Origin of the sequence: Pseudomonas sp. NPDC088368 (genome assembly GCF_044753445.1) — a bacterium.
Taxonomy (GTDB): Bacteria; Pseudomonadota; Gammaproteobacteria; order Pseudomonadales; family Pseudomonadaceae; genus Aquipseudomonas; species Aquipseudomonas bambusae.
On record NZ_JBIVNG010000006.1, the window covers coordinates 165,930 to 223,600 of the forward strand.

The window sequence follows — 57,671 nt, forward strand, 5'->3', positions numbered from 1 at the left end:
CGGGCCAGATCGCCCATCAGGCGTTCGGCGCCGTCAACATCGGCTATCACAGCGGTCCGGCGCCCGACGCTAAAACCAGCCTCGCTATCGTGGAAGCAGGCGCAGCGCTGTTTCACGCTGCCGGGATAGAGTCGGTGCCCATGGACAATCTGCACAAGGCCCGCTGGCAGAAACTGGTCTGGAACGTGCCGTACAACGGTTTGTCGGTCTTGCTCAACGCGAGCACCACCCCATTGATGGCCGATCCTGACAGCCGCGTGCTGATTCAAGGGCTGATGGACGAGGTGGTCGAGGGCGCCAGGGCCTGTGGTCATGTGTTGCCGGAAGGTTACGCGCAGCAGTTGTTCAACGTGACAGGCGGGATGCCGGATTATCGCCCGAGCATGTACCACGATTTCATCGAGAAACGCCCGCTGGAGCTGGACGCGATCTACGCCAACCCGCTGGCTGCGGCGTTGGCGGCAGGGTGCGACATGCCGAAGATTCGGGCGCTGTATCACGCGCTAGGCTTCATTGACCGCGCCAACCGATAGGCTGTTTTGCCTGGCTTCGATCAGGCTAAACACTGGGTAACCTTCGATCACGCTTGGGGAACACGATGACCACCGACCTGACGCTGAAAAACGCGGGCAACAAGCTGGTCCTGGCGATTTCTTCGCGGGCGCTGTTCGACCTTCGGGAAAGCCATGCGATCTACATGACCGACGGGGTCGCCGCGTATCGCAAGTACCAGATCGATCACGAAGACGAAGTGCTGGAGCCTGGCGATGCCTTCCGCCTCGTCGAGAAACTCCTGAGCCTCAATACCCGCCTGACGCGATCGCGGGTCGAGGTGGTGCTGGTGTCGCGCAACAGTGCCGACACCGGCTTGCGTGTCTTCAACTCCATTCAGCATTACGGGCTGGACATCTCGCGGGCCGCGTTTGTCGGCGGCCGCAGCCCGTTTCCCTATCTGGCCGCCTTTGGCAGCCACCTGTTTCTTTCAACCCACGCCGAAGACGTGCGCAGCGCACTCGACGCGGGATTTGCCGCTGCGACCATTCTGTCCGGCGGTGCCCGACGCGCCGCCAGCGCCGAACTGCGCATCGCCTTCGACGGCGATGCCGTGCTGTTTTCCGACGAGTCCGAGCGCATCTATCAGTCGGGCGGGCTGCAAGCGTTTCAGGCCAGCGAGCGCGAGGCGGCGCGTTTGCCGCTGCCTGGCGGTCCCTTCAAGCCCTTTCTAGCCGCCTTGAATCTGTTGCAGCGGGAATTTCCCGAAGAGTCCTGCCCGATTCGCACGGCACTGGTCACTGCCCGGTCGGCCCCCGCCCATGAGCGGGTCATCCGCACCCTGCGCGAGTGGGACATCCGGCTGGACGAATCACTGTTTCTGGGCGGGCTGGAAAAAGCGGCCTTTCTGGAAGCCTTCGCCGCCGACGTGTTCTTCGACGACCAGCCGGGCCATTGCGAGAAGGCGAGGGAGGTGGTCGCCACTGGCCACGTGCCTCACGGCATCAGCAATGAGCTAAAACCGTGAACCTTTAGACCGGAAAGCTGTATAGAACCGGTCGAATTTCTCACGCGCTGCTACGCTGAATCATGTCTCCACCTGTCATGGTCGCCTGGAGGTCACATGATTCGCTCGATGCTGTATGCCACGGATCTCGGTCTTTACGCGCCCTACGTCCTGCAACATGCCTTGTCACTGGCGCGAACGTTTGAGGCGGAGTTGCACGTGATTCACGTCGTTGAGCCCATGGGGCTGTTCGCTGAGTCCGTTCTGCAAAGCTACCTCGCTGAGGACGTGCTCCGGGAATTGCACAGCGAAGGCGTCAACTCCGTGATCGAGGGCATCGAGCTACGGGTGCTGGCCGGTTTTCGTGACGAACTGGGGGAAGACAATCAGGACCTGGCGTTGATTCACAGTGTGCGGGTGGTGCAAGGCGATCCGTCCAACGTCATCCTCGAACAGGCCCAGCGTCTGGAAGTCGATCTGCTGGTGGTGGGCAGTCATAGCCACGGGGCCGAGGGGGACACACCGATCGGGCGCACGGCGGCGCGTGTGCTGCAACTGTCCGAAGTGCCCGTGTACATGGTGCCCATGCTGCAAAACCGCTCGGGGAGATGAGTGCGGCGTGAAATTCGTCGCGCCGATGCAAAAGCAGCGTGCCATTACCGAATAAAAGTGATAAAAAGTTCTAGCTTTGCCTTTGGGACCATTAATCCAGTTATATACCGTCGCTGATGCCCGTGGCGTCTTCCGGCTTTGAGGGATACATATGAAGCTTCAACAATTGCGCTACATCTGGGAAGTGGCGCACCACGACCTCAACGTCTCGGCGACGGCGCAGAGCCTGTACACATCGCAACCGGGCATCAGTAAGCAGATCCGGTTGCTGGAAGATGAATTGGGGGTCGAGGTCTTTGCCCGCAGCGGCAAGCACCTGACCCGCGTGACCCCGGCCGGGGAACGGATCATCACCACCGCAGGCGAGATTCTGCGCAAGGTCGAGAGCATCAAGCAGATCGCTCAGGAATTCTCCAACGAGAAGAAAGGCACCCTGTCCATCGCCACCACTCACACCCAGGCGCGATACGCCTTGCCGCCGGTGATCAGCAATTTCATCAAGCAATACCCGGATGTCGCGCTGCACATGCACCAGGGTTCGCCGATGCAGATCGCCGAGATGGCCGCTGACGGCACCGTCGATTTCGCCATTGCTACCGAAGCGCTTGAGCTGTTCGGCGATCTGGTGATGATGCCGTGCTACACGTGGAACCGCTGCGTGGTCGTGCCGCAAGGCCACCCGCTGACCAAACTGCCGAAGCTGACCCTGGAAATCCTCGCCGAATACCCGATCGTGACTTACGTGTTCGGTTTCACTGGTCGTTCCAAGCTCGATGAAGCCTTCAGCCATCGCGGCCTGACGCCGAAAGTGGTGTTCACCGCCGCCGACGCCGACGTGATCAAAACCTACGTTCGCTTGGGCCTGGGTGTCGGGATCGTCGCTAAAATGGCCGTCGACCCGAAACTGGACAGCGACCTGGTCGTGCTCGATGCCAGCGAACTGTTCGAGGCCAGCATCACTAAAATCGGCTTCCGTCGCGGCACGTTCCTGCGCGGCTTCATGTGCGACTTCATCGAAAAATTCGCCCCGCACCTGACGCGCGACGTCATGGCCAAGGCGATCCAGTGCCACAACAAGCAGGAGCTGGAAGAGCTGTTTGAAGGGGTCGTGCTTCCCGAGCATTGAGGGCAGCGTCAAGCTGCGAGCTTCAAGCTACAAGAGAAAGCAGTCCGAGTGAGGGCTGCTTTTTTCTTGGGGCTTTAGGAACAGCGTTAACCTCAGATTGCAAAGAAAAGTGGCTTCAGTGAGGTCTGGCTTTTTCTTGCAGCTTGAGGCTTGCGGCTTTTCTTGCTTAAGACTCGCGGCTGCTCTTGATAAGGTTGCCCGAATGCAACCCGCATTCTTTCTGCGTCGCTTCTTCCCACCACCAACGACCTTCGCGTTCGTGCTGATTCGGCAGGACAGGGCGGGTGCACGGTTCGCAGCCGATGCTGATGAAGCCGCGCTCGTGCAAGCTGTTGTAAGGCAGTTCAAGCATGCGGATGTAGTTCCAGATGTCCGCGCTGCTCATCTGTGCCAGCGGGTTGAATTTGTAGAGCGGGCGTTCGGGGGTGGAGAAGGCACTGTCGATTTCCACCACCGCCACGCTGTTGCGCGTGCTCGGGCTCTGGTCGCGACGCTGGCCGGTGGCCCAGGCTTTGACGTCGTTCAGTTTGCGGCGCAGCGGCTCGATCTTGCGCACGCCGCAGCATTCGCCATGGCCGTCTTTATAGAAGCTGAACAGGCCCTTTTCCTTGACGAATGGCTCCAGTTTTTCCCGGTCCGGCGACACGATGTCGATGGCGATGTTGTACTGCTCGCGCACCTGATCGATGAAGCGGTAGGTCTCTGGGTGCAGACGACCGGTGTCGAGGCTGAATACTTTGACGTTCTTGTTGATCTTCCACGCCATGTCCACCAGCACCACGTCTTCGGCACCGCTGAAGGAAATCCACAGCTCGTCACCGAAATGCTGGAAGGCGAATTTGAGAATGTCCTGGGCGGACTTGTTGGCGTAGGTCGCGGCGATATCGGCGACGTCGAACGGATGGCTCATCGGGCGGTTTCCTGATCAGGGAGTGGCGCTAGGGCGCTCTTGATGGCGCGAATGTTACCAAAAAGCATCGCGCAATGGCCTGAAACCTGTGTTTGCGCCGCCCTCGACATATTGGGTCATAGGCTGTGATAGACGCCGGCGTGGCTTCGGCGGCGCTGAGTCACAGTGCTTCCAGGGTCTGGAGCAGGACCCGCACCTTGGTCATGGATTCCTGATATTCGGCCTCCCAGTCCGAGTCGGCCACGATGCCGCCGCCGCCCCAGCAGGCGATCTGGCCATCTTGCGCCAGCAGGCTGCGGATGGCGATGGAGCTGTCCATCTCGCCGCGAACGTCGAGGTATAGCAGTGATCCGCAATACAGCGCCCGACGGGTGGGCTCCAGCTCATCAATGATTTGCATCGAGCGAATTTTCGGTGCACCGGTAATCGAACCTCCAGGGAAACTGCCGCCGATCAGGTCCAGCGCGTCCCGGTCGTCCGCCAGCTCGCCAGTGACCGCGCTCACCAAGTGGTGCACGTTCGGGTAGCTTTCGAGGCTGAACAACTCCGGAACCCGCACTGAACCAATGCGGCAGGTGCGCCCCAGATCGTTACGCAGCAGGTCAACGATCATCAGGTTTTCAGCACGGTCCTTCGGGCTGGCCAGCAATTCTTCGGCGTAGGCCTTATCTTGGGCCGCGTCTTTGCCCCGAGGCCTCGTGCCTTTGATGGGCCGGGTTTCAACCTGACGCTGGCTGACCTTGACGAAGCGCTCAGGGGACAGACTCAGCACGGCGTGACCGCCGGGCAGGCTCAGATAACCGGCGAAGGGCGTGGGGCAGGCAACGCGCAGCGCTTGATAGGCGGCCCAGGGATCGCCGCTGTACGGGGCACGAAAGCGTTGGGCGAAGTTCACTTGGTAGCAATCCCCGGCCTCGATGTACGCGTGAATGTTGGCGATGGCCTGCTGATACTGGTCTGCGCGGGTGTCGGCGCTGAACGGGCGGGTCAGTCGAAAGAGGGCGTGGTCGTTGACCGATGGCTGTTCGAACAGGTCGATCAGACGCTGGCGTTCTTCTTCATTCAACGATGGATGGATCACCAGTTGGGTGGTGCGTTGCTGGTGATCGCTGATCAGTGCCCAGCCGTAGAGGCCCAATCGCGCCGACGGTAAATGAAGGTCATCGACCGCCAGGCTCGGCAAAGGCTCCAGCAAACGACCAAAATCGTAGGCCAGATAACCGATCAGTCCGCCCGCGAATGGCAATGGACTGTTTTCCGGCAACTGTGCCTCGCCAAGCGCGGCGAGTCTGTCGCGCAAGCGTTGAAGAAACGCCGTTCCACTTTCGTCCATTTCTGGCGAAAGGGTTTCGACGGGCCAGGCACTCAGGATGTCGAACCGGCCGCGATCCGCTTCGGGGCGCCCGCTGTCGAGCAGTACGGCGCCGGGGGCGTGGCGAACGAGAGAAAAGTACCCGGTCGGGTCAACGTGATAGGCGAGCGGGTGTACAGAACAGATTGGCATGAGAGCAGAAAACAGTCGTGGCGCGCGGACGGCGATTGTAGTCCTCCGGTGATCTGGCTCCTAGGGGGGTGTCGGAATTGGATGAGTGCGCGCCGTTGCCGTGTCGGCGACCGACCTGTAGGCGCGAATTCAGTCAGAGCATTCGGTGCGAAGGTGTTTCGGTACGACACCGGACCTATATGGGAGCGAATTCATTCGCGAGAAATCGATCAGGCGATGCAGGTGTGTCGTCTGGAACACCATCGCGAATGAATTCGCTCCCACATAAAATCACATTCGCGGGATGTCAGCGGTTGCCGTCAAACGTGCCCGAACAGTTCCTGCACGAACTTCACGCGTTCTTGAGGGCTGTCATGCCGCCCCTCAGCCGCCAACGTTTCCAGTCGTTGTTCCACGGCCAGGGTGCGATGGGTCAGGCCGCAGTCGTTGGCGATCTGGATGTTCAGGCCGGGGCGGGCATTGAGTTCGAGGATCAACGGGCCGCGATCCTGGTCCAGCACCATGTCCACACCGATGTAGCCCAACCCGCACAGCTCGTAGCATTCCGCCGCCAGGTGCATGAAGCCGTCCCAGTTTGGCAGTTGCACCCCGTCCACGGCGTTGGCGGTGTCAGGGTGTTTGCTGATGATGTTGTTCAGCCAGGTGCCGTGCAGGGTCATGCCGGTGGCGAGGTCGACGCCGACGCCAATGGCGCCCTGGTGCAGGTTGGCCTTGCCACCAGACTGCCGCGTCGGCAGGCGCAGCATGGCCATCACCGGATAGCCCATCAGCACAATGACGCGGATGTCCGGCACGCCTTCATAGCTGATGCTTTTGAAAATCGGGTCCGGCGTGACCCGGTATTCGATCAGCGCCCGGTCGCGATGACCACCCAGGGAATACAGGCCGGTGAGGATGCTGGAAATCTGGTGCTCGATTTCATCGCGACTGATGATGCGCCCCGAAATGGTCCGGAAACGCCCCTCGAAACGGTCGGCAATCACCAGAATGCCGTCACCCCCGGCCCCTTGTGCAGGTTTGATCACGAAGTCGTCGCGGCCGCCAATGATATCGTCGAGGCGGCTGATTTCCTTTTCGGTGGAAATGATCCCGTACATTTCCGGCACATGAATGCCGGCCGCGATAGCCCGTTCCTTGGTGATGATCTTGTCATCGACGATGGGGTACAGGCTGCGCTTGTTGTACTTGAGCACGTAATCGGCGTTACGCCGGTTGATGCCCATGATCCCTTTGGCTTCGAGGGCCTTCCAGGTTTTCCACCAGCCGATCATTTGGCGTTTTCCCGTTCGGCATCTTCCTTGATGAAGGCCTTGAAGCGGATCAGCTCGGTGAGGCGATAGCCGCGATAACGGCCCATCGCCAGCATGAAGCCCACCAGAATCAGCAGGATCGCCGGGAAGGTGAACACGAAGTAGATGAACTCCGGCACGCTCATGATGATGTGGGCCAGCGACGCAGCGAAGAGCGTGCCGATGGCGACTTTCATGGCGTGGCCGCCGCCGCGTTCTTCCCAGGTGATCGACAGCCGTTCGATGGTCATGGTCAGGATCACCATCGGGAACAGTGCAACCGACAGGCCGCGTTCCAGGCCAAGCTTGTGGCTCAGCAGGCTGATCGCGGCGATCAGCACCACGACGAACGTCAGCACCACGGACAACCGGGGCAGCATTTGCAATTTCAGGTGTTCGAGGTAAGAGCGCAGCGAAAGGCCCAGTGCCGTGATGATCGTGAACAGCACGATGCCGAATCCCAGCTGCGTCTCGCGAAACGCCAGTGCGATCAACACCGGCGTAAATGTGCCGAGTGTCTGCAGGCCAATCAGGTTGCGCAGGATCAGGATCACCAGCACGCCAATCGGGATCATCACCATGATCATGAACGTCTGCTGGGTTTGCAGGGGCAGGCCGTAGAGCGAGTATTCGAGGAAATCGGCGTCGGTGTTCTCGTCGGTCAGCTTGGCCAGGCGGATGGCATTCATCTCGCTGTTGTTCAGGCTGAAATTCACGGTGGCCTTTTTGCCGCCCTCGACAGTAATCAGGTTGTCATCCCCCACCCACCACAACAGGCGGTCCTGGGGCAACCCGGCTTCACCGGTTTCCGGGTTGAAATACAGCCAGTCCTTGCCGTTGAAGCTGCGCAGCCAGAGTTCCGGCATCTGCGGCTGATCGGCCACCAGGCGAATGGTGTGGACCTTTTCCACCGGGACGTGGGCGACCGACAGCAGGATTTCGGTGATGCGGGCCTTGTTCTGGACTGACGTGTCACCGGCCAGCAGCAGCTTGACGTTGTCGTCGCTCAGATTGTTGACACGCCGAATGGCTTCGCTGACGAAGGTTTCGACATCGGCCGAGTGTTGGCGAATGGGGGCGAGCAGGGCGTCGGCGGCGATCTTTTCCGGGCCTTCCACGGCAATGCTGTCACGGAAGATCGGGCCTTTGACCTTGGCTTTCTCACCGCTGTAGCGCTTGGTCAGCACCAGCCGGTAATACAGCGTCTGATTGCCGGTGGCGCGGCGGGCGGACCAGGTGACCTTGCGGTTGCCGTCGGCGCGGTTGACGTTCACGCCGTAATTGTTGGAGATAAAACTTTCGTTGAGGCTGATGTAATCCCGCGACAGCGGCGGCACGTACATCTGCACCTTGACCGAGTCTTTCGGGTTGGCGACGAATTCGACCTTGGCGTCGATGTTCCACAGGTCGTCGGTTTCGTCTTCGGTCACCGGGATGCCGAGCACCAATATCTGATAAGCCGTGATGGCGATGCCCAGGGTGACCAGGGTCGCGATCAGGATTTTCAGATGGAGGGTAAGAGAGCGCATGTCATTACTCTGCGGTTTGAGCATCGGTGATGCAGCCGGGTTTGCCCGCTGCATATTTAAGGCTTGGATCGACCAGCGCATCGAAGTGCTTGAGGGCTTCGGAGCCAATCAGAAGCGGGTATTGGAATGCACTTCGGTCGGTCAAGTTCACTTCTATGGTTCGCGATGCATTACCCATGCACACGTCGAGGCTGATGACGGGGCGTGAGGTGTATTTCTTTTCGTCGTCAGGGTCGACGTCACCCGCCCGGCGCTTGATCTTGCTGAGCCGTGCCAGCGGCCGTTCGATGGGGTGTTCGTGGGCGTCGTCAATGGCCAGGTAAAAGCGCACCCAGGATTCGCCGTCGCGCTTGAAACGCTTGATGTCGCGGGCACTGAGGGAGGCGGTTTTCGCGCCGGTGTCCAGTTTCGCCGCCACTTGCAGGTCGATCCCCGCCAGTTCGGCATACTCGTTCAGGCCATAGACGGTCTTGCCGGCCGCCATGCACAGATCGCTCAGGAACAGCCCCGGCAGGTACAGGCATAAAAGAAAGAGGAGAGGGTGGCGGCTCATAGGTCCTGGCGCGGTGAGGGAAAACAGGAGCGATTTGACGTCGGCTCGGGGTATGAGTGGATTGCGGGCCGCGGCCAGCAGGGACGTCCATGTAGCCCGAGACGACGGGCAGATGCGGTCGGCATTCTAGCATGAAGGTTTTATGGCGCCAGCGAAGGGCGCGCCGACAATGATCGTAGGAGCGATCTTCATACCCGTCGGTTATGAGAGGATTGTCGACAGTCCTGAAAATGTCTTTGACGAATTTGCGTGTTTTGGTTAGCTTTGGCGTCATTGAGATGAAAGGTGTCGACAATGCTGGATGCCGCTGAAGTAAACATTGCCAGTCCCGTGGATTCGGAAACGCTTTCCGAAAACGTGTTTCGCCGGATTCAGGCCGCCATCGTCAAGGGCGACATCGCCCCCGGCAGCAAGATTTCAGAGCCGGAACTCGCCCGGACGTACGGCATCAGCCGTGGCCCGTTGCGCGAAGCGATCCATCGTCTGGAGGGCCAGCGTCTGCTGGTGCGGGTGCCGCACGTCGGCGCGCGCGTCGTGTCTTTGAGCCATGCCGAACTGGTCGAACTCTATGAAATCCGCGAATCACTGGAAGGCATGGCCTGCCGTCTGGCGGCTGAGCGCATGACTGCCGAGGAAGTCGATGAGTTGCGCCGGGTGCTGGAGACCCACGAGCGCGATCCGGCGTTTCAGGCGGGCGTCGGCTATTACCAGCAGGAAGGCGACTTCGACTTCCATTACCGGATCATTCAGGGGGCGCGCAACAGCACGCTGACCCAGATGCTCTGCGGCGAGCTGTATCAACTGGTGCGCATGTACCGCATTCAGTTCTCGACCACGCCCAATCGCCCCCGCCATGCCTTCACCGAACACCACCGCATTCTCGACGCCATCGCCGACCGTGATGGCGAGCTGGCCGAACTGTTGATGCGTCGCCATATCGGCGCATCGAAACGCAACATCGAACAGCGTTATCAAGAACACGCTCATCAAGCGACTACTGCCCGAGGTGAACAATGACTTCAAGAACGACTCCCGGCCAACGTTTCCGCGATGCCGTGGCGAACGAGCATCCATTGCAGGTGGTGGGCGCGATCAACGCCAATCACGCGCTGCTCGCGCAACGTGCCGGTTTCAAGGCGATTTATCTGTCCGGTGGCGGCGTGGCCGCTGGCTCGCTGGGCATTCCGGACCTGGGCATCACCGGGCTGGATGACGTGCTGACGGACGTACGCCGCATCACCGACGTCTGTGACCTCCCGCTGCTGGTGGACGTGGACACCGGTTTCGGCGCCTCGGCGTTCAACGTGGCGCGTACCGTGAAGTCGATGATCAAGTTCGGTGCGGCGGCTATGCACATTGAGGATCAGGTGGGCGCCAAGCGCTGCGGCCATCGTCCGGGCAAGGAAATCGTTTCGCAGCAGGAAATGGTCGATCGCATCAAGGCCGCCGTCGATGCGCGCACCGACGACAGCTTCGTGATCATGGCGCGCACCGACGCACTGGCGGTCGAGGGGCTGGAATCGGCACTGGATCGCGCCGCAGCGTGCATCGAGGCGGGGGCTGACATGGTGTTCCCGGAAGCCATCACCGAACTGGACATGTACAGGCTCTTCGCCTCTCGCGTGAAAGCGCCGATCCTGGCGAACATTACCGAATTCGGCGCTACGCCCCTGTTCACCACAGACGAGCTGGCCTCCGCCGAGGTGGCGCTGGTGCTGTACCCGCTGTCGGCGTTCCGCGCCATGAACAAGGCGGCGGAAAACGTCTACACCGCGATCCGCCGCGACGGCACGCAGAAGAACGTGGTCGACACCATGCAGACCCGCATGGAGCTGTATGAACGCATTGATTACCACGCTTTCGAACAGAAACTGGACGCGCTGTTTGCGCAGAAGAAGGGCTGAGGTCGTTCGCCGGGTTTGCGGATGAACGCTGACACTCTGTGGGAGCGAGTGCATTCGCGAGAGGCCCGTACACCCGATATGAATGTTCCGGATGTACCACGGCATCGCGAATGAATTCGCTCCTACAGAATGGGCATCGCCGCAGGATCAGGTGACCACACAATAAATTGCCGATTCCCTTAAAACGACAAGATTTGGAGAGAGCAATGGCTGAAGGAAAAGTATTGAGCGGCGCTGGCCTGCGTGGCCAGGTGGCCGGACAGACTGCCCTGTCCACCGTGGGTCAGGCCGGTGCCGGTCTGACGTACCGTGGTTATGACGTACGCGAACTGGCGGCCGACGCCCGTTTCGAAGAAGTCGCCTACCTGCTGCTGTACGGCGAGCTGCCGACCCAGAGCCAGCTCGACGGCTACCTGAGCAAACTCAAGGGCCTGCGCGATCTGCCCCAGGCGCTGAAAGAAGTGCTGGAGCGCATCCCTGCCGACGCCCACCCGATGGACGTGATGCGCACCGGTTGCTCGATGCTCGGCAACCTGGAACCGGAAACCAGCTTTGAACACCAGGTCGATTCAACTGACCGCCTACTCGCCGCGTTCCCGGCGATCATGTGCTACTGGTACCGCTTCAGCCACGAAGGCAAACGCATCAACTGCGTAACCGACGAGCCTTCCATTGGTGGCCATTTCCTCAAGCTGCTGCTGGACAAGACCCCAAGCGAATTGCATCGCAAGGTGATGGACGTGTCGCTGATCCTCTACGCAGAGCACGAATTCAACGCCTCGACGTTCACCGCCCGGGTCTGTGCGTCGACCCTGTCGGACCTGTTCTCCTGCATCACCGCCGCCATCGGCACCCTGCGCGGCCCGTTGCATGGCGGCGCCAACGAGGCGGCGATGGACATGATCGAGAAGTTCTCGTCTGCCGAAGATGCGGTTCAGGGCACGTTGGGCATGCTGGCGCGCAAGGACAAGATCATGGGCTTTGGCCACGCGATCTATAAGGACAACGACCCGCGTAACGAGGTGATCAAGGGCTGGTCGAAAAAACTCGCCGATGAAGTGGGTGACAAGGTGCTTTTTCCGGTCTCCGAAGCCATCGACAAGACCATGTGGGAACAGAAAAAGCTCTTCCCCAATGCCGACTTTTACCATGCTTCGGCGTACCACTTCATGGGCATCCCGACCAAGCTGTTCACGCCGATTTTCGTCTGTTCGCGCCTGACGGGCTGGGCCTCTCACGTGTTCGAACAGCGTGGCAACAACCGCATCATCCGTCCGAGCGCCGAATACATCGGCGTCGAACAGCGCAAGTTCGTGCCAATCGAACAACGCTGATGGGAGAGGGCGAGCCCACGGGTTCGCCACCCTCGAAACCTACCGTGATTGAGTCCCGCGCATGAACACTGAATTCCGCAAATCGCTGCCCGGCACTTCGCTGGATTACTTCGACGCCCGTGAGGCAGTCGATGGGATCAAGCCGGGGGCCTACGCCACACTGCCGTACACCTCTCGTGTTTTGGCGGAAAACCTGGTGCGCCGCTGCGACCCGGCTACCCTCAAGGCCTCGCTGACGCAACTGATCGAACGCAAGCGCGACCTTGACTTCCCCTGGTTCCCGGCCCGCGTGGTCTGTCACGACATTCTTGGCCAGACCGCGCTGGTGGACCTCGCCGGTCTGCGCGACGCGATCGCCGACATGGGCGGCGACCCGGCGCAAGTCAACCCGGTGGTGCCGGTGCAGTTGATCGTCGACCACTCGCTGGCCGTCGAATGCGGCGGGTATGACCCGGATGCGTTCAACAAGAACCGCGCCATCGAAGACCGTCGCAACGAAGACCGTTTTCACTTCATCAACTGGACCAAGCAGGCGTTCAAGAACGTCGAGGTGATCCCGCCGGGCAACGGCATCATGCACCAGATCAACCTGGAGCGGATGTCGCCGGTGATCCAGACGCTGAATGGCGTGGCGTTCCCGGACACCCTGGTGGGTACCGACAGCCATACCCCCCACGTCGACGCGCTGGGCGTGATCGCCATCGGTGTCGGCGGGCTGGAAGCTGAGAACGTGATGCTGGGCCGCGCCTCGTGGATGCGCCTGCCGGACATCATCGGCGTCGAGCTGACTGGCCGCCCGCAACCGGGCATCACCGCCACCGACGTGGTGCTGGCACTGACCGAATACCTGCGCAAACAGAAAGTCGTTGGCGCGTACCTGGAGTTCTACGGCGAAGGCGCCCGCGCCCTGACCCTGGGTGACCGGGCGACCATCTCCAACATGGCCCCGGAGTACGGCGCCACCGCTGCGATGTTCGCCATTGATCAGCAGACCATCGATTACCTGACCCTGACCGGGCGCGACGACCAGCAGGTGAAGCTGGTCGAAATCTTTGCCAGACACACCGGCCTGTGGGGCGACAGCCTCGCCACCGCCGAATACGAGCGCGTGCTGAGCTTCGATCTGTCGAGCGTCGTGCGCAACATGGCCGGGCCTTCGAACCCCCATGCGCGGGTCGCGACGTCCGATCTGGCGGCCAAAGGTATCGCCAGCGCCTGGGAGGAAACCCCGGGCCTGATGCCGGATGGCGCGGTGATCATTGCGGCCATCACCAGTTGCACCAACACCAGCAACCCGCGCAACGTCATCGCGGCGGGGCTACTGGCGCGCAACGCCAACAAGCTCGGCCTGACCCGCAAGCCGTGGGTCAAATCCTCGCTGGCACCCGGCTCGAAAACCGTCGCGCTGTATCTCGACGAAGCGGGTCTGACCTCCGAACTCGAACAACTGGGTTTCGGCGTTGTGGCCTTCGCTTGCACCACCTGCAACGGCATGTCCGGCGCGCTGGACCCGGTGATTCAGCAGGAAATCATTGATCGCGACCTGTACGCCACCGCCGTCCTGTCGGGCAACCGCAACTTCGACGGGCGCATCCATCCCTACGCCAAACAGGCCTTTCTCGCCTCGCCGCCGCTGGTGGTGGCCTACGCCATCGCAGGCACTATCCGATTCGACATCGAAAAAGATGTGTTGGGTGTGGGCGCCAATGGCGAAAAAATCCGCCTGAAAGACATCTGGCCGACCGACGAGGAGATCGACGCGGTGGTCAAGGCGTCGGTCAAGCCGGAGCAGTTCCGTCAGGTCTACATTCCGATGTTCGCGATCCATGAAGATACCGGCCCCAAAGTCGATCCGCTGTACAACTGGCGCCCGGCGAGCACCTATATCCGCCGCCCGCCGTACTGGGAAGGCGTGCTGGCCGGGGAGCGCACGCTCAAGGGCATGCGTCCGCTGGCCGTGTTGCCGGACAACATCACCACCGATCACCTGTCGCCGTCCAACGCGATCATGCTCGACAGCGCGGCGGGCGAATACCTGGCGCGCATGGGCCTGCCGGAAGAGGACTTCAACTCCTACGCCACGCACCGGGGTGACCACCTGACGGCCCAGCGGGCAACGTTCGCCAACCCGAAACTGTTCAACGAAATGGTCCAGGAAAACGGCAAGGTCAAGCAGGGTTCGCTGGCGCGGATCGAGCCGGAAGGCCAGGTGACCCGCATGTGGGAGGCGATCGAGACTTACATGGACCGCAAGCAGCCGTTGATCATTATCGCGGGGGCCGACTACGGCCAGGGTTCGTCCCGCGATTGGGCGGCGAAAGGCGTGCGTCTGGCGGGTGTCGAGGCCATCGTCGCCGAAGGCTTCGAGCGCATCCACCGCACCAATCTGGTGGGCATGGGCGTGCTGCCGCTGGAATTCAAACCCGGCACCAACCGCACCACGCTGGGCATCGACGGCACTGAAACCTTCGACGTGATCGGCGAGCGTACGCCGCGCGCCACGCTGACCTTGGTCATCCTGCGCAAGAATGGCGAACGCGTGGAAGTGCCGGTCACCTGCCGACTCGATACCGGCGAAGAAGCGTCGATCTACGAGGCAGGCGGCGTGTTGCAGCGCTTTGCTCAGGACTTCCTCGAATCGTCCGCAGTGGCGTGACGACCTCCGGGCGCGACCTGTGGGTCGCGCCGGGGCTTCTATAAAGGAAAGCGATTTCATGGCTCATACCGCACAAATCAAAATCCCCGCAACCTACATGCGCGGCGGTACCAGTAAAGGCGTGTTTTTCCGCCTGCAAGACCTGCCTGAAGCAGCGCAGGTCCCAGGCCCGGCCCGCGACGCACTGCTGCTGCGCGTCATCGGCAGCCCCGATCCCTACGCCAAGCAGATCGACGGCATGGGCGGTGCGACGTCGAGCACCAGCAAGACCGTAATCCTTTCGAAAAGCATCAAGGCTGATCACGACGTCGATTACCTCTTCGGCCAGGTGTCCATCGATACGCCGTTCGTGGACTGGAGCGGCAACTGCGGCAACCTGTCAGCGGCGGTCGGTCCGTTTGCGATCAGCAATGGTTTGATTGATGTCAGCCGAGTGCCGCAGAACGGCGTGGCAGTAGTGCGCATCTGGCAGGCTAACATTGGCAAGACCATCATCGCCCACGTGCCCATCACTAATGGGTTGGTGCAGGAAACCGGCGACTTCGAACTGGATGGCGTGACCTTTCCCGCCGCAGAAGTGCAGTTGGAGTTCATGGACCCGGCGGCAGAGGAAGAGGGCGCGGGTGGTTCGATGTTCCCCACTGGCAATTTGGTGGACGATCTGGAGGTGCCGGGTGTTGGCACGTTCAAGGCGACCCTGATCAACGCGGGCATCCCGACGATTTTCGTCAATGCCAGCGACATCGGCTACACCGGCACCGAGCTGCAGGACGCGATCAATGGCGACCCGCAGGCGCTGAGCCGTTTCGAAACCATCCGTGCCTACGGTGCCGTGCGCATGGGCTTGATCGCCACGGTGGAAGAAGCCGCCAAGCGTCAGCACACGCCGAAGGTCGCTTTTGTCGCAAAACCGAGCGAGTACGTATCGTCCAGCGGCAAGCGCGTGTCGGTGGGCGACACCGATTTGCTGGTCCGGGCCATGTCCATGGGCAAGCTGCACCACGCCATGATGGGCACGGCGGCCGTGGCGATTGGCACGGCGGCGGCGATCCCGGGAACGCTGGTGAACCTGGCTGCCGGTGGTGGCGAGCGCAGTGCTGTCAGGTTCGGGCATCCGTCCGGGACGTTGCGTGTAGGGGCTGAGGCTGAAGTTGTCGGCGGGGAGTGGTCGGTCAAAAAAGCCATCATGAGCCGCAGCGCGCGGGTCTTGATGGAAGGCTTCGTAAGGGTGCCGGGAGAGCTTTAAGCTACAAGCTGCAAGCTACAAGCCAGACCGCGTCGTTGCGGACACCGCGATCTGCTCTGGCTTGCAGCTTGCAGCTCGCCGCTGCTTCTCCTATTTAAACCGCCGCTCGACCCCTTTCTCCACCAGCACTTTCGCCGAGATCTCTTCCACCGAAAAATGCGTGGAGTTGATGTTCGGAATGTTCTCTTTGCGGAACAGGTTTTCGACTTCCCGCACCTCGAACTCGCACTGGGCAAAGCTCGAATAACGGCTGTTGGGCTTGCGCTCGTGGCGAATGGCGGTGAGGCGGTCCGGGTCGATGGTCAGGCCGAACAGCTTGGCGCGGTGCTGTTTCAGCGCGGCGGGCAGGGTCAGCCGCTCCATGTCGTCTTCGGTCAGCGGGTAGTTGGCCGCGCGGATGCCGAATTGCATGGCCATGTATAGACAGGTAGGCGTCTTCCCACAGCGCGAAACCCCCACCAGAATGATGTCGGCCTTGTCGTAGTAATGGGTGCGAGCGCCGTCGTCGTTGTCCAGCGCGAAGTTCACCGCCTCGATCCGCTCCATGTAGTTGGAGTTGTGGCCGATGGAGTGCGATTTGCCCACCGAGTAGGAAGAGTGTGAACTAAGCTCCTGCTCCAGCGGGGCCAGGAAGGTCGAGAAGATGTCGATCATGAACCCGTCGGACGTCGCCAGGATCTCGCGAATGTCCTGGTTGACGATGGTGTCGAAGATGATCGGACGGACCTCGTCCTTCTCGGCCGCCTTGTTGATTTGCGCGACCATGGCCCGGGCTTTCTCGACGCTGTCGATGTAGGGGCGCGTGAACTTGTTGAACGTAATGTTTTCAAATTGCGCTAGCAGGCTCTGGCCAAGGGTTTCGGCAGTGATGCCGGTGCCGTCGGAGATAAAGAAAGCGGATCGTTTCATTTGCGCCTTGGGCCTTAAGCTGGTGACGATTCTTGGATATGATAGGCGGGCTTGCGTGCCTTCACTGGCCGCATTCTAACTATTTTCAGGGTCCAGACCACAAGCGCACAGGATCCGTTTCACCTGTGGTTCCAGCGCCAACGCTTTTCCCAACAACAAATCGGTTAGTGGAGAGATCACCTTGGTAGAGTACGTAGTTTCCCTCGATAAGCTCGGCAAGCATGATGTTGAGCATGTGGGGGGCAAGAACGCATCCCTCGGCGAGATGATCAGCAACCTGGCGGGCGCAGGCGTTTCCGTCCCCGGTGGCTTCGCCACTACAGCTCAGGCCTATCGTGATTTTCTTGAGCAGAGTGGTCTGAACGATCAGATTCACGCGGCACTCGATGCCCTCGACGTCGACGACGTCAACGCACTGGCGAAAACCGGTGCGCAGATTCGTCAGTGGATCATGGAGGCTGAATTCCCCGAGAAACTCAACGCTGAAATCCGCACTGCCTTCGCTGCCCTGTCGGCAGGCAATCCGGACATCGCCGTTGCCGTGCGTTCTTCCGCCACCGCAGAAGACCTGCCTGACGCGTCCTTCGCCGGTCAGCAGGAAACTTTCCTCAACATTCGCGGCGTCGACAACGTGATCCGCGCTGCGAAAGAAGTCTTCGCGTCGCTGTTCAACGACCGCGCCATTTCCTACCGCGTCCACCAGGGTTTCGACCACAAGCTCGTGGCCTTGTCGGCTGGCGTTCAGCGCATGGTCCGTTCCGAAACCGGCACCGCCGGGGTGATGTTCACCCTGGACACCGAATCCGGTTTCCGTGACGTCGTGTTCATCACCGGCGCCTACGGCCTGGGCGAAACCGTCGTACAAGGCGCGGTCAACCCGGACGAGTTCTACGTTCACAAAGGCACCCTCGAAGCCGGTCGTCCTGCGATCCTGCGCCGCAACCTGGGCAGCAAGGCCATCAAGATGATTTACGGCGAAGAAGCCAAGGCCGGGAAATCGGTCAAGGTCATCGACGTCGACGCGGCAGATCGCGCGCGCTTCTGCCTCAGCGATGAAGAAGTGAGCAACCTGGCGCGCCAGGCGATGATCATCGAGAAGCACTACCAGTGCCCGATGGACATCGAGTGGGCCAAGGACGGTGACGACGGCAAGCTCTACATCGTTCAGGCCCGTCCTGAAACCGTGAAGAGCCGCACCTCGGCCAATGTCATGGAACGCTACCTGCTGAAAGAGAAGGGCACCGTGCTCGCCGAAGGCCGTGCCATCGGCCAGCGCATCGGCGCGGGCAAGGTGCGAATCATCAAGGACGTGTCCGAGATGGACAAGGTCCAGGCCGGCGACGTGCTGGTCTCCGACATGACCGACCCGGACTGGGAACCGGTCATGAAACGCGCCAGTGCCATCGTCACCAACCGTGGCGGCCGTACCTGTCACGCGGCGATCATCGCCCGTGAGCTGGGCATCCCGGCGGTCGTCGGTTGCGGCAACGCCACCGAACTGCTGAAAGACGGCCAGGGCGTGACCGTTTCCTGCGCTGAGGGCGACACGGGTTATATCTTCGAAGGCGAGCTGGGCTTCGACATCAAGCAGAACTCCGTGGATGCCATGCCGGAACTGCCGTTCAAGATCATGATGAACGTCGGTAACCCTGATCGTGCGTTCGATTTCGCCCAGCTGCCGAACGCCGGTATCGGTCTGGCGCGTCTGGAATTCATCATCAACCGCATGATTGGCGTGCACCCAAAGGCGCTGTTGAACTACCCGAACCTGCCGCTCGACATCAAGGAAAGCGTCGACAAGCGCATCGCCGGTTACAGCGATCCGGTCGGTTTCTATGTCGAGAAGCTGGTCGAGGGCATCAGTACGCTGGCGGCGGCTTTCTACCCGAAAAAGGTCATCGTGCGTCTGTCGGACTTCAAGTCCAACGAATACGCCAACCTGATCGGCGGCAAGCTGTACGAGCCTGAAGAAGAAAACCCGATGCTGGGCTTCCGTGGTGCTTCGCGTTACATCAGCGAAAACTTCCGCGACTGCTTCGAGCTGGAATGCCGTGCCCTCAAGCGCGTGCGCAACGAGATGGGCCTGACCAACGTGGAAATCATGGTGCCGTTCGTGCGCACTTTGGGCGAAGCGAGCCAGGTGGTCGATCTACTGGCCGAGAACGGTCTGGCCCGTGGTCAGAACGGTCTGCGCGTGATCATGATGTGCGAGCTGCCGTCCAACGCTTTGCTGGCGGACGAATTCCTCGAATTCTTCGACGGCTTCTCTATCGGCTCCAACGACCTGACCCAGTTGACGCTCGGTCTGGACCGTGACTCCGGGATCATCGCTCACCTGTTCGACGAGCGTAACCCGGCGGTCAAGAAACTGCTTTCCAATGCCATTCAAGCCTGTAACAAGGCCGGTAAGTACATCGGCATCTGCGGTCAGGGCCCGTCCGATCACCCGGACCTGGCGCGCTGGCTGATGGAGCAGGGCATCGAAAGCGTTTCGCTGAACCCGGATTCGGTGCTGGAGACCTGGTTCTTCCTGTCCGAAGAAGAAGCACCAAAATGAGGTAAGATGCGGGCCCGTTTCGGCGGGCCGGTCCACATGAAGAAGGGCGGTCTCGATGATTCCGCCCTTTTTTCATGACATTTTTTTCATTCGGGATTCTTCCCGGAACTTCAGCGCCGCGACAGTCTCAGCATGCTATCCCTGATGCGGCGCCATTTTTCGAGTCAAGCAAACGCAATATGCAAAGCAGCAGTCTTCTCTTTCCTGTGGCCTTGATCAGTGCCGAGCGACGTGGCGATCTGATCGAGGACGTGTACCGCCTCAAACCCGGCAACAGCCTGGATTTCACGGTCGAATTGGCCGTGACGCGCCTTGGTCGGGTGGTAACGCCCGATGTGCGCGGCGTGCCGGTCATCCTGCTGCATGGCAGCTTTTCCAACCGCCGCTTCTGGTATTCCCCGAAAGGCATCGGCCTGGGCGCTTATCTGGCTCGCGCCGGGTTCGACGTGTGGATTCCGGAAATGCGCGGCCATGGCTTGTCGGCCCGCAACGAGGCGTATCGCCACAACCGCGTGGCTGACTACGCTCGCCACGATCTGCCAGCCATCGCCGCCTTCGTCGCCGAACAAAGCGGTCAAGTGCCACACTGGATCGGGCACTCGCTCGGGGGCACCACGCTGGCGGCAGCCCTCGGCGGCCATTACATGGACAGCAGCCATGCCGCGTCGGTCGCATTGTTCGGCAGCCAGATCACCCGCAATTACTGGCCGCTAAAGGTCCCGCCGCTGACGTGGAGCGCGCGCTTGCTGCTCAAGCGCTTCGAGCATGTGTCCGGTCCCCGCTTCAAGCGCGGTCCTGAAGACGAGCCCATGGGCGTCATACTTGAAAGCCTGCGCTGGCACGGTCTTTTCGGCCGCTTTGGCGACAAAAAGGACGACTGGTGGTCAGGCCTTCGTCATGTCGATGTGCCGACCTTGTGCGTGGCCGCCGTGGGTGATCATCAAGACCCCGAGTGGGCCTGCCGCGAGTTGTTCGAGCAGTTCGGTTCAGTGGACAAGGCGTTTCTCCTTCTGGGCCGCGAGCAAGGGTTCACCGAGGACTTCGGCCATGTGCAAATGTTAGTGAGCAAGGCTGCCCAGGCGCAGGTCTGGCCCCGGGTCGTTGAGTGGCTGAATCGTCGAATCGATGCCGTACAGCCTGAATCAACGCTGAACATGACGGCAACTTCTTGATGAAGGGGGCGTAAGGCATTTCTATGTCGGGCGTCTGCGGCTAAGCTACACGCGGTTGAGTGGATGACCGAGGCGATGCGGTACACAGCACTCGTCGGTCAGGTTTTTGTTCTATATAAGGAAGCATTGTGATGGCGGGCGCGGTCAGACGTGCGAGCCATCCGGATCTGCCTCGGCGGGTCACCCTTGGAAACGATGCCTTCACTGACAGGAGCTTCTCATGCACTACATCACACCGGATTTGTGCGACGCCTACCCTGAGCTGGTTCAGGTGGTCGAGCCGATGTTCAGCAACTTTGGCGGTCGCGACTCTTTCGGGGGCCAAATCGTGACCCTCAAGTGCTTCGAGGATAATTCGCTGGTGCGTGAGCAGGCCGAACAGGATGGCAAAGGCAAGGTGCTGGTGGTCGATGGCGGTGGTTCGCTACGACGCGCTTTGCTGGGTGATCTGCTGGCAGAAAAAGCCGCGAAAAACGGCTGGGAAGGCATGGTCATCTACGGCTGCGTACGTGATGTCGATGTCCTGGCACAGACCGATCTCGGTGTGCAGGCATTGGCCAGCCACCCGCTGAAGACCGACAAGCGCGGCCTCGGTGATCTGAATGTCGTCGTGAGCTTCGGCGGTGTGACGTTCCGCCCTGGTGAATATGTGTATGCCGACAACAACGGCATCATCGTCTCGCCAAGCCCGCTGACAATGCCGGACTGATCGAATTTTGATGCAGTCCACCCATGCAAGGATTGGAATGTTCGACGAAGACAACGCGCAATGGGGGCTGGTACATGCCCTGGTGCTGGACGGGAAAGGCGGTGCGCGTTCAATCGCTCGGACCGATCTGGATGGCCTGCAGTTGGAGCCTCACGAAAGCGTGTGGCTCCACTGGGATCGCAGCCATCCGCAGACTCAGACGTGGTTGCGCACGGCCAGCGGCCTCACGCCGTTCGTCTGCGACCTCATGCTTGAAGAGAACACACGGCCGCGACTCCTGCCATTGCCGGACAACGAATTACTGCTGTTTTTAAGGGGCGTCAATCTGAACCCCGGGGCTGAGCCCGAGGACATGGTGTCGGTGCGCATCTTTGCCGAAGCGCAACGGGTCATTTCCCTGCGCCTTCGGTCGTTGCGCGCCACCGACGAAATGATCGACTTGCTCAGAGAAGGGAAGGGGCCGAAGACCGCGTCCGAACTGCTGGTGTATTTGGCTCAGTTACTCACTGACAAAGTGCAAGCGGTGGTCAGCGAGTTGACCGAATTGGTCGATGACATGGAAGAACGCATAGACGCCGACGAACGGTACATGCCCGAACACGGCAACATGGTGCACATCCGCCGAAGGGCTGCGGGCATGCGTCGTTTTCTCGCGCCGCAGCGTGAAATCTACGCACAGTTGACCCGCAGCAAGATGCCCTGGTTTGTCGAGGACGATGCTGATTACTGGAACGAGTTGAACAACAGCCTGACCCGGTATCTGGAAGAACTCGAATTGACCCGCGAGCGCGTGGGGCTGGTGCTGGAGGCCGAAGATAGACGCCTTAACGAGCGCATGAACCGCACCATGTACCGCTTCGGGATCGTCACCGGGATCTTTTTGCCGATGAGCTTTCTCACCGGTTTGTTGGGGATCAACGTGGGGGGTATTCCCGGGTCGGAGAACCCCCACGGCTTTATGCTGGCATGCGGCCTGATGGTCGTGGTCGCGGTGGGGCAAATGTGGTTGTTCAAGCGTCTGCGCTGGGTATGAGAGGGCAAAAAAAGGAGTTGATCCGGTTTCGTCGTGTGACTCGTGCAAAACTGCCTGCGTCTTCCAGTGACATCACGTGAGGTGCCCATGCACGACCCGTTTGAAGAATCACTGAGAGACATGCTCAATTCTTCGTCCTCCAGCCGGGACGATGACGCAGTGCTGGGGCGAGTCTTGAAGACGGCGAATCGCCAGGTCGGTGCAGGTGATCTGTTTGGCCTGCTCGGCCGTTGCACGCAAGCCCTGATGATTGCCGTGAACAACGGTTCGGCTCACGTTTCACCTGTTTCCCGTCGCAAGGCGACGATTGCCGGCACCCCGTTTGACGGTGCTCAAGACAAGGCTGATTGAATATGGAATTGGATCTCTGGACACAGAGCCTGGTCACCGCAATGACTGCGTTGTGGACCAAAGTCGCGAACTTCATCCCGAACCTGTTCGGGGCTCTGGTGGTTGTTCTGCTGGGTTTCGTGGTCGCCAAGCTGCTCGACACCCTGCTGTCCAAGTTGTTGGCAAAACTGGGGCTGGATCGCCTGATGGGCGGCACCGGCCTGACCAAACTGATCAGCCGCGCAGGGATTCAAGTCCCGATTTCGACGCTGATCGGAAAGATTGTGTATTGGTTCGTGCTGTTGATTTTTCTGGTGTCGGCGGCAGAATCCCTCGGCCTTGAGCGGGTCTCGGCGACACTGGACATGCTGGCGCTGTATCTGCCGAAAGTGTTTGGCGCGGCGCTGGTGCTGCTGGTGGGTGTCCTGCTGGCTCAGTTGGTGAACGGTATCGTCCGTGGCGCAGCGGAAGGCGTCGGTCTGGATTACGCGGCAGGGCTGGGGCGTATCGCCCAATGGCTGGTGATCATCATCAGCATTTCGGTGGCGATCAGCCAGTTGGAGGTGAAAACCGACCTGCTGAACCACGTCATCGTGATCGGATTGATTACCGTTGGTCTGGCCGTTGCGCTGGCGATGGGGCTGGGAAGTCGCGAAATTGCGAGCCAGATCCTGGCAGGAATTTATGTGAGAGAGTTGTATCAGGTAGGGCAACAAGTGCGTGTTGGAGAGGTCGAAGGGCAGATCGAAGAGATTGGCACGGTGAAAACCACGCTGCTGACCGAGGAAGGTGAACTGGTGTCGTTGTCGAACCGAATCCTTCTCGAACAGCGGGTGAGCAGCCGCTGAACCGGCAAATCTGCTAATGTATGCCGCCGCAAAATCCCGGAGAACCGAGACGCGGTGGACATTTACCTGACTGTCGGCACGGCCTGTTTTGAATAAACCCCAACCGCTCTCACAGCGATACGACCCCCGCGAGCTCTCCGATGAGGAGCTGGTGGCGCGCTCGCACGCCGAGTTGTTTCACGTGACTCGGGCCTACGAGGAGCTGATGCGGCGCTACCAACGGACACTTTTTAACGTCTGTGCGCGATATTTGGGGAACGATCGCGATGCTGACGATGTCTGTCAGGAGGTGATGCTTAAGGTGTTGTATGGATTGAAAAATTTCGAGGGAAAATCGAAATTCAAAACCTGGCTCTACAGCATCACGTATAACGAATGCATTACGCAGTACAGAAAGGAGCGTCGGAAGCGTCGGTTGATGGACGCTTTGAGTCTCGACCCACTCGAGGAAGCGTCTGAAGACAAGACGCCAAAACCAGAAGAAAAGGGCGGGCTCGATCGATGGCTGGTGCACGTGAACCCGATTGACCGGGAAATCCTGGTGCTGCGATTCGTCGCAGAGCTGGAATTTCAGGAGATCGCAGACATAATGCACATGGGCCTGAGTGCGACGAAAATGCGCTACAAACGAGCACTTGATAAATTACGCGAGAAATTTGCAGGCGTGACCGAAACTTAACTCGGAGCAAATATCTCTAACGAGCAGGCAAGTTCTGATAGACTTGCCGATGAGTTGTCTCCTGATAAGGGAGACCGCTTTACAATCACCAGATGGGGATTTAACGGATGAAACTGAAAAACACCTTGGGCTTGGCCATTGGTACTATTGTTGCCGCAACTTCGTTCGGCGCGCTGGCACAAGGCCAAGGCGCAGTCGAAATCGAAGGCTTCGCCAAGAAAGAACAGTTCGACAGCGCTCGTAATTTCAAAAATAACGGCAACCTGTTCGGCGGTTCTGTTGGCTACTTCCTGACCGACGACGTTGAATTGCGTCTGGGCTACGACGAAGTGCACAACGTGCGCAGCGACGATGGCAAGAACATCAAGGGCGCGAACACCGCTCTGGACGCTCTGTACCACTTCAACAATCCGGGCGACATGCTGCGCCCATACGTCTCGGCTGGTTTCTCCGATCAGAGCATCGGTCAGAACGGCAGCGGCGGTCGTAACCGTTCCACCTTCGCCAACATCGGCGGCGGTGCCAAGCTGTACTTCACTGACAACTTCTACGCCCGTGCTGGCGTTGAAGCTCAGTACAACATCGACCAGGGTGACACCGAGTGGGCGCCAAGCGTCGGTATCGGTGTGAACTTCGGCGGCGGCTCGAAGAAAGTTGAAGCAGCACCGGCTCCAGTAGCTGAAGTGTGCTCCGACAGCGACAACGACGGCGTGTGCGACAACGTCGACAAGTGCCCAGACACCCCGGCCAACGTTACCGTTGACGCCAACGGTTGCCCGGCAGTTGCTGAAGTCGTACGTGTTGAGCTGGACGTGAAATTCGACTTCGACAAGTCGGTCGTCAAGCCAAACAGCTACGGTGACATCAAAAACCTGGCTGACTTCATGAAGCAATACCCACAAACCACCACCACTGTTGAAGGTCACACTGACTCCGTCGGTCCTGACGCTTACAACCAGAAACTGTCCGAGCGTCGTGCAAACGCCGTTAAGCAAGTTCTGGTTAACCAGTACGGTGTTGGCGCTAACCGCGTGAACTCGGTTGGCTACGGCGAATCCCGTCCAGTTGCCGACAACGCAACCGAGGCTGGCCGCGCTGTTAACCGTCGCGTAGAAGCACAAGTCGAAGCTCAAGCTAAGTAATTAGCCCCGCTTTGCAGAAGAACCCGGCCTCGGCCGGGTTTTTCTTTTTCTGAGGGTTTTAAAGGTTTGATATGTGGCGAATTGTCGCACCCATGTATCGGTATTGAGGCCAATGAACTGACTGGTTAGTGGCAATTTAATAGCGGGTATTGTTGGCAAACTTTGAAAGACACCACAGTGGAAACGGCAGTGTCACCAGCAATAACAACCACACCAATGCATACACCGCGTCAACGCCATCATTCTGCAAATTGACAAAGAGCTTCACCGGGATACCCTGCGGGAAATAGGCGAACACCATCACAATGCCGAACTCGCCAATCACCCGACCCCAAGCGATAGCAAGCCCCGTTGCCAAGGCTCGCCGCGCCGACGGCAAGGTCACGCGGCAGAACGTTTCCCACCCTGTGCAGCCCAGACTGCGCGCCGCTTCTTCCAGTGTTCGAGGCACGCCTTCAAAGGCAGAAGTGGCCGATAACACGAAATACGCCAAGCCCCCATACACCTGAGCCAGCACGAACGCGCCGACGTTGTTCGACAGCGCGATCCCCAGGCGCGCCAGGCCTTCGCCCAGCGACCCGTAAGGTCCGAATGCCGACACGAGCAGAATGCCCATGGCCAGTGGCGGCGTGAGCAGGGCAACCAACACCATGCATTGAACCCCACGCTTCCAGATCGACCCGCTGCGCGCCAGCCAATAGGCCAATGGCAACCCAAGCCCAATCATCAGCAGCATCGACAGGCTGGTCAGGCCCAGTGAGGTGAAGATTGCCTGCCAGTCGCCGTAGGCCAACCGGGCGTCATGCCACGACGTCTCGTTGATCAATGTCAGGAACGGCACCGCCAGCACCGCGCAGGCCGGAACGCTCAACCAGGCGACCCGGCCTGGCGCCGGTCCATGGGCCGTCATGGGTGCAGCGCTTCGCCTTTAGGCTGGCCATATCCGTTTTGCGTGAACAGGGCCTGGCCTTGGCTGGATTGCAAATACGCGACGAAAGCCTCGCCACGTTTGTGGTCAGGGGCGTTCTTCAGGACGGCTGCGTAGAACACCAGTGGCTGCGGGCTGAGGGTTTGAGGCTGGCCCTTGCTGTCGGTCAGGTTCAGGCTGACGGTGTCGTACCAGCTTTTGGCAAATGTCGGGTTGCTGAGGTTGATCTCGTCCGGTAGCGCGACGTAAGGCAATTTGGCCGACAGCGTTGCGCTTTCGTAACCTGAAGCCGCATCCAGTTGGCCTGCTTGCAGGCGCGTCAGCAGGCCGCCTTCGCCGTAGACTTGCGCAGGGTTTTGTACGTCGCCGAGCACGGCATTGCTCAGGCCGGGCTGTTTATAGAACTTCTCAGCGAGCATCAGGCTGAAGATGATGTTCTGGCCCTGAGGATCGACACGGGCATCGGTGCGACCGAACTTGAGGCCAGGCGCTTTCAATACCTGCCACCACGGCGTCTTGGCACCGGGTTGATTGCTGGCCGCGAGGGCGGCGGCAAAGGTGCTTTTCGGGTTGTAGGCAATGACCATGCGGGTGCTGGCGACGGGTATCACTTCGTCCACGAGTCCGGCTTTTTGCAGAATTTCGACCGGGCCAGGGGTGATGGAGACGAATACGTCTGCCGTGGCTTTGCCCGACGCCAGCAGGCGCGCAAGCCCGTAGGCGCCTTCGCCCTGGCCCTGATAGTTGACGTGCTGTTGCGTGGCAAATGCGGGGCCGAGGAATTTGTCCATGACCACGCCCATCGATCCGGCGTAGGCCACCCGGAAATCGTCAGCAGCGAATGCCGACGACGCACCCGCCCACATCAGGCTGCTCAAGGCGACGGCCAGGCCCAATTGATGTCTCATACGGTTACCACCTCATCACGGTATGTAAAACTTTATACAGCGCGCGATGGTAGCCCAATGATTGCTCGCCGCGCTTGCGTGCGGCGATCCCTTCTCGCAGATTGGGAGTTGATCGCCTAAGGCTGTCCGTTGAGCGACATTAGATCGCCCTCAATGCTTGATCACCCAGATCCACAGCAACAGGTTCAGGAGCAGCGAGACGAGCGCGACCCCGCGCCAGACTTTCAATGGCTCGCGCTCCAGCAGGGGCTTGGGGCGAGCGTCCAGCAGGCTCAGTTCTCCTCGTTCAAGTTCCAACAGCCACTGTTCGGCGGTTTCGAAACGTTTGGCTGGGTCGGCTTGCAGAGCCTTGTCCAAGTGACGTTCGAGCCACTCGGGGGTGTCAGGACGATAACGGTTTGCCGGGACGGGCTGTCCGAAACGATGGCGCTGAAAGGCTTCGATTTCGCCGTGGGGGTAATGTCCGGTGAGCAGGAAATACAGCGTGACGCTGGCGGCGTACAGGTCCAGAGAAGGGGCCGGGGGCGCACCGTTGAAGGCTTCCGGGGCAATGAAACTCGGCGTGCCGGGCACATCGCCCGCGGCATCGACGGACAGGCCGGGACAGAACGCGAGGCCGAAATCCAGCACCCGCAGCTCGCCGTTCTCATCGATCAGCAGGTTTTCCGGTTTGATGTCGCGATGGAAAATATTGCGCCGATGCAGCAGGCCCAGGGCGCTTATCAAGTCCCGGGCGAGCGTGTGCCACTGCGCCCAGTCCATTGGGCCGTGTTGGGCAAAAGTGTGAGCGAGCGTCTGGCCGGAGTATTCGCGCATCACGTAATACAGGTGCTGCCGTTCGGGCAACGGATGCACGTCGGGAAAGAAGCGCCCGGCGACGCGCCGTACAAACCACTCCTCAAGCAACAGCGCCTGCGCGGCACCGTTTTCGTCCTGGCGGGAGGTGGGTAACGTTTTCAACAGCCAAGGGCGATCGTGCGCGTCCCTCAGCCGATACAAGAGCGACTGACGCGAGTCGCCCAATGCCGCTTCAACGCGCCAGCCCTCGAATGATTGCCCGGCACGCAGATTGGGTGGCAAAGGCCATTGTTGCAGCTGAATCAGCGCATCGCCCAGAGAGTCAGCTCCCAACTGGTCCACCTGAATCAACAGCGCGGTGGCGTTGTCCTGACTGCCCGCCAAATGCGCCGCCGTGACCAACGCATTGACTGCGGCATCCAGGTCATCCTGCTCGCTGAGTATCGAGCGGACAGTGCTGTCGCTCAACACCCCCCACACGCCGTCGCTGATCAGCAGCAGCCGCTCTCCCTGCCGCAGTTCACCGTCGAGGTAATCCATGACCACGTACTGATCCAGTCCCAACGCCCGTTTCAGCACATGCCGCATGTCCGGTTGTTCCCAGACGTGGTCCTCGCTGATCCGTTGCAGCGTGCCGTCGAGCCATCGATACACCCGACAATCGCCGATGTGGGCGAGGGTGAAACGACGTCCCCGCAGGACCAGTGCGCTGAGGGTGGTCAGCAGCCCGTTGGCTTGCAACCAGCGGTTCTGCGCCGACAGTAAGCGATCCAGGGCTTGCGCCACGCCCCAGGTTTCCGGCGTGGCGTAGTAATCCAGCGCCAGGGCCTGAAGCGTTGAGCGCGAGGCCAGCCCGCCATCGGTGCACTGACTGACGCCATCGGCCACTGCAAAGAGATAGCCCTTGCTGGCGGCCAGTGACGGAACCGGGGTCACCGTTCGCGTGGCGTCCTGATTCTCCGCACGAGGGCCGCAAGCGCTGAACTCGGCAAAGCGCAGTTGCAGGCCGGTGGGCACGGCGGGTGGCGGCATCGCGGGCTGATTCATCGTCCGTTCCTTTTAGCCCGTCAAACGCGCGCCGCCGTAACAGCTGCCGACCCCCAGGTGGTTCTCCAGCGGCGTTTGACATTCATCAGGCCGAACCAGGCGAGGACGCCCAACAGTGCGAACAGCCACAGGCCCAATTGGTAATCCCCGGTGTTCTGTTTGATCGCACCCAGGCCCGCTGCCAACAGAAAACCACCGATGCCACCCGCCATGCCGATCAAGCCGGTCATCACGCCGATCTCTTTGCGGAAACGTTGCGGCACCAGTTGGAACACCGCGCCGTTGCCTGCCCCGAGACCGAGCATGGCCGCGACGAACAGGCCCAGCGCTGCCCATGAGCTTGGCAGGTTGAAGCCCACTGCAGCGATGCAAATGGCTGCCACGGCGTACATGCCGGACAACGTGCGGATGCCGCCGAAACGGTCCGCCAGCGCGCCACCCAGCGGACGCATCAGGCTGCCACCGAACACGCAGGCGGCGGTGTAGTAACCGGCCGTGACCGGGCTCAGGCCGTACTGGTCGTTGAAGTAGCCGGGCAGGGCGCTGGCCAGGCCAATGAACCCGCCGAAAGTGACGCTGTAGAAAAACATGAACCACCAGCTGTCGCGGTCGCCCAGCGCCTTGAAATAGTCCGCCATGGCTTTGCGAGGTGGACGCTCTGGCGCATTGCGGGCCATGAACGAGAAGGCCACCAGCGTCAGCACCAGCGGTATGGCGGCAAAGCCAAACACGTTGCTCCAGCCGAAGCTCGCAGCCAATACCGGGGCGATCAGCGCCGCGAAAACGGTCCCGGAGTTGCCAGCGCCGGCGATGCCCATCGCCTTGCCTTGGTGTTGTGGCGGATACCACTGCGACGCCAGCGGCAGGGCGACGGCGAACGACGCGCCCGCCATGCCCAGCGCGATGCCGAGGAACAGCGCCTGTTCATAGCTGTGGATGCCCAGTTGCCAGGCACAGAGCAGGGCAACGATGACGATGACCTGGCCGATGATGCCTGCGGTCTTGGGCGACAGTTGATCCGCCAGCATGCCCATCAGGAAGCGCAGAATCGCCCCGGCGAGAATCGGCGTGGCGACCATGAGCCCGCGTTGCTGAGTGGTCAGGTGCAGATCAGCGGCGATCTGCACCGCCAACGGGCCGAGCAGATACCAGACCATGAAGCTCAGGTCGAAATAAAGAAACGCTGCGAACAGCGTGGGTTTGTGTCCGGCTTTCCAGAAGCTTGTCGTCATCTCACACCTCATCTGCGGAAATCGTCGCCGGTGCGCGTGTCGTTCGCACCGCTGCGGGGTTGGTTGCGGGAAAAGCGTGTCTGGCGCTTCACCGTTTTTTTTTGAGCCCAAACGAAAAAACGCCGCCACCCTGTCCGCGTTGTGCGAAGGGGTGAGCGACGTCTTTGTCGAGTGTGTGGGCAACCGCCGTTGGCTACCTGTGGGATTGACTTAGCAAGACGTGGGCCATCGCCTGTTCGGTCGATGTTTCGCGGGAATCGTGGCGGGCGTCGGAGGTTTTTGTTCCGCTTTGGTGCGCCGGCGAGGGTGTCGTGCCTCAGCTGTGATCATTCCGCAGGCTTTTGCGCCGTCCCGTGCAAAGTTCGCGACATGCCTCGCGCTGGCCCCCTGTGGACGTTTATAATCCGCGGCTGACTTCAGCCTCAAACGAGCCGCGCCCGCCCATGTATAACCTGGCCCGCCAGTTACTGTTCAAACTCTCCCCGGAAGCTTCCCACGACCTGTCCATCGACCTGATCGGCGCGGGAGGGCGTCTGGGGCTCAATGGCCTGTTCAACAAGGCGCCCGCGCGGTTGCCGGTGACGGTCATGGGCTTGCAGTTCCCGAACCCGGTGGGCCTGGCGGCCGGTCTGGACAAGAACGGTGCAGCCATCGACGGCTTCGCCCAGCTGGGTTTCGGTTTCGTCGAAATCGGCACCGTGACCCCGCGTCCGCAGCCCGGCAACCCGAAGCCAAGGATTTTCCGTCTGCCCCACGCTGAAGCCATCATCAACCGCATGGGCTTCAACAACCTGGGCGTCGACAACCTCGTCAGCCGCGTGCAGGCCGCCAAATACACCGGCGTACTGGGCATCAACATCGGCAAGAACTTCGATACGCCGGTCGAGCGCGCCGTGGACGATTACCTGATCTGTCTGGACAAGGTTTACGCCCACGCCAGTTACATCACCGTCAATGTAAGCTCGCCGAACACGCCGGGCCTGCGCAGCCTGCAATTCGGCGATTCCCTCAAGCAACTCCTCGAAGCGTTGCGCGTTCGCCAGGACGCACTGACCCAGATTCACGGCAAACGTGTGCCGTTGGCGATCAAGATCGCGCCGGACATGAGCGATGAAGAAACCGTGCTGGTGGCCCGTGCGCTGCTGGAGTCGGGCATGGACGCTGTGATCGCGACCAATACCACGCTGAGCCGTCAGGGTGTCGAAGGGCTGCCACATGGCGACGAGGCGGGCGGTCTGTCCGGCGCGCCGGTGCGCGAAAAGAGCACTCACATCGTCAAGGTGCTGGCCGGTGAGTTGGGCGGGAAGCTGCCGATCATCGCGGCGGGGGGGATCACCGAAGGCAAGCACGCCGCTGAAAAGATCGCGGCCGGTGCGAGTCTGGTGCAGGTCTATTCGGGCTTCATTTATAAAGGCCCGACGTTGATTCGCGAATCGGTGGACGCCATCGCGGCGATGACTCGCTAAGCATTCGGTACACAATGCGGCTTCAAATAAAGAGGGGCTCCGTAATGGAGCCCCTCTTGGGCCTGAGCCCGCCGCCCGGATGGGGCGTGCATGGTTAGGTGTTTAAGACGCAGATTGTCGATTCTTTCGAAGAAATTCTGATGAGTCGAAGTGTACCTTTGGTAATTTGAGTGTCAGCCGACCGCGTGAAGTTCGTTGAGTCTGTGTATACCCGCAGTGCCGGTCATACCGTCCCAGTTGTCGCCGCGTCCTTCCCGCCAGCCATTGATCCAGGCTTGGCGCACCGACGGTAGAGTAAATGGGCAAAGCTCACGGGATTTACCAGTTACGCCGTATTGATATCCGCGCGAAAAAGCTCTTTCCAACGGATCACGCTTAAGTCTTCTCATAGGGTGTTGCCCTCGTTTGTTGACTGTTATGTCCCTGGAGACCTCATGTCGAGGTCGGGCAGAATCTTCTGCCTTTGCATGCCCGCTGCCGGCGTCGCGGGCGATGGTGCCCTCGTCGTTGCGACGAAGGCCTGAGGTGAGTTCTAACCAATGGTTCGGATGCTGTGAATGACCGTTTTGTCATAAGAACGTAACCATTGAGGCGTTAAGACCATAAGCACTGAATCGTTTCGAGTGTGTTTTTTTCGCGAAGCCCCCTGAACCGAGGGGCTTGATGAAATTTGCGACTCATTCTCATGGACAGCTGATGGCTGTTTGACGTCAGATTTAAAACGACGAAGGGTCAAGGATGTGACTTTTTATTACTGCCGTCGTCGGGCTGAATAGCGGTTTTTTAAGAACAAACATGCTTGTTGGACGTTCTGACGGGCATAACTGCCGTACTCGAAATCATTCGACGCGGCGGAGCGGCACAACCGTGTGCCACCCGGACGTCTCCACGAAAGACGTCTGTTGAATCGGGCCGGACGATGCGTTGTCCCGCCACATAGCCGAAGGCTCTGGAAATCTCATGTCGGACCAATACGAACTCTTCCTCACCTGTCCCAAAGGTCTTGAGGGCCTGCTCGCCGAGGAAGCCACCGCACTTGGCCTCCAGGACACCCGCGAACACACCTCGACGATTCGGGGCAGCGCCGACATGGAAACCGCCTACCGGCTGTGCCTGTGGTCGCGTCTGGCCAACCGCGTGCTGCTGGTCCTCAAACGCTTCCCGATGAAAGATGCCGAAGATCTGTACCACGGCGTGCATGACATCGAATGGGCCGACCATCTGGAACCGGATGGCACCCTGGCCGTGGAATTCAGTGGGCATGGTTCGGGCATCGACAATACCCACTTCGGCGCGTTGAAGGTCAAGGACGCCATCGTCGACCGCCTGCGCACCCCGGAAGGCCTGCGTCCGTCGATCGACAAACTCAACCCTGACCTGCGCGTCCACCTGCGGCTGGACCGTGGCGAAGCGATTCTTTCGTTGGACCTGTCCGGCCACAGCCTGCACCAGCGCGGCTATCGCTTGCAGCAGGGCGCGGCGCCGCTGAAGGAAAACCTCGCGGCGGCCATTCTCATTCGTTCCGGCTGGCCGCGTATTGCGGCGGACGGCGGCGCGCTGGCCGACCCCATGTGCGGCGTGGGGACCTTCCTGGTCGAAGCGGCAATGATCGCTGCCGATATTGCACCGAACCTCAAGCGTGAGCGTTGGGGTTTTTCCGCGTGGCTGGGCCATGTCCCGGCGTTGTGGCGCAAGCTGCATGACGAAGCCCAGGCCCGCGCCGAGGCCGGTCTGGCCAAGCCGCCGCTGTGGATTCGCGGCTACGAAGCCGATCCTCGACTGATCCAGCCGGGTCGCAACAACGTCGAGCGCGCCGGACTGTCGGACTGGATCAAGATTTATCAAGGCGAAGTCGCGACCTTCGAGCCGCGTCCGGACCAGAATCAAAAAGGGCTGGTGATCTGCAACCCGCCGTATGGCGAACGTCTGGGCGACGAAGCGAGCCTGCTGTACCTCTACCAGAATCTGGGCGAGCGTCTGCGTCAGGCCTGTCTGAACTGGGAAGCGGCCGTGTTCACCGGCGCGCCGGACCTGGGCAAGCGCATGGGCATCCGCAGCCACAAGCAATACGCGTTCTGGAACGGCGCCTTGCCGTGCAAGCTGCTGCTGATCAAGGTGTTGCCGGATCAGTTCGTCACCGGCGAGCGTCGCACCCCCGAGCAGCGTCAGGCCGAGCGCGAACAGGCGGCCTACGACCAGACCCCGGATGAGCCGCAAGAGCGTAAATTCAACAAGAACGGCAACCCGATCAAACCGGCGCCAGCGCCCGCGCCGGTGATCGAGCAGCCACGCCTGAGCGAAGGCGGGCAGATGTTCGCCAATCGCCTGCAAAAGAACCTCAAGGCCATGGGCAAGTGGGTCAAGCGCGAAGGCATCGACTGCTACCGCGTGTACGACGCCGATATGCCCGAGTACGCGATGGCTATCGACCTGTACCACGACTGGGTCCACGTCCAGGAATACGCCGCGCCGAAGTCCATCGACCCGGATAAGGCGTCGATCCGCATGTTCGATGCCTTGGCGGCCATTCCCCAAGCGTTGAACATCGATAAGAGCCGCGTCATCGTCAAACGCCGTGAGCGTCAGAGTGGGACCAGGCAGTACGAGCGTCAGAGCGCCCAAGGCAAGTTCAACGAGGTTAACGAAGGCGGCGTCAAGCTGTTGGTCAACCTGACCGACTACCTCGACACCGGTCTGTTCCTCGATCACCGCCCGATGCGGATGCGCATCCAGCGCGAATCGGCGGGCAAGCGTTTCCTGAACCTGTTCTGCTACACCGCGACTGCCAGCGTGCATGCGGCCAAAGGCGGCGCGCGCAGTACCACCAGCGTCGACCTGTCAAAAACCTACCTGGACTGGGCGCGCCGCAACCTGTCGCTCAACGGCTTTTCTGACAAGAACCGTCTGGAACAGGGCGACGTGATGGCCTGGCTGGAAGCGAGTCGCGACGAATACGACCTGATCTTCATCGACCCGCCGACCTTCTCCAACTCCAAGCGCATGGAAGGGGTGTTCGACGTGCAGCGCGATCAGGTGCAACTGATTGACCTGGCGATGGCGCGTCTGGCCAGCGGCGGCGTGCTGTATTTTTCCAACAACTTCCGCAAGTTCCAGCTGGAAGAAAACCTCGCCGAACGGTACGCGGTCGAGGAAATCACTCAGCAAACCATCGATCCGGACTTCACGCGAAACGGCAAGATCCACCGCGCCTGGAAGATCACCGCGCGCTGAATCGATACCGCATCGGCTCCGGCACCCGCTGCAACGGCGGGCATCCGGGGTCGCGAGATGCTGACGGACACGCAGCACTAGGCAAACTAATGGCGAATAGCTATAAGTTAACTCTGGCCACGTGCCACGGCAGCACGTGGCGCCATGAGTTCAGCCTATGTCGTCTAACCGGTCCAGCGCGAAGATCCTTGGCTTCATTAATGAAGACACGTCGTCGTGGGCGGTTGCCGGGCTTGTTTTCTCTGCCGGTGCCGTACTGACCGCGCTCCTGGCGTTGGCCAACGTCGAGGTGTATCAGCGTCAGTTGCGTCAACGCTTCGACTTGCTGGCCGCCGAGCGAGTGAGCCGCATTCAGGACCGTTTAGAGGGGCAACTGCGACGACTGGACAGCCTGCGCCGGTTCTTCGTGTACTCCGATGACGTTTCCGAAGAGGAGTACAACGGCTTCGCCCGCCCTCTGTTGACCTTCACCCAAGCGTATTCATGGGCGCCCAAAGTCCTGGACAGTGATCGCGAGGCGTTTGAGAAGAGCGCTCGGGATGCCGGGGTGCGCAACTATTCCATTCGAGAGTTGGATGGGGGCAGCAGCTTGGCGGTCGCGAACAGGCGCCCGGTTTATTACCCGGTGCGTTTCTCTCAAAGCCGAAGTACCCTCGAATTGCCGTTGGGTTTTGACGTGAATTCCGAGCGTGTGCGGCAGGAGACCCTTGAGCGGGCGATCTGGACCGGCGAAATGGCTGCTTCACCGCACATGAACCTGGTAGGTCTCGAAACGGAAAACAGCAAAGGCATCCTGCTAGTGGCCCCCGTTCAGTCCCGCCCGCACCCCGAAACCTCTTCGCTGGGGGCATTGCAGGGATTTTTGGTAGCGGTCATCAGCCTTCATAAAATGATGACTGAAGGCTTGCCGTTGAGTGCCGAAGACAACCTGAACCTCAGGCTCGAAGACATCACGGGAGCGCCGGAATCCGACGTGCTGTATCAGTCAGCCGCCAACGCAGCGGTCAGCGACCTCTCCATCACCAAAACCCTGAATTTTGCGGGCCGCATCTATCAGTTGAAAGTGCGACCGACCTCCGTCTTCATCGGTGCCAACCCTTCGTCCAACGACAGCCTGGTGATCCTCGGCGCGCTGCTCAGTTTCATGCTGAGTGCCTTGCTGTACGTGCTGATCAGCCAGCGTCAGCGCGCCTTGCGGATGGTGGAGCAAAGCACGACGCAGCTGCGCCAGCGCGAACAGCAACTGCGCACCGCCCACAGTCAGTTACGCAATGTGCTGGACGCGGCCACCCAGGTGGCAATCATTGCCACGGACATGAACGGCCTGATCACCACCTTCAACATCGGCGCCGAAAAAATGCTCGGTTACGACAGCTCGGACATCTGCGGCGTCCGGACCTTGTGTGAGCTGCACCTGCCTTCCGAGCTGGCGGCCCATGTCAATGAATTGAGCCAGCGCTATGACCGGGTGGTCGACACCGTGGAAGTCATGCTGATCGAAGCGGTGCAAGAGCACGGCCATCAGGCCAATGACTGGACGCTGGTGCGCCATGACGGCAGCCATTTGCAGGTCAACATGCAGGTCAGCCCGGTCCTCGACGAGCACGATCAATGGATCGGCTACCTGGCCGTGTGCCTGGACATCACCGAGCGCAAACGGGTAGAGGAAGAACTGCGCACGATGTCCGTGACGGATGCGCTGACGGGCGTCTACAACCGGCGTTATTTTCAGGAGCGTCTACAGGCCGAGGTGTTCCGTGTCGAACAGTACGGTGGCATGTTCTCCGTGGTCATGCTGGACATCGACCACTTTAAGGCCATCAACGATCAACTGGGCCATGCCGTGGGCGATCATGTGCTGCAAGCCATCTGCGAGCGGTTGTGTCATCGGTTGCGGCGCAGTGACGTCTTTTGCCGGCTTGGTGGGGAAGAATTCATGGTCCTGTGCCCCGACACCGATAGCGATCAGGCCTACGGGTTGGCGGTGGAGCTGTGGTCCGCCCTGCGCACGCAGCCAGTCGATGGCGTGGGACGGGTTACCGCAAGTTTCGGCATTGCCAGCTGGCGCGAAGGCGAGGGCGCCGACGCGCTGCTGTTGAGGGCGGATTCCGGGGTGTATGCCGCGAAGATGGCGGGGCGCGACCGGATACAGCCGGAGTCGAGCTGATCCGCTGCTTTTGATCCTGCTCGTAGGCTCCCGTGGGAGCTGAATCACACCGCTGAACCTGTAGGAGCGAATTCATTCGCGAGGCATTCGTACATCCGAAGCATGTGTGCCGAATGTACGATTTTTCGCGAATGAATTCGCTCCCACAGGAACAGTGGCATCCCGGATTATTGCGGATGGCACAACCTTGCTTTACGCACTCAGGGTCGGTGGTAACTCCATCAGCTTGTCCAGGGTGATCGGCAAATCACGAATCCGCTTGCCGGTGGCATGGGCCACGGCATTCGCCACCGCAGCGGCCAGGCCCGTGATGCCGATCTCGCCAATCCCCCGTGCCCCGAACTCGTTCAGTTCATAGTCCGGGTAGTCGAGCAGAATCACGTCGATCTCCGGCTGGTCCGCATGCACCGGCACCACGTACTCGGCGTAGTTGTTGTTCACCGGCATGCCGTTGCGCTCATCGAAGTCCGTGCCTTCGAACAGCGCCATGCCGACGCCCATCACAATCGCTCCTTCGACCTGATTGAGCGCAGTCTTGTGGTTGATCACCTTGCCGACGTCGATCGCACTGACGACCCGCGCCACACGCAAGCGGGAAATCCCCGGGTCCCAACGCACCTCGACGAAGTGCACCCCGAACGATCGAAACGAATGCTTGCTGGTGTCATTCATGCCGGTCTTGGCCTCGCCAAAGGCGCTGGATTGTTTCTGTGCCTTGAGCACGTCAGCAATCGCGAAGGTCTTGTCGCCGCTCTTCAACTGACCCTGCTCGAAGCTGACCTGATCGGCCTTGGCCCCGGCAAACACGCCTTTCGGCGCCGTGGAGAGGGCCTTCAATTGCTCGACCGCCTGACGCGTCGCTTCGGCAATCGCGGGGAGCACGCTGGCCGTTGCCCAGGAACCGCCGGACACCGGGGCAGGCGGGAACGACGAGTTGCCCAATTCGACCTCGATCTTGTCCAGCGGGATGCCCGTGATGCTGCTCACCACCTGCGCGACGATGGTGTAGGTGCCGGTGCCGATGTCCTGCACGCCGCAGATCGCATAGGCCGTGCCGTCGGCGCGCAACGACACTTGCGCCTCCGCAGGCGTGCGGTAGGCGTCCCAGTTACAAGCCGCCATGCCGTAGCCGATGATCTCGTGACCGTCTTTCATCGAGCCCGGCTTCGGATCGCGCTTGCTCCAGCCAAAGCGCTCGCCGGCCTGATCGATGCACGCCTGCAAATGGTTGCTCGACCACGGCAAGTTCTGGCTTTCGTCGCGTTCGGAGACATTCAGCTTGCGGAACGCCAGCGGGTCCATGCCGATTTTGTCGGCCATCTCGTCCATCGCCGACTCCAGCGCGAACAGACCCGGCGCGGCCCCCGGCGCACGCATCGATGTCGGCGTGCCGCGATTGACCTCAATGATCTTGTGGCTGGTCAGCACGTTGGCGCAGCTGTAGAGGCTTTTGGTCGAGGTCCCGCAGTTTTCCTTGTATGGGTCGGTAAACGACGTGGTGTTGATCGATTCGTGACGCACCGACACCAACTTGCCCTTGTCATCCGTGGCGAGGCGCAGGCGTTGACGGGTTTCCGGCCGGTGGCCAGTGGTGGTGAACATCTGCTCGCGGGGCACGACCAGTTGCACCGGGCGATTGAGCACTTTCGCCGCGCCACTGGCGGCGACGGAGTGGGGCCAGATCCACAGCTTGCTGCCGAAGCCCGAGCCAATGAACGGCGCACGGACTTCGACCTTTTCCGGGATCAGACCGAAGATTTTCGCCAGCGAATTGCGATGCGCAACGACGCCCTGGCTGGCTTCGTAAACGATCAACCGGCCGTCTTCCCAACTGGCGACGGTCGCGTGCATTTCCATCGGGTTGTGGGTTTCGACGGGAGTGGTGTAGGTCGCATCAATGCTGTGGGCGGCGCTGTCGAATGCCGCACCCGCGTCGCCACGACTGTGGCCGGGGCTGCCGTCCTGCAGCTTGCCCGCCTTCATGCCCTGTTCGAGGTTGGCCACGGCGTCGCTCTTGCTGTAGCTGACCTTGACCTTATAGGCCGCGGCTCTTGCGTGTTCGAAGGTGTCGGCCACCACCAGCGCGACGAACTGCCCGGCGTAGTAAACCGTGTCGTCTTCGAACGGCAGACGGCTTTCATCGGACTTGGCGGCCTTGAGGATCTGCGCGAACGACATCGGCAATGTCGAGTTGTGGTACAGCTCAGGGAAATTGCCATGGTGAAAGATGTCCAGCACGCCGGGGGATTGGCGCGCGGCGTCCAGGTCCAGCCCGGTCACCTTGCCACTGGCAATGGTGCTGAACACGCCGTAGCCGTAGGCCATGTTTTTCAGGTGATGGTCAGAGGCATACATCGCGGTGCCGGTGACCTTGCGTCGGCCGTCGATGCGCCGGGGCGCCGCGCCGATCATGTTTGAATCCGTCATGTCTCGATCCTCCCGATCAGGCCGTCAGCGTGCTGAGGTTGCGCACGATCGCCTGCTGCCCGAGGGCAATCTTGTAGGCGTTGTGGCGGTACGGTTTGGCGCCCTGCAACGCAAGGGCGGCGGCTTTTTCCATGTTCTGCGGGGTCAACGTCGCGCCTTTCAAGGCGCGCTCCGCTTCCTGGGCACGCCACGGCTTGGTGCCGACGCCGCCCATCGCGATGCGCGCTTCACGCACGGTGTTGCCATCCATCACCAGAATCACCGCGCTGGAGGCGAGGGCGAACTGGTACGAAGCACGGTCACGCAATTTCAGGTAACCGGACTTGCTGTTCGCCAGCGGCGCATCCAGCACCACGTGGGTGATCAACTCGTCATCCTGCAAGGCGTGCTCTTTCCACGGGGTCGAACCCGGCAGCAAATGGAAGTCGAGAAAGTCGACGCTGCGTGAACCCTTCGGCCCTTGCACCTCGACCTTCGCGCCAATCGCCGCCATCGCCACGCACATGTCCGACGGGTGGGTCGCGATGCATTGATCGCTGGTGCCCAGCACCGCGTGCACGCTGCGGTTATGGCCGTCGATGGCGGCACAGCCCGAACCCGGTTCGCGTTTATTGCAGGCCGAATGGCCGTCGCGGAAGTAATTGCAGCGCACCCGCTGCATGACGTTGCCCGCCGTGGTGGCCTTGTTGCGCAACTGCGTGGTGGCGCCGGATAGCAACGCCTGGGACAGCACCGGGTAGTGCTCAAGAATGTAAGGGTGGTGGGCGAGGGCGGTGTTGGTCACCAACGCGCCGACGCGCACGCTGCCGTCTTTCTGCACCTCGACCTGCTTGAGGGACAGGTGATTGACGTCGATGACCTGGTCGGCGGGCATCACGTCCAGCTTCACCAGGTCCAGCAGGGTGGTGCCGCCCGCGAGAAAGAAGGCGGTCTGGCTTTTCGAGTGGGCCGCCACGGCCTGCTCAACGCTGCTGGCGCGCACATAATCGAGGGCTCTCATCAGGTCACCTCCTGCAATTTGATCCGCGCACTTTGAATGGCCGCCAGGATGTTCTTGTAGGCGCCACATCGGCAGATATTGCCGCTCATGGCTTCGCGCACGCTGTGGTCGTCGCTGCCAATGTTTTTGTCTTGCAACACCGCCACGGCGCTCATGATCTGGCCGCTGGTGCAGTAACCGCACTGGTAGGCGTCGTGTTCCCAGAACGCTTCCTGCACCGGGTGCAGTTTGCCGTCCTTCGCCAGACCTTCGACGGTGGTGATCTCGTCGCCTTCGTGCATGGCCGCCAGCGACAAGCACGAATTGATGGCCGTGCCGTTGACGTGAACGGTGCACGCACCGCACTGGCCGTGGTCGCAGCCTTTCTTGGTGCCGGTCAGCTGCAGGCGATCACGCAGTACGTCCAGCAATGCGGCATTGGCCGGGAGGTTGAGCGTGTGGGCCTGGCCGTTGACCTTGAGAGTCATGCGCCGTTCGTCTTTGGCGGGCGGATCGACGTCGTCGGCCACGGCGGCCTGGGCTTCGAGGGCTTGGGTCCACATCGGAGCCGTGGCTGCCGCGAGGCCGGACACGCCAATGGATTTCAGGAAATTTCGTCGCGACGGCACGGTGAAGGCCGTGAGGTCGGACACAGGTTCTTTGTGATCAGGCTGATCGGTCATGGACAGGTTCCTCGTCAGCATTGAGTCAGGCCCGGCGCTGACGGTTGAGCAGCGAACGGGCATCTGCGGCAGTGAAAGCGTCAAGTCACCCACGATAAACAATGAGCGAACCGAGCATTCATTCGAATAACTGCATGCACTGTTGAAGATTTCTCGCCAATCCCCCGACGTACTCGTTGCGTTCGGCATCGACGTCTTGCGGAGAAAGCGTTGCCACTGGGGGGAGCAGCATCACCCCAGAGTTAATGACCTGAGGCAATGGGGTTGGTTGCGGATAATTGGCAAGGATTTAGACAGGCGAGAACCTCGAAAGGTCAGCAGTCGAAAGACGATCATATGATGTAGGTCGATCTGACCGGCGTGCGCGGAAAATCTTTCATTTCAACGGTTGGCTGCCGATATAGAACTGAGACTCAGGCAACTGTCACGTGAAATGTCGTGAAATCGCGTTTTTTTCGTCGTTTATAGGCAGCTGGAACGAATATGGCGCTTGCATCCCTCAGTCAGACCCCATGAAGATAGCTCAGTCCCACGCTGGCAATGGAGCGCCTATGAATTCCCACGTCACGAATCCCGTTCAGCGCTCGCCGGCGACCGAGGAAACAGCGTGTCTGGCAGATGATGTTTCGGAAAATGCGACATCGATGATCGACGAAAACTCTCTCGAAGCAGTGCTGAAAGCTGCGACCAGCGCGACCCCCGGATTGAGCTGGGCCGCCTACCGTGCCAACCGGCACATGCATTTGTTGGGGCAGGGCGATGCCGCGACCGAGTGGCCGTCACTCATTCCCCGTGAAGGCTTCGACGCTTTCTGTCGTGATCATGGATTACACCGCTGGGTGACCGGGCATGGCGAAAGCCCGCTGGGCTGGTTACTGACCCCCGAACGCGAGTCGAGCAATCCGTTTTTACTGGCCCTGGCAAGCAAACTGGGACTGCGGTTGCAGACCGATGCTCTGACTCGGGCCCAAGCCACTCAACGGGTGCTGTACGAAATCACCTATCTGGCCAGTTCGACCCGTGACCGCCCGGCGTTTCTGCAAGGCGTGCACCGGCAGCTGTCGACCCTGATCGACGCCGAGAACTTCTATCTGGCGTTGTACGAAGGCCACAGCGGCAAGATCACCTATCCCTATTACATCGACATCACCGATGTCGACGCGCTGGAAGCCGAGACCCAGGAGTTTCTCGATCCGGAACGGCTGTCCATGACCGGTTATGTGCTGACCACCGAGCAGCCGTTGTTTGTAGACGCGGCCGGAATCGAACGCGCCCAGTCTCAGGAGCGGTTTTACTGCGTCGGGCATCGGCCCGAATTCTGGATGGGGGCGCCGCTGAAGAACGCTTCCGACGACGTGTTCGGCATGCTGGCGATGCAAGTCTACGACCTGTCACGGGTCTACAGCGTCGAGGATCAAGAGCTGTTTCTGGTGGTCGCGCGTCACGTGGCCATGGCGCTGGACCGCATCCTGCACCGTGCGCACCTGGAAGAAACCGTGGTGCGCCGCACGCTGGAGCTGTCGCGGCTCAACGACGCCCTGCGCAATGAAGTCGCCGACCGCGAGCGGGCCGAGCATTTGCAGAGCGCGCTGTTCCAGATCACCGAATTGTCCAGTCAGCCGGGGGACATGACCGACCTGTTCAAGAGCCTGCACGGGATTGTCGGCGAACTGCTGTTTGCCCTGAACTTCTACATTGCGCTCTACGACGACGCCACGGACGAGGTGACCTTTCCGTACTACGTCGACGAACGGCTGACCCGCCGCCCGGACCCCCGTCGCGGCGAGCGCGGTTTCACTGAGTACGTGATTCGCCAGCGTCGCCCGTGCCTGATCGACAGTGCCGAGGCGCGACGTCTGGAAGGCAATGGCGAAATCACGATTCAGAACGAGATCAATCGCTCCTGTTCCTGGCTGGGCATTCCGCTGTTTGACGGCGACACCGTGCGCGGCGTGCTGGCGGTGCAGAGTTATTCGCCCCATGTCAGCTATTCGCTGCGTGATCAGGATTTGCTGACGTTCGTCTCGCGACACATCGACACGGCGCTGTCCCGTCGTAGCGCGGCGGAGGCCATTCACACGGCCAACGTACGACTGGAAGCCCGGGTGCAGGACCGCACCCGAGAGCTGGACTACGCCAACGCCAAGTTGCAGCACGAAAACGCTCACGATTCCCTGACCGGGTTGCCTAATCGCAGCCACTTGCAGCACCGTCTGCAAGGCGCGTGGCAGGATTTTTGCGCTCACGGTCAGGACCTCGCGGTTATGTTCATCGACCTGGATCGCTTCAAAATGGTCAACGACAGCCTTGGGCATCATTCGGGGGATCTGTTGCTGATTCAAGCGGCTGACCGGCTGCGCAGTTGCATGCGCGAGAGTGACCTGCTGGCGCGCTTGGGTGGCGATGAGTTTGCGGTACTGGCCTACTCCGCGCCGCCTGACGTCACGGTGGCGATTGCCGAGCGCATCCTGCTGGCATTCGATGTGCCGTTCTACATCGACGGACATGCGGTGTTTTCGTCGTGCAGCATTGGGGTGGTCGGCGCTGATCTGCAATTCCACAAAGAGCCGGCCGACCTGTTGCGAGATGCCGACACGGCGATGTACCGGGTCAAGAACGCCGGGCGCGACAGTTACGCCGTGTTCAACCAGGAAGTGCGGCGCGAGGTGTCCGACCAGATGGAGCAGGAGGGTGCGTTGCGTAACGCCCTCAAGCGCACTGACGAATTGCTGCCGTATTTTCAGCCGATCATCGACGTTGCCACGGGCAAAATTCTGGCGTTGGAAGCGCTCATCCGCTGGCGTCAGGCCGATGGCCGAGTGATCGCGCCGGGGCTGTTCCTGCCCGCGCTGGAAGGCCTGCGCCTGATTGGACGGCTGGACTATTACATGCTGCAACAGGTGGTGGCGATGTTGGCGCAGCCCAGTCATGCCCATTGGCCGACCGTGCACGTCAACTGTTCGAGCTACAGCATCAGCCGACCGGAATTCGCTGGCGAAGTGCTGGGGCTGCTCGCGCAACATGGCGTGGCGCCGTCGCGCATCTGTCTGGAATTGACCGAAGGGGCGCTGGTGGCCGAACCGGAACTGGCGCGTCAGGCCATGAAGCACTTGGCGGACAACGGCGTCTCGACGGTGCTTGACGACTTCGGCGCGGGATTCTCGTCGCTCAGTTACGTGCACCAGTACCATTTCAGCGGCCTGAAGATCGACAAGTCCTTCACCCTCGAACTGACCACCAGCTCCCGCAGCCGCGCCATCGTCCGCGCCATCGTGCGCATGGCCGAATCGCTGGGGCTGACGGTGGTCGCCGAGGGGGTAGAAGACGCCGATACGTTGCAATTGCTGCGTGAAATGGGGGCAGGGCAGGCGCAGGGGTATTACTTCTCGATGCCAGTGCCACAGGAGAAACTGGATTTGAGTGAGTTGCTCTGACCCATAGGTTCATGACCCCTGCGGCCGCTCAGCAGTCCGGCTTGCCGGCGGTGACTCTGTAATATCGCCACCGTTGGCAAGCCATGCAGATACGAGGATGGCACACAGTTAACCCAGGCTTTCCAGCTCAATACGCCCTTGCTAGACTCGCGCCCATGTCCGAATCCGATCCCGATAACCGTCCAGCCTTTCCCGACTACGCCTTTTGCCCGGTGATCACCGCGCTGGAGGTGATCGGCGAGCGCTGGGTGATCCTCATCCTGCGCGACCTGCTGCGTAACCCCTCGCGACGTTTTCAGGATTTGCAGGACTCGCTCAAGGGGTGCGCCCCGAGCACGCTGTCCACCCGGCTCAAGGCCCTGGAAGCCAACGGTCTGATCGAGCGTCGTCTGTACGAGCAGCATCCGCCGCGGCTCGAATACCTGCTGACCGCCAAGGGCCGGGAAGTCGGGCCCGTGGTGGCCTCCCTGCGTGACTGGGGCCTGCGTTTGCAGGACCAACAGCCGCCGCGCTGAGCGGCCAGAGCGGCGAAGGCCTGCCGTTCCCGGCAAGGCAGCGCCGACATTGCCGCTTCCTTCGAAACCTTCTATCCCTTGCACCCCGCGTAGGGCGGGCCTTTCAGCATATGTATCAGCATGTGGCATTGCTTTTGCTGCTGTCGAGGGTGCATCGATAACCTGATAAGGAGGTGAAAGATGATCATTGATAACAGTACGATCCAGCACTTCGTGTCGAAGGCCGTGGCTCACACGCACTACGACACGACAGACAAGGATGCGTACACCGCTGCGACGGCCAGCGCTTCCGCGCCGGTTGCCGCACTGGCGGGCAGTACCGACAGCTCCACCCAAAGCAGCGCGGATCAGGGCTACAACGAGTCTTTCGCCAAAATGATGGTGAACCTCAAAGCCTCCCTGGCCAACGCCACGTCCAAGGTGTCGGATGAAGACAAAGCGGCTGCGGCAGCTGCGTTCGCGGCCACCGGTGACAAACAGATCGCGTCGACGGACAGCGTGAGCAAAACCGTCGATACCGAAATGGCGGCGGTCGATAACAGCGACACCAGCACCAGTAGCAGTTCTTCGGCCAAGGCCGATTTCCTGGCGTACATGAACCAGACCGATGCCGAGAAGGTGCGTCAGCAGCTGACCGGCGTGAGCAAGGAACAGTACGACGCCATGACGCCGGAGCAACAAGCGGCGGTGGACAAGAAAGTGGCTGACCTGCAGAAACAGAAAACCGAGCTGCAAACCGCTGAGCAAGAGGTCAAGGCCAAGATCGCCATGGCGAAGGCGGAAATGGCCTGAGTCTTGGGTGTTGGCGGAGTGGGGGATGAATGAAGAAGGGGCAGCGGTGATCACCGGCTGCCCCTTTTTTTGATTGAACCTCAGCCAATTCGCGGCGAATTCAGTGGTGTCTTCCTACATCTCCCGTCTCCGATAAGTTGAATCGCGTAGTCCATCGAATGCGAAGGGTTGCGGTATAGTCCTGCCTATGTTCAGTCAACCGCCTCTACTCAAGGAGTGAGTCATGTCTCGATTCAATGCACAGATAGTGTCCATGGCTGCCGAGCGTGAAGCTCAGCGCGTCAAGAAAGCTTTCCTGCAACTCGTGCAAGCAGATCTGACGGACAGGCCCGATGACATCAAGCCGATTCCAGCGTCATTGCTCTCCCGAATGGAGCGTCTGAGAGCGAAGGCGAACGCCAACCGCGAGAACGATCACCTGTTGGAGGGGTGATCCATGCAGGCAGGGACGACAGTAATCAATGGTTGGGCGCTCTTCGGCCATCCGCTTTTTCTGAACCGCCTCAAATCACTGATTGAAGAGGTTGAGTCGCTTGTCGACCGCGACCCCAGCGGATTTCACCATCATCCCCACTACAAATTTTTCGAGAAGGTCGACACTTCCGTTCGAGAGCGTGTTCCCGAGAACCCGGCTGCGCAGGGGTACGTACTAGGGAATACCTTGGGAAAAGACTGCCGTCATTGGCGCAGGGTCAAATCAGGGCTTCCTCATCGCTACCGACTGTTCTTTCAATTCAGGAACGACGCCTCACGTCGAATCGTTTATGCATGGCTGAACGACGAAACAACGTTACGTAAGGATGGCGCGAGAACAGATGTCTACGCCACATTCAAAGCTTTGTTGCGCAACGGCGGCATGCCTAAGACCTTTGCGGACCTGCTGGACGTTTCGGACCCGGTATTTTGGCGGGCGTGAGTTCAAGACGTAAAAACCGGCATTACGCCGGTTTTTTTCGCATGTTAGAAAAGGGTGGTGCGTCAAACCACCTGATCCCGATACGGCAAATCCGGCCCCACCCGCGTGCACGTCACCGCCGCCGCAGCCACGGCGAAATTGAGCATGTCGGTCAGCGTCTCGCGGCTCAATCCTGGCAGGCTCGCCGGGGTGTCGAGGTGACGTTCGGTCAGAAAGGTAATGAGCGCGGCCTGGAAGGTGTCACCGGCGCCGACGGTATCCGCCGTCTTGACGTCGCGGGCCGGGACGGACCAGTGGCCGAGCTCGCGGGTGAAGACGGTGGCGCCTTGACGGCCACGGGTCATGATCACCAGTTGGCAGTTGTGTTGCAGCCAGCCCTTGGCCTCGGTTTCCGCGTCGGTGTCGGGGTAGAGCAGATGCAGGTCTTCGTCGCTGACTTTGATGATGTGCGCGTGCTCGGCGAATTGGGCCACCTGGGTACGCCACAGCTCGATGCTCGGTGCCGGGTTCAAGCGCACGTTGGGGTCGAAGGTGATCAGGCGCTGGCCGCTTTCGCGTCGCACCAATGCCAGCAGCGTATCGGCTACCGGCTGGACGACCAACGAGAATGATCCCACGTGCAAGCCGCGAACGCTGGTGTCCAGCACCGGGAGTTGATCGGTCGTCAGCAAGCGGTCGGCGCAGCCTTCACCCCGGAAGCTGTATTGCGGCGAGCCATCGGCGCCCACTGCGACCATCGACAGGGTGGTCGGGGCGTCGAAATGAATCAGAAAATCATCCCGCACGCCTTCTTCTTTCAGTACCGCCGCCAGGCGTTTGCCCAGATAGTCCGTGGAAATACCGGCGAAGAAACCGGCGTCCACGCCCAATCGACGCAGGCCGACTGCGACGTTGAACGGCGAGCCGCCCGCGATGGCCTGGTAGCCGATTTTGTTGAGTTGGGCGCTGTCCGGCTGACTGAAAAAGTCGAACAGTGCTTCGCCACAGACCAGATACATAGGTGCTCCATTAAGGGCAGTCGTCAGATGCCCTGCAATTGATTGCGGTAGTGCTGATAAACCGTATGGTACGCGGCCACGTGTTCAGGCAGCGGTTTCGTTTCACTGCTGGCGTCGAGGCTGACGCAACGTTCGCACAGCGCCTGCAATGCCTCGTTGCCGCCGCTGGCGTGTGAATGGCACCAGGCGGCCTGAATCGCCGCGCCCAGGGCGGCCGCTTCAGTGCCGGTGGTGCAGACGACCGGGGTGTCCATGATGTCGGCGACGATCTGCCGCCAGATCGCGCTTTTCGCGCCGCCGCCGATCAGCCGGATGTTGGCGCTTTTGATCCCGCTCTCACGCAACAGATCCAGCCCGTAACGCAGGCCGAAGGTGGTGCCCTCGACCACGGCGCGGCACAGGTTGGCCTGGGTCAGGTTGGTGCTGTCCAGTCCGAGGATGCTGCCGGTGGCGTGGGGCAGGGCGGGAACGCGTTCGCCGTTGAGGAACGGCAGCATCAGCACGCCTTGGGCACCGATGGGCGACGAGGCGATGGCGGCGTTGAACGCACCGATGTCCAACGCGAACAGCTCGCGGATGGCGCTGGTAGCGTTGGTCAGGTTCATGGTGCAGATCAGCGGCAGCCAGCCGCCGGACGACGAACAGAAGGTCGCGACCGAAGGCTGTGCGCTGACGTTGCCCGCATCAGCGAAGGCATAAACGGTGCCAGACGAACCGAGGCTCATGGTGATCGAACCCGGCGTGATGTTGCCGGTGCCGATGGCGCCCATCATGTTGTCACCGCCACCGCTGGAAACGATGGCCTCAGGGTTGAGGCCCAGACGTTCGGCGATGGCGGGCAGGATCTTGCCCACGGGTTCATGGGCGTCGAGCAGGGTCGGCAGCGCCTTGACCAACCGGCCCGTCTGGTCGATGTGGTTGAGGATGTCGACGTCCCATTCTCGGGTGCGCACGTTGAAATAGCCGGTGCCGGATGCGTCGCCGAATTCGCTGCAGCAGCGCCCGGTCAGCCAGTAATTGAGGAAGTCGTGGGGCAGCAGGATCTTGTCGATCCGGGCGAACAGTTCCGGGAACTGCTCTTTGGTCCAGAGCAGCTTGGAAACGGTGTAGCCCGGCGCGATGGCGATGCCCAGGCGTTCCAGTGAGCCGGATTCGCCCCCCAGATACTCCAGCAGACGATCGTTCTCGGGCGCCGATTCGGTATCGCACCAGAGCTTGGCCGGGCGCAACACGTGGCCCAGTTCGTCGATCATCACCAGGCCGTGTTGCTGGCCGGACACCCCGATGCCTTGAATTTCGGCACCGCTGATCCCCGCTTGCGCCAACGCCGCAGCCGTTGCCTCTTCGAAGGCGGTCAGCCATTCCTGCACGTCCTGTTCACGACGCCCGTTGGCGCCGCTGATCATGTGGTGCGCGCCTGAGCCTTCGCCCAGAACCTTGCCGCTGGCCGCATCAAGCACGATGGCCTTGGTGCCTTGGGTGCCGCAATCGATGCCGAGAAACATGTTCACCTCTTTACCTCTGACGCTCAGAGGGTTTTCGCCAACAGGTTTTCCAGGGTTTTGCTGACACCGAGCTGCTTCAGGCTGTTCAGGTTTTTCTCGAACGAGGCCACGAATTCAGCGGATTTCGGAATCGCTGCGCCGAAGATTTCCTCGACTTCCAGCAGGCGTTGCGTCACCAGCACGTCATCGGCCACCAGCGCTTTGCAGAAGTCAGCGCGTGGATCGACAACCTTGTACTCGACGCCGTTTTCACCCTTGAAATCGCCGGTTCTGTTGCCTTGCAGGTACAAGGCCCAGGCAGCCACCACGAGAGAGGCGCGGTCCATGTTGCCGTTGTCGACGATCAGGCGGTTGATGGTTGGCACCGTGAATTTCGGGAATTTCGATGAGCCATCCGAGCACACACGCTCCAGTTGGTCAGCGATGGCCTGATTGGAAAAACGGTCGATCAGCGTCTGTTTGTAATTGGTCAGATCGATGCCAGGCACGGGCGCGAGTTGCGGCGTGACGTCCAGGTCCATGTAAGTGCGGATGTAGTCGACAAACAGCGGGTCGTTCATGGTTTCGTGAACGAAGCGGTAGCCTTTCAGCGCGCCGAGGTAGGTCAGGGCCAAATGGCTACCGTTAAGCAGCTTGATCTTCATTTCTTCGTACGGCGTAACGTCGTCGGTGAACTGCACGCCGACTTTTTCCCACGCCGGACGGCCGTTGACGAATTTGTCTTCCAGCACCCACTGCACGAACGGTTCGCAGACCACCGGCCAGGCGTCATCAATCCCTTTTGCATCGTGCAATTGCAGGCGGTGGGCGGTGCTGGTCATCGGCGTGATGCGGTCAACCATGGCGTTGGGGAAGCTGACATTGTTGGCGATCCAGTCGTGCAGCTCGGCGTCGCGCAGTTTGGCGAAGGCCAGCAGCGCCTTGCGGGTCACGGCGCCGTTGTGCGGCAGGTTATCGCACGACATCAGGGTGAACGCAGGCGTGCCCTCGGCGCGGCGTTTGGCCAGCGCGGCGCACAGATAGCCGAACACAGTTTTCGGTGTGGCGGGATGCGCGAGGTCGTGCTGGATCTGCGGCAGGTGGCTCATGAACTCGCCGGTGCTGTCGTCGATGCAATAGCCGCCTTCGGTGATGGTCAGCGAGACGATGCGAATCTCGGGGCTGGCGAGCTTGTCGATCAGCGCGAGGTCATTGTCGGTGGACATCAGCATCTGGCTCATGGCGCCGATGATGCGGGTCTCTGTGTCGGGCGTGTCGCCCAGTTCGAACAGGGTGTAGAGGAAGTCCTGGTCTTTGAGCGCTTCGAAGTTGTTACGGTCTTCTTCACGCAGGCTGACGCCGCAGATGGCCCAGTCCAGACCTTCGCCGCTTTGGTCCTTGGCACCGAGAGACATCAGAGCGTCGGTGTAGAACGCCTGATGCGCGCGGTGAAAGCCACCGACGCCAATGTGGGCGATGCCCTGACGGCGGTCTTCGAGGGCGTAGGCGGGCAGATTTATGCCAACACCCAGGTTCGACAGGTTCTGTTTGTTCAGTTTCATGACTGCATTCCCGATTCTGTGAGGGCCGCCGGCTTAGGCAGCGGCCTGCAAGGCTTTACGGATGACCTGGCCCTGTGCGTCGAACAGGTGGCAGTGGGCGCTGTCCAGGTGCAGGTTCAGGGTTTCGCCGTACTGGCTGGCGAGGTCCCCGCGAATGCGCATGGTCAGCGCTTCGCCGGACTGCGTGCGGACGTGGCAATAGGTGTCGCTGCCCAGGCGTTCGCTGACGTCGGCGACGACTTGCAACTGGCAGTCACCCGCATTGGCCAGCTCCAGATGCTCCGGACGAATGCCCAGGGTCACGGCGTCGCCAACACTTTGTTGCGCATTGGTGAAGGGCAGATTGATCTTGGTGCCGGCGTCCAGAGTGACTTCACAGCCGCTGGCATCCACGCGACTGACTTTGCCTTTGAGGAAGCCCATTTTCGGCGTGCCGAGGAAGCCTGCCACGAACAGGTTCGCCGGGTGGTGATACAGCTCAAGAGGGGAGCCGACCTGTTCCACGCGGCCGCCGTTCAGCACGACCACCTTGTCAGCCAGGGTCATGGCTTCGACCTGATCGTGGGTCACGTAGATCATGGTCGCTTCCAGCTCTTTGTGCAGGCGCGAGAGCTCCAGACGGGTCTGCACGCGCAGCGCGGCGTCGAGGTTGGACAGCGGTTCGTCAAACAGGAAGATTTTCGGGTTGCGCACGATGGCGCGACCGATGGCCACACGCTGACGCTGGCCGCCCGACAGTTGCTTGGGTTTGCGTTCCAGCAGCGGGCCGAGTTCCAGAATGCGTGCAGCTTCGGCGACTTTCTTCTCGACTTCGGCTTTTGGCGTACCCGCCAGGTCCAGCGCGAAAGAGAGGTTTTTGCCCACGGTCATGTGCGGGTACAGGGCGTAAGTCTGGAACACCATCGCCAGGTCGCGCTTGGCCGGGGTGACTTGGGTGATCTCGCGGCCATCGAGTTCGATGCTGCCGCTGGTGACGTCTTCGAGGCCAGCGATCAGGCGCAGCAGCGTGGATTTGCCGCAGCCCGACGGGCCGACGAACACCACGAATTCGCGGTCTTTGACGTCCAGGTCGATGCCTTTGATGATCTGGTGGCCGTCGAAGCCTTTTTGTAGATTTCTGATTGTCAGGTTAGCCATGTGGGGCTCCAGTTTTATTCTTCAAATTCATCAGTTGTAGGAGTGAGCTTGCTCGCGATTGCGTGATGTCAGGCGATATATTCGTTTCAGATATACCGCGATCGCGAGCAAGCTCACTCCTACAGGGGTCTTGTTACTTGACTGCACCAAACGACAGGCCACGAACCAGTTGTTTCTGGCTGATCCAGCCGAAGATCAGGATCGGCGCGCAGGCCAGGGTCGAGACCGCAGACAACTTGGCCCAGAACAGCCCCTCGGGACTTGAATACGAGGCGATCAGCGCGGTGAGCGGAGCGGCGTTGGACGAGGTAAGGTTCAGCGACCAGAACGCCTCGTTCCAGCACAGGATCAGCGACAGCAGCGCCGTCGAGGCCAAGCCGCCTTTGCAGATCGGGATCAGCACCTTGAAAATTTCCTGGCGCGTGGTGGCGCCGTCCAGCCGCGAGGCTTCGAGGATTTCTCCCGGAATGTCCTTGAAGTAGGTGTAAATCATCCAGACCACGATCGGCAGGTTGATCAGCGTGTAGATCGCGATCAGTGCCAGGCGCGAATCCAGCAGGCCGAATGTCTTGGCGAGCAGGTAAATCGGCATCAGCACACCCACCGGTGGCAGCATCTTGGTGGAGAGCATCCACAGCAGCGTGCTCTTGGTGCGTTTGGTCTCGAAGAACGCCATGGAGTAGGCGGCCGGGACCGAAATCAGCAGGCAGAGAATCGTCGCGCTAAAGGAAATCAGGATCGAGTTCCAGGCGAAGTGGAAGTAGTCGCTGCGCTCCTGGATGTGCAGGTAATTTTCCAGGGTCGGCGTGAAAAAGAACTGCGGCGGGGTGGCGAACGCGTCGATCTCGGTCTTGAAGCTGGTCAGCACCATCCAGAAGATCGGGAAGAAAATCAGCGCCGCGATCACCCACGACAAGGTGCCAAGCAGCACGCTTTGCAGGCGACGGGATTGTTTGAGCGTCATCATGACCTTGCCCTCAAGTCTTGTCGGTGAGGTTTTTGCCGATCATCCGGATCAGGATGATGGCGGCAATGTTGGCAATGACCACGGCAATCAAGCCGCCTGCCGATGCCATGCCCACGTCGAATTGCAACAGCGCCTGGTTGTAGATCAGGTACGCGAGGTTGGTCGAAGCGAAGCCCGGACCGCCGTTGGTGGTGGTGAAGATTTCCGCGAACACCGACAGCAGGAAGATGGTTTCGATCATCACGACGACAGCGATGGGGCGCGCGAGGTGGGGCAGGGTCAGGTGCCAGAAGATCGCGATGGGGCCCGCGCCGTCGAGACGCGCGGCTTCTTTCTGTTCCTGGTCCAGCGACTGCATGGCGGTCATCAGGATCAGGATGGCGAACGGCAGCCATTGCCACGACACGATGATGATGATCGACAGCATCGGGTAATTGGCGAGCCAGTCCACAGGCTGCGCGCCGAACAGCTTCCAGACCGCGGCGAGAATCCCCGAGACCGGGTGGAAAATCAGGTTCTTCCAGATCAGCGCACTGACGGTGGGCATGATGAAGAACGGCGAGATCAGCAGCACGCGCACGATGCCGCGACCGAGGAATTCAGTGGCTTCCAGCAGCGCGGAAATCAGCACGCCGAGGATCACGCTGATAGCCAGCACACTGCCGACCAGCAACAGGGTGTTCATCGCGCCGGGGAAAAAGCCCGAGTCGGTGACGAAGTACTGAAAGTTCTCAAGACCGACGAATTCATTCTCGCCGGGGTTGAGCAGGTTGTAGCGGATCAGCGAGAAATAGATGGTCATGCCCAGCGGGACGATCATCCAGACCAGCAGCAACAGCACCGATGGGCTGACCAGAAACCAGCCAGGCTTGGTAACGCTGCCTTTCTGTTGGTCTTTATCGCCAGCCGTGGCCGTGCGAGGGGGAAGGGTTGAGGTGTTCATGATGACTCCGAACCGGGGCAGTAGCTAAGCGGGGCAGCAGGGAGAAAATCCCCGCTGCTGCCTTGAAACAGACGGGATCAACCCTTTTTCGGGTAGCCCGCGCGTTTCATGTCACGCTCGGTCGCGCTTTGTGCCTGGGTCAGCGCAGCGTCCACGGTGGTCGAACCCACCAGTGCCGCCGAGAATTGCTGACCGACGTTGGTACCGATCTGCTGGAACTCGGGGATGGTCACCAGTTGAATGCCCACGTACGGAACCGGCTTCAGGGTCGGCGTTTTTGGCGTCACGGCCTTGAGGGATTCCAGGGTGATGTTGGCGAACGGCGCCGCTTTCTTGTAATCGTCGGTGTAGGTCGAGGCGCGAGTGCCTGGCGGTACGTTGGACACACCGTCAGTCTTCGCGACGAGTGCCGCGTACTCTTTCGACGTTGCCCACTCGGTGAACGCGCGAGCGTCCTTGTCGTTCTTGGCGCTGGTTGGAATCGCCAGGGCCCACGAGTACAGCCATGCCGAGCCTTTGTCGGTGACTTCGTGCGGCGCGTACGTGAAGCCGACGCTGTCCGCGACCTTGCTCTGGGATTTGTCGGTCACGAAGGAGCCGGCGACGCTGGCGTCGACCCAGATGGCGCACTTGCCGCTGTTGAACAGCGCCAGGTTTTCGTTGAAACCGTTACTGGAGGCGCCGGGAGGGCCGTCTTTCTTCATCACGTTGGTGTAGAAGGTCAGCGCGTTTTTCCACTCAGGCTGGTCGAACTGTGGTTTCCACTGCTCGTCGAACCAGCGCGCGCCAAAGGAGTTGGCGACGGTGCTGATCAGCGCCATGTTCTCACCCCAGCCGGCCTTGCCACGCAGGCAGATGCCGTACTGTTCTTTCGATTTGTCAGTGAGCTTGTCGGCGAATTCGGAAATCTGGGTCCAGGTCGGACGTTCCGGCATGGTCAGGCCAGCGGCCTGGAACAGGTCTTTGCGGTAATAGGTGATCGAACTTTCGGCGTAGAACGGCAGGGCGAACAGTTTGCCATCGACGGACAGGCCGTCACGCACCGATGGGAAAACGTCATCCAGCGCGTAGGACGCTGGCAGATCATTCATCTCTTTGAGCCAGCCCTTGGCGCCCCAGAGTGAGGCTTCGTACATGCCGATGGTCAACACGTCGAACTGGCCGCCCTTGGTGGCGATGTCCGTGGTCAGGCGTTGACGCAGCACGTTCTCTTCGAGGACGACCCATTTCAGTTTGATGTCGGGATGCTGTTCTTCGAAGGTTTTGGACAGCCGCTGCATGCGGATCATGTCGCTGTTGTTGACGGTGGCGATGGTGACGTCGCCCGCCGTTGCGCTGTTGCAGAGGGTCAAGCCGAGAGTGAGACAGGTGCCAGCGAGCAGAACGTTTGCAGAGGTCTTCATGTATCTCTCCTCTTCTGCGCCCAATGAACGACAGAAGCTTGGTTATTGTTGTTGTTCCTTCCGGAGTCTGGAGGAAGTCAGTTGATTACAACGGTCCGCACGGCCAATGACAAATCCTGCGGCGCACTTGAACTGATACTTTCTTGCACTGAGAGTTCAGGCAGCAATACACCAAAACTGCGTTCCGGCAGGGTGCGGCGCAGTTCCAGCGTAGTCGACGGGGGCGTAGAGGGGGCGAATCAGTACAGGTTTTGTTCGGTCAGGCGCTGCACGGCGAGGCGGCGATAGTGCGAGGGCGTCATGCCTTTGAGCTGCTGGAAGCGTCGGTTGAAGTTGGAAATATTATTGAAACCGGATTCGAAACACACGTCGGTGACCGGCTTGTCGCCGTCCGCCAACAATTCGCAGGACTTGCTGATCCGCAGCCGATTGACGAACTCGACGAACGTCCGGCCCGTGGCTTGCTTGAACACACGGGAGAAATAGGTGGGCTTCATGCCCAGGTAGTCCGCCACTTCTTCCAGGGTCAGTTCCCGGGCGTAATGGGTAAAAATGTAGTCCACGGCCTTGTTGGTGCGCTCGACGGCATGATCGTCCGACAGCTGTGAGGCCGTCGTTCCGGACAGCAGCTGGAAATCATCACTGGCCGCCAGCAGCTCGAACAGAATGAAGAAATGGCCCAGCCGGGTCATGCCGCTGGAATCGGCAATCTTCTGCATCAGCTTCATCGCCTGACGGATCGTGCGCTTGTCGCGAAACTCGATCCCGTACTGCGCGCGCTCCAGCAGCGGCGTCAGGGTTTTCAGCTCGGCAAACACCTGATTGCCGGTCTCCAGCAACTCTTCCGTGAAGTTCACCAGCATGTCGCGCTTGGGCACGACTTCGTCTTCTTCGACCTGGCTGATCCAGTTGTGCGGAAGATTGGGGCCGGTGAGAAACAGCGTGCCGGGGTAAAAATTGCCGATGTAATCCCCGACGAACACCTTGCCGGAACTCGCCACGATCAGGTGCAGCTCGTATTCCTTGTGAAAATGCCAGCGCACCAACGGGCACGGAAAACCATGCTCGCGGTAGATGATCGACAGGCCATTGTGATCGTCCATCAACTCATAGGACGGATCGGTGATTCTTGTTGTTTTGGTCATGCGGTTGCCGGAGTTCGGGGACGTGCGTGGGGGTAATGTGCACTATTTGCCCTCAGGAATACAGCCATGAGCACAGGCCGCGCTTTGCAACGACAGCCCAGGCGGTCACTATCCTGAGCGACAGCCTCAAGCGCCAATCCGGAACTGTTACCCCATGAAAAAAATCCTTGTCATCGGCATCGGCGCGGGCAATCCCGAGCACGTCACGGTTCAGGCGATCAAGGCGTTGAATCGGGCAACGGTGTTTTTCATTCTCGACAAGGGCTATGCCGACGAGGCGTTGTTGCGGCTGCGGCGGGAGATTTGCGAGCGCTATATCGAGGGTGACGCGTATCGACTGGTGCAGGTACAGGACCCTCGGCGTGAGGACGATCCTGTTTCGTATCAGAACGGTATTGAGCATTGGCATGAGCAGCGCGCGGCGTTGTTCGAGCGCTTGATCGCTGATGAGGTGAAGGCGGGCGAGACCGGCGGTTTCCTGGTGTGGGGCGACCCTGGGCTGTACGACAGCACGCTGCGGATTCTCGACCGGGTGCTGGCGCGGGGGAACGAGGTGTTCGGTGTCGAGGTGATTCCGGGGATCACCAGCGTGCAGGCGCTGGTGGCGCAGCATGGGATTCCCTTGAACCGGATCGGCGAGCCCATTCAGATCACCACAGGGCGCCGGCTGGCCCAGGCATCAGGTGATGACATTGATAACGTGGTGGTGATGCTCGATGCCCACTGTTCGTTCGAGCGCTTCGTCGCGCAGGACCTTTACATCTACTGGGGCGCGTACCTTGGGACCGAGGACGAGGTCCTGATTTCAGGGCCGTTGAGAGACGTGAGCGAGCGGATCAAGCAGACGCGGGAAGCGGCGAGGGCAAGAAAGGGGTGGATCATGGACACCTATCTGCTGCGGCGTCACATGCGCTGACTTTGCCACGGGCACAGTGCTAACTGTGGGAGCGAATTCATTCGCGAACAGAT

At 60.5% G+C, this 57,671-nt stretch carries 48 protein-coding genes (1 of these 48 only partly in view); 26 read left to right on the forward strand and 22 right to left on the reverse strand.

Annotation, left to right across the window (positions count from 1 at the left end; all coding sequences use genetic code 11):
* From ACIQAL_RS14865 to cysB, 4 genes are all read left to right on the forward strand, one after another.
* A protein-coding gene (locus ACIQAL_RS14865) for a putative 2-dehydropantoate 2-reductase (protein WP_401146601.1) crosses the window boundary here: on the forward strand, positions 1-533 show its 3' portion. 424 nt of this gene lie to the left of the window's left edge; only the last 533 of its 957 coding nucleotides appear in the window; its start codon lies beyond the left edge, outside the window; it ends in the stop codon at positions 531-533.
* A gap of 65 nt (positions 534-598) precedes the next feature.
* Positions 599-1,519: a 5'-nucleotidase gene (locus ACIQAL_RS14870; RefSeq protein WP_401146604.1), complete on the forward strand. Its 921-nt coding sequence runs from the start codon at positions 599-601 to the stop codon at positions 1,517-1,519.
* A 96-nt stretch (positions 1,520-1,615) separates the two neighbouring features.
* Positions 1,616-2,110: a universal stress protein gene (locus tag ACIQAL_RS14875; protein WP_166595473.1), complete on the forward strand. Its 495-nt coding sequence runs from the start codon at positions 1,616-1,618 to the stop codon at positions 2,108-2,110.
* Between the two features lie 151 nt (positions 2,111-2,261).
* Positions 2,262-3,236: an HTH-type transcriptional regulator CysB gene (gene cysB / locus ACIQAL_RS14880; protein ID WP_081566102.1), complete on the forward strand. Its 975-nt coding sequence runs from the start codon at positions 2,262-2,264 to the stop codon at positions 3,234-3,236.
* Between the two features lie 166 nt (positions 3,237-3,402).
* On the opposite strand, the gene ACIQAL_RS14885 is transcribed toward cysB, so the two are convergent.
* The 5 genes from ACIQAL_RS14885 to ACIQAL_RS14905 all read right to left on the reverse strand — a co-directional run bounded on the left by ACIQAL_RS14885 (position 3,403) and on the right by ACIQAL_RS14905 (position 9,021).
* Positions 3,403-4,146 (reverse strand): phosphoadenylyl-sulfate reductase, encoded by a 744-nt coding sequence (locus ACIQAL_RS14885; protein ID WP_401146608.1) that lies wholly within the window; start codon positions 4,144-4,146, stop codon positions 3,403-3,405.
* Between the two features lie 160 nt (positions 4,147-4,306).
* Entirely contained in the window at positions 4,307-5,650 is a 1,344-nt protein-coding gene (gene pabB / locus ACIQAL_RS14890; protein WP_401146611.1) for an aminodeoxychorismate synthase component I, read from the reverse strand.
* Between the two features lie 299 nt (positions 5,651-5,949).
* On the reverse strand, positions 5,950-6,918 hold the full coding sequence (locus ACIQAL_RS14895; protein WP_401147136.1) for an alpha-L-glutamate ligase-like protein: 969 nt from the start codon (positions 6,916-6,918) through the stop codon (positions 5,950-5,952).
* Complete coding sequence (locus tag ACIQAL_RS14900; RefSeq protein ID WP_341964250.1) at positions 6,918-8,468, reverse strand: inactive transglutaminase family protein; 1,551 nt, start codon at positions 8,466-8,468, stop codon at positions 6,918-6,920. The genes ACIQAL_RS14895 and ACIQAL_RS14900 overlap by 1 nt, the downstream gene beginning before the upstream one ends.
* 4 nt (positions 8,469-8,472) lie before the next feature.
* Positions 8,473-9,021, reverse strand: a complete 549-nt coding sequence (locus ACIQAL_RS14905; protein ID WP_401146615.1) for an ATP-dependent zinc protease — start codon at positions 9,019-9,021, stop codon at positions 8,473-8,475.
* 294 nt (positions 9,022-9,315) lie between these two features.
* Here ACIQAL_RS14905 and ACIQAL_RS14910 point away from each other — a divergent pair, with 294 nt between their 5' ends.
* From ACIQAL_RS14910 to prpF, 5 genes are all read left to right on the forward strand, one after another.
* A complete protein-coding gene (locus tag ACIQAL_RS14910; protein ID WP_166595478.1) occupies positions 9,316-10,038 on the forward strand; it encodes a GntR family transcriptional regulator in 723 nt (240 codons plus the stop codon).
* Positions 10,035-10,925, forward strand: coding sequence for a methylisocitrate lyase (gene prpB, locus ACIQAL_RS14915; protein WP_401146618.1), 891 nt, complete (start codon positions 10,035-10,037; stop codon positions 10,923-10,925). Before ACIQAL_RS14910 ends, prpB begins: the two co-directional genes overlap by 4 nt.
* A 206-nt stretch (positions 10,926-11,131) precedes the next feature.
* Positions 11,132-12,259 carry a 2-methylcitrate synthase gene (prpC, locus tag ACIQAL_RS14920; RefSeq protein ID WP_401146620.1) on the forward strand — a complete coding sequence of 376 codons (1,128 nt, stop codon included), beginning with the start codon at positions 11,132-11,134 and terminating at the stop codon, positions 12,257-12,259.
* A gap of 61 nt (positions 12,260-12,320) precedes the next feature.
* On the forward strand, positions 12,321-14,915 hold the full coding sequence (acnD, locus tag ACIQAL_RS14925; protein ID WP_401146623.1) for a Fe/S-dependent 2-methylisocitrate dehydratase AcnD: 2,595 nt from the start codon (positions 12,321-12,323) through the stop codon (positions 14,913-14,915).
* 58 nt (positions 14,916-14,973) lie between these two features.
* Positions 14,974-16,161: a 2-methylaconitate cis-trans isomerase PrpF gene (gene prpF / locus ACIQAL_RS14930; protein ID WP_401146626.1), complete on the forward strand. Its 1,188-nt coding sequence runs from the start codon at positions 14,974-14,976 to the stop codon at positions 16,159-16,161.
* A gap of 90 nt (positions 16,162-16,251) precedes the next feature.
* Here prpF and ACIQAL_RS14935 read toward each other — a convergent pair whose 3' ends face one another.
* Positions 16,252-17,070, reverse strand: a complete 819-nt coding sequence (locus ACIQAL_RS14935; protein ID WP_341964256.1) for a pyruvate, water dikinase regulatory protein — start codon at positions 17,068-17,070, stop codon at positions 16,252-16,254.
* A 181-nt stretch (positions 17,071-17,251) separates the two neighbouring features.
* On the opposite strand from ACIQAL_RS14935, the gene ppsA reads away from it, so the two are divergent.
* From ppsA to ACIQAL_RS14975, 8 genes are all read left to right on the forward strand, one after another.
* Entirely contained in the window at positions 17,252-19,627 is a 2,376-nt protein-coding gene (gene ppsA, locus ACIQAL_RS14940) for a phosphoenolpyruvate synthase (RefSeq protein WP_401146628.1), read from the forward strand.
* Positions 19,628-19,806: 179 nt separating this feature from the next.
* Positions 19,807-20,799, forward strand: a complete 993-nt coding sequence (locus ACIQAL_RS14945; RefSeq protein ID WP_401146631.1) for an alpha/beta fold hydrolase — start codon at positions 19,807-19,809, stop codon at positions 20,797-20,799.
* Positions 20,800-21,019: 220 nt separating this feature from the next.
* A complete protein-coding gene (gene rraA / locus ACIQAL_RS14950; RefSeq protein ID WP_341964259.1) occupies positions 21,020-21,508 on the forward strand; it encodes a ribonuclease E activity regulator RraA in 489 nt (162 codons plus the stop codon).
* A gap of 37 nt (positions 21,509-21,545) precedes the next feature.
* The gene (locus ACIQAL_RS14955; protein WP_341964260.1) at positions 21,546-22,541 is read left to right on the forward strand and encodes a zinc transporter ZntB; all 996 of its coding nucleotides are present in this window, start codon (positions 21,546-21,548) and stop codon (positions 22,539-22,541) included.
* A gap of 87 nt (positions 22,542-22,628) precedes the next feature.
* The gene (locus ACIQAL_RS14960; RefSeq protein ID WP_166595488.1) at positions 22,629-22,892 is read left to right on the forward strand and encodes a CrfX protein; all 264 of its coding nucleotides are present in this window, start codon (positions 22,629-22,631) and stop codon (positions 22,890-22,892) included.
* Between the two features lie 2 nt (positions 22,893-22,894).
* Positions 22,895-23,719: a mechanosensitive ion channel family protein gene (locus ACIQAL_RS14965; RefSeq protein ID WP_341964261.1), complete on the forward strand. Its 825-nt coding sequence runs from the start codon at positions 22,895-22,897 to the stop codon at positions 23,717-23,719.
* An 88-nt stretch (positions 23,720-23,807) separates the two neighbouring features.
* Positions 23,808-24,398: an RNA polymerase sigma factor SigX gene (gene sigX / locus ACIQAL_RS14970; protein WP_166595490.1), complete on the forward strand. Its 591-nt coding sequence runs from the start codon at positions 23,808-23,810 to the stop codon at positions 24,396-24,398.
* 107 nt (positions 24,399-24,505) lie between these two features.
* Complete coding sequence (locus tag ACIQAL_RS14975) at positions 24,506-25,540, forward strand: OmpA family protein (protein WP_166595491.1); 1,035 nt, start codon at positions 24,506-24,508, stop codon at positions 25,538-25,540.
* Between the two features lie 136 nt (positions 25,541-25,676).
* Here ACIQAL_RS14975 and ACIQAL_RS14980 read toward each other — a convergent pair whose 3' ends face one another.
* From ACIQAL_RS14980 to ACIQAL_RS14995, 4 genes are all read right to left on the reverse strand, one after another.
* Complete coding sequence (locus tag ACIQAL_RS14980; RefSeq protein ID WP_401146635.1) at positions 25,677-26,450, reverse strand: molybdate ABC transporter permease subunit; 774 nt, start codon at positions 26,448-26,450, stop codon at positions 25,677-25,679.
* Complete coding sequence (locus ACIQAL_RS14985) at positions 26,447-27,376, reverse strand: extracellular solute-binding protein (RefSeq protein ID WP_401146637.1); 930 nt, start codon at positions 27,374-27,376, stop codon at positions 26,447-26,449. The genes ACIQAL_RS14980 and ACIQAL_RS14985 overlap by 4 nt, the downstream gene beginning before the upstream one ends.
* A gap of 150 nt (positions 27,377-27,526) precedes the next feature.
* Positions 27,527-29,221 carry a protein phosphatase 2C domain-containing protein gene (locus ACIQAL_RS14990; RefSeq protein WP_401146639.1) on the reverse strand — a complete coding sequence of 565 codons (1,695 nt, stop codon included), beginning with the start codon at positions 29,219-29,221 and terminating at the stop codon, positions 27,527-27,529.
* Positions 29,222-29,241: 20 nt separating this feature from the next.
* Entirely contained in the window at positions 29,242-30,453 is a 1,212-nt protein-coding gene (locus ACIQAL_RS14995) for a nitrate/nitrite transporter (protein ID WP_401146641.1), read from the reverse strand.
* A 443-nt stretch (positions 30,454-30,896) separates the two neighbouring features.
* On the opposite strand from ACIQAL_RS14995, the gene ACIQAL_RS15000 reads away from it, so the two are divergent.
* Positions 30,897-31,919 carry a quinone-dependent dihydroorotate dehydrogenase gene (locus tag ACIQAL_RS15000; protein WP_401146642.1) on the forward strand — a complete coding sequence of 341 codons (1,023 nt, stop codon included), beginning with the start codon at positions 30,897-30,899 and terminating at the stop codon, positions 31,917-31,919.
* A gap of 173 nt (positions 31,920-32,092) precedes the next feature.
* Here ACIQAL_RS15000 and rmf read toward each other — a convergent pair whose 3' ends face one another.
* Positions 32,093-32,308: a ribosome modulation factor gene (rmf, locus tag ACIQAL_RS15005; RefSeq protein WP_010223328.1), complete on the reverse strand. Its 216-nt coding sequence runs from the start codon at positions 32,306-32,308 to the stop codon at positions 32,093-32,095.
* A 571-nt stretch (positions 32,309-32,879) separates the two neighbouring features.
* Between rmf and rlmKL the strand changes: the two genes are divergently transcribed.
* Positions 32,880-35,150: a bifunctional 23S rRNA (guanine(2069)-N(7))-methyltransferase RlmK/23S rRNA (guanine(2445)-N(2))-methyltransferase RlmL gene (gene rlmKL / locus ACIQAL_RS15010; protein WP_401146646.1), complete on the forward strand. Its 2,271-nt coding sequence runs from the start codon at positions 32,880-32,882 to the stop codon at positions 35,148-35,150.
* A 157-nt stretch (positions 35,151-35,307) separates the two neighbouring features.
* Complete coding sequence (locus tag ACIQAL_RS15015) at positions 35,308-37,317, forward strand: diguanylate cyclase (protein ID WP_401146649.1); 2,010 nt, start codon at positions 35,308-35,310, stop codon at positions 37,315-37,317.
* Positions 37,318-37,509: 192 nt separating this feature from the next.
* Here the strand turns inward: ACIQAL_RS15015 and ACIQAL_RS15020 are convergent, their stop codons facing one another.
* From ACIQAL_RS15020 to ACIQAL_RS15030, 3 genes are read right to left on the reverse strand one after another with little or no spacing between them, the layout of a single operon-like run.
* Entirely contained in the window at positions 37,510-39,744 is a 2,235-nt protein-coding gene (locus ACIQAL_RS15020) for a xanthine dehydrogenase family protein molybdopterin-binding subunit (protein ID WP_401146651.1), read from the reverse strand.
* Positions 39,745-39,760: 16 nt separating this feature from the next.
* Entirely contained in the window at positions 39,761-40,744 is a 984-nt protein-coding gene (locus ACIQAL_RS15025; protein ID WP_401146654.1) for an FAD binding domain-containing protein, read from the reverse strand.
* Positions 40,744-41,406: a (2Fe-2S)-binding protein gene (locus ACIQAL_RS15030; RefSeq protein ID WP_166595499.1), complete on the reverse strand. Its 663-nt coding sequence runs from the start codon at positions 41,404-41,406 to the stop codon at positions 40,744-40,746. Before ACIQAL_RS15030 ends, ACIQAL_RS15025 begins: the two co-directional genes overlap by 1 nt.
* A gap of 644 nt (positions 41,407-42,050) precedes the next feature.
* Between ACIQAL_RS15030 and ACIQAL_RS15035 the strand changes: the two genes are divergently transcribed.
* From ACIQAL_RS15035 to ACIQAL_RS15055, 5 genes are all read left to right on the forward strand, one after another.
* Positions 42,051-44,840, forward strand: a complete 2,790-nt coding sequence (locus ACIQAL_RS15035) for an EAL domain-containing protein (protein WP_401146656.1) — start codon at positions 42,051-42,053, stop codon at positions 44,838-44,840.
* 155 nt (positions 44,841-44,995) lie between these two features.
* Complete coding sequence (locus tag ACIQAL_RS15040; protein ID WP_401146658.1) at positions 44,996-45,355, forward strand: winged helix-turn-helix transcriptional regulator; 360 nt, start codon at positions 44,996-44,998, stop codon at positions 45,353-45,355.
* A gap of 180 nt (positions 45,356-45,535) precedes the next feature.
* A complete protein-coding gene (locus ACIQAL_RS15045) occupies positions 45,536-46,147 on the forward strand; it encodes a hypothetical protein (RefSeq protein ID WP_401146661.1) in 612 nt (203 codons plus the stop codon).
* Positions 46,148-46,370: 223 nt separating this feature from the next.
* Positions 46,371-46,580 carry a hypothetical protein gene (locus ACIQAL_RS15050; RefSeq protein WP_401146664.1) on the forward strand — a complete coding sequence of 70 codons (210 nt, stop codon included), beginning with the start codon at positions 46,371-46,373 and terminating at the stop codon, positions 46,578-46,580.
* Between the two features lie 3 nt (positions 46,581-46,583).
* Positions 46,584-47,063, forward strand: coding sequence for a type II toxin-antitoxin system YhaV family toxin (locus ACIQAL_RS15055; RefSeq protein WP_401146666.1), 480 nt, complete (start codon positions 46,584-46,586; stop codon positions 47,061-47,063).
* 62 nt (positions 47,064-47,125) lie between these two features.
* Here the strand turns inward: ACIQAL_RS15055 and ACIQAL_RS15060 are convergent, their stop codons facing one another.
* The 8 genes from ACIQAL_RS15060 to ACIQAL_RS15095 all read right to left on the reverse strand — a co-directional run bounded on the left by ACIQAL_RS15060 (position 47,126) and on the right by ACIQAL_RS15095 (position 56,702).
* Positions 47,126-48,061, reverse strand: coding sequence for a carbohydrate kinase (locus tag ACIQAL_RS15060; RefSeq protein WP_401146668.1), 936 nt, complete (start codon positions 48,059-48,061; stop codon positions 47,126-47,128).
* Between the two features lie 23 nt (positions 48,062-48,084).
* Entirely contained in the window at positions 48,085-49,566 is a 1,482-nt protein-coding gene (gene xylB / locus ACIQAL_RS15065) for a xylulokinase (protein WP_401146671.1), read from the reverse strand.
* Positions 49,567-49,589: 23 nt separating this feature from the next.
* Positions 49,590-51,107 (reverse strand): mannitol dehydrogenase family protein, encoded by a 1,518-nt coding sequence (locus tag ACIQAL_RS15070; RefSeq protein WP_401146672.1) that lies wholly within the window; start codon positions 51,105-51,107, stop codon positions 49,590-49,592.
* A gap of 33 nt (positions 51,108-51,140) precedes the next feature.
* A complete protein-coding gene (locus tag ACIQAL_RS15075; RefSeq protein WP_166595509.1) occupies positions 51,141-52,244 on the reverse strand; it encodes an ABC transporter ATP-binding protein in 1,104 nt (367 codons plus the stop codon).
* Between the two features lie 133 nt (positions 52,245-52,377).
* Positions 52,378-53,211 carry a carbohydrate ABC transporter permease gene (locus tag ACIQAL_RS15080; RefSeq protein ID WP_401146676.1) on the reverse strand — a complete coding sequence of 278 codons (834 nt, stop codon included), beginning with the start codon at positions 53,209-53,211 and terminating at the stop codon, positions 52,378-52,380.
* Positions 53,212-53,221: 10 nt separating this feature from the next.
* Entirely contained in the window at positions 53,222-54,154 is a 933-nt protein-coding gene (locus tag ACIQAL_RS15085; protein ID WP_401146678.1) for a carbohydrate ABC transporter permease, read from the reverse strand.
* A 77-nt stretch (positions 54,155-54,231) separates the two neighbouring features.
* Positions 54,232-55,557 (reverse strand): sugar ABC transporter substrate-binding protein, encoded by a 1,326-nt coding sequence (locus tag ACIQAL_RS15090; RefSeq protein ID WP_341964288.1) that lies wholly within the window; start codon positions 55,555-55,557, stop codon positions 54,232-54,234.
* 239 nt (positions 55,558-55,796) lie between these two features.
* Positions 55,797-56,702 carry an AraC family transcriptional regulator gene (locus ACIQAL_RS15095; protein WP_341964289.1) on the reverse strand — a complete coding sequence of 302 codons (906 nt, stop codon included), beginning with the start codon at positions 56,700-56,702 and terminating at the stop codon, positions 55,797-55,799.
* 154 nt (positions 56,703-56,856) lie between these two features.
* Here ACIQAL_RS15095 and cobF point away from each other — a divergent pair, with 154 nt between their 5' ends.
* On the forward strand, positions 56,857-57,618 hold the full coding sequence (gene cobF / locus ACIQAL_RS15100; protein ID WP_401146682.1) for a precorrin-6A synthase (deacetylating): 762 nt from the start codon (positions 56,857-56,859) through the stop codon (positions 57,616-57,618).
* Positions 57,619-57,671: the final 53 nt, after the last annotated feature.

Excerpts from the sequence above, each read along its gene's own strand:
- ACIQAL_RS15075 (WP_166595509.1), bottom strand. The coding sequence starts at position 52,244 with ATGGCTAACCTGACAATCAGAAATCTACAAAAAGGCTTCGACGGCCAC.
- ACIQAL_RS15050 (WP_401146664.1), top strand. The coding sequence starts at position 46,371 with ATGTCTCGATTCAATGCACAGATAGTGTCCATGGCTGCCGAGCGTGAA.
- ACIQAL_RS15020 (WP_401146651.1), bottom strand. The coding sequence starts at position 39,744 with ATGACGGATTCAAACATGATCGGCGCGGCGCCCCGGCGCATCGACGGC.
- ACIQAL_RS15070 (WP_401146672.1), bottom strand. The coding sequence starts at position 51,107 with ATGAAACTGAACAAACAGAACCTGTCGAACCTGGGTGTTGGCATAAAT.
- ACIQAL_RS15000 (WP_401146642.1), top strand. The coding sequence starts at position 30,897 with ATGTATAACCTGGCCCGCCAGTTACTGTTCAAACTCTCCCCGGAAGCT.
- ACIQAL_RS14870 (WP_401146604.1), top strand. The coding sequence starts at position 599 with ATGACCACCGACCTGACGCTGAAAAACGCGGGCAACAAGCTGGTCCTG.
- ACIQAL_RS15015 (WP_401146649.1), top strand. The coding sequence starts at position 35,308 with ATGTCGTCTAACCGGTCCAGCGCGAAGATCCTTGGCTTCATTAATGAA.
- ACIQAL_RS15055 (WP_401146666.1), top strand. The coding sequence starts at position 46,584 with ATGCAGGCAGGGACGACAGTAATCAATGGTTGGGCGCTCTTCGGCCAT.
- ACIQAL_RS14955 (WP_341964260.1), top strand. The coding sequence starts at position 21,546 with ATGTTCGACGAAGACAACGCGCAATGGGGGCTGGTACATGCCCTGGTG.
- ACIQAL_RS14995 (WP_401146641.1), bottom strand. The coding sequence starts at position 30,453 with ATGACGACAAGCTTCTGGAAAGCCGGACACAAACCCACGCTGTTCGCA.
- ACIQAL_RS15095 (WP_341964289.1), bottom strand. The coding sequence starts at position 56,702 with ATGACCAAAACAACAAGAATCACCGATCCGTCCTATGAGTTGATGGAC.
- ACIQAL_RS14945 (WP_401146631.1), top strand. The coding sequence starts at position 19,807 with ATGCAAAGCAGCAGTCTTCTCTTTCCTGTGGCCTTGATCAGTGCCGAG.
- prpF (WP_401146626.1), top strand. The coding sequence starts at position 14,974 with ATGGCTCATACCGCACAAATCAAAATCCCCGCAACCTACATGCGCGGC.
- ACIQAL_RS15080 (WP_401146676.1), bottom strand. The coding sequence starts at position 53,211 with ATGATGACGCTCAAACAATCCCGTCGCCTGCAAAGCGTGCTGCTTGGC.
- prpC (WP_401146620.1), top strand. The coding sequence starts at position 11,132 with ATGGCTGAAGGAAAAGTATTGAGCGGCGCTGGCCTGCGTGGCCAGGTG.
- ACIQAL_RS14910 (WP_166595478.1), top strand. The coding sequence starts at position 9,316 with ATGCTGGATGCCGCTGAAGTAAACATTGCCAGTCCCGTGGATTCGGAA.
- ACIQAL_RS15025 (WP_401146654.1), bottom strand. The coding sequence starts at position 40,744 with ATGAGAGCCCTCGATTATGTGCGCGCCAGCAGCGTTGAGCAGGCCGTG.
- ACIQAL_RS15090 (WP_341964288.1), bottom strand. The coding sequence starts at position 55,557 with ATGAAGACCTCTGCAAACGTTCTGCTCGCTGGCACCTGTCTCACTCTC.
- ACIQAL_RS14990 (WP_401146639.1), bottom strand. The coding sequence starts at position 29,221 with ATGAATCAGCCCGCGATGCCGCCACCCGCCGTGCCCACCGGCCTGCAA.
- ACIQAL_RS14980 (WP_401146635.1), bottom strand. The coding sequence starts at position 26,450 with ATGACGGCCCATGGACCGGCGCCAGGCCGGGTCGCCTGGTTGAGCGTT.
- ACIQAL_RS15040 (WP_401146658.1), top strand. The coding sequence starts at position 44,996 with ATGTCCGAATCCGATCCCGATAACCGTCCAGCCTTTCCCGACTACGCC.
- prpB (WP_401146618.1), top strand. The coding sequence starts at position 10,035 with ATGACTTCAAGAACGACTCCCGGCCAACGTTTCCGCGATGCCGTGGCG.
- rmf (WP_010223328.1), bottom strand. The coding sequence starts at position 32,308 with ATGAGAAGACTTAAGCGTGATCCGTTGGAAAGAGCTTTTTCGCGCGGA.
- cysB (WP_081566102.1), top strand. The coding sequence starts at position 2,262 with ATGAAGCTTCAACAATTGCGCTACATCTGGGAAGTGGCGCACCACGAC.
- rraA (WP_341964259.1), top strand. The coding sequence starts at position 21,020 with ATGCACTACATCACACCGGATTTGTGCGACGCCTACCCTGAGCTGGTT.
- ACIQAL_RS15045 (WP_401146661.1), top strand. The coding sequence starts at position 45,536 with ATGATCATTGATAACAGTACGATCCAGCACTTCGTGTCGAAGGCCGTG.
- acnD (WP_401146623.1), top strand. The coding sequence starts at position 12,321 with ATGAACACTGAATTCCGCAAATCGCTGCCCGGCACTTCGCTGGATTAC.
- cobF (WP_401146682.1), top strand. The coding sequence starts at position 56,857 with ATGAAAAAAATCCTTGTCATCGGCATCGGCGCGGGCAATCCCGAGCAC.
- ACIQAL_RS14885 (WP_401146608.1), bottom strand. The coding sequence starts at position 4,146 with ATGAGCCATCCGTTCGACGTCGCCGATATCGCCGCGACCTACGCCAAC.
- ACIQAL_RS14960 (WP_166595488.1), top strand. The coding sequence starts at position 22,629 with ATGCACGACCCGTTTGAAGAATCACTGAGAGACATGCTCAATTCTTCG.
- ACIQAL_RS15060 (WP_401146668.1), bottom strand. The coding sequence starts at position 48,061 with ATGTATCTGGTCTGTGGCGAAGCACTGTTCGACTTTTTCAGTCAGCCG.
- ACIQAL_RS14975 (WP_166595491.1), top strand. The coding sequence starts at position 24,506 with ATGAAACTGAAAAACACCTTGGGCTTGGCCATTGGTACTATTGTTGCC.
- ACIQAL_RS15030 (WP_166595499.1), bottom strand. The coding sequence starts at position 41,406 with ATGACCGATCAGCCTGATCACAAAGAACCTGTGTCCGACCTCACGGCC.
- ACIQAL_RS14965 (WP_341964261.1), top strand. The coding sequence starts at position 22,895 with ATGGAATTGGATCTCTGGACACAGAGCCTGGTCACCGCAATGACTGCG.
- pabB (WP_401146611.1), bottom strand. The coding sequence starts at position 5,650 with ATGCCAATCTGTTCTGTACACCCGCTCGCCTATCACGTTGACCCGACC.
- ACIQAL_RS15085 (WP_401146678.1), bottom strand. The coding sequence starts at position 54,154 with ATGAACACCTCAACCCTTCCCCCTCGCACGGCCACGGCTGGCGATAAA.
- ACIQAL_RS14905 (WP_401146615.1), bottom strand. The coding sequence starts at position 9,021 with ATGAGCCGCCACCCTCTCCTCTTTCTTTTATGCCTGTACCTGCCGGGG.
- ACIQAL_RS14985 (WP_401146637.1), bottom strand. The coding sequence starts at position 27,376 with ATGAGACATCAATTGGGCCTGGCCGTCGCCTTGAGCAGCCTGATGTGG.
- ACIQAL_RS14900 (WP_341964250.1), bottom strand. The coding sequence starts at position 8,468 with ATGCGCTCTCTTACCCTCCATCTGAAAATCCTGATCGCGACCCTGGTC.
- ACIQAL_RS15035 (WP_401146656.1), top strand. The coding sequence starts at position 42,051 with ATGATCGACGAAAACTCTCTCGAAGCAGTGCTGAAAGCTGCGACCAGC.
- ACIQAL_RS14935 (WP_341964256.1), bottom strand. The coding sequence starts at position 17,070 with ATGAAACGATCCGCTTTCTTTATCTCCGACGGCACCGGCATCACTGCC.
- ACIQAL_RS14875 (WP_166595473.1), top strand. The coding sequence starts at position 1,616 with ATGATTCGCTCGATGCTGTATGCCACGGATCTCGGTCTTTACGCGCCC.
- xylB (WP_401146671.1), bottom strand. The coding sequence starts at position 49,566 with ATGTTTCTCGGCATCGATTGCGGCACCCAAGGCACCAAGGCCATCGTG.
- rlmKL (WP_401146646.1), top strand. The coding sequence starts at position 32,880 with ATGTCGGACCAATACGAACTCTTCCTCACCTGTCCCAAAGGTCTTGAG.